The sequence below is a fragment of the Amycolatopsis vastitatis genome (assembly GCF_002234595.1).
GTDB lineage: Bacteria > Actinomycetota > Actinomycetes > Mycobacteriales > Pseudonocardiaceae > Amycolatopsis > Amycolatopsis vastitatis.
Genome location: NZ_NMUL01000041.1, coordinates 57,672 through 105,925 on the forward strand (window position 1 = coordinate 57,672; position 48,254 = coordinate 105,925).

37 protein-coding genes (1 of these 37 only partly in view) are annotated in these 48,254 nt (G+C 71.3%); 14 read left to right on the forward strand and 23 right to left on the reverse strand.

The features are described 5' to 3' along the window. From treS to malQ, 7 genes are all read right to left on the reverse strand, one after another. Nucleotides 1-1,580 carry the 5' portion of a maltose alpha-D-glucosyltransferase gene (treS, locus tag CF165_RS35150; protein WP_093951898.1) on the reverse strand. The gene continues 229 nt to the left of window position 1, outside the view, so the window shows 1,580 of its 1,809 coding nt (coding positions 1-1,580); its start codon is at nt 1,578-1,580; its stop codon lies beyond the left edge, outside the window. Between the two features lie 40 nt (nt 1,581-1,620). Beyond that, nucleotides 1,621-3,603, reverse strand: a complete 1,983-nt coding sequence (locus CF165_RS35155; RefSeq protein WP_093951899.1) for an alpha-1,4-glucan--maltose-1-phosphate maltosyltransferase — start codon at nt 3,601-3,603, stop codon at nt 1,621-1,623. A 383-nt stretch (nt 3,604-3,986) separates the two neighbouring features. Beyond that, nucleotides 3,987-6,134: a glycogen debranching protein GlgX gene (gene glgX / locus CF165_RS35160; protein ID WP_093951900.1), complete on the reverse strand. Its 2,148-nt coding sequence runs from the start codon at nt 6,132-6,134 to the stop codon at nt 3,987-3,989. A gap of 51 nt (nt 6,135-6,185) precedes the next feature. Next, nucleotides 6,186-7,907, reverse strand: a complete 1,722-nt coding sequence (gene treZ, locus CF165_RS35165) for a malto-oligosyltrehalose trehalohydrolase (RefSeq protein WP_093951901.1) — start codon at nt 7,905-7,907, stop codon at nt 6,186-6,188. Then, nucleotides 7,904-10,189 (reverse strand): malto-oligosyltrehalose synthase, encoded by a 2,286-nt coding sequence (gene treY, locus CF165_RS35170; RefSeq protein WP_093951902.1) that lies wholly within the window; start codon nt 10,187-10,189, stop codon nt 7,904-7,906. The genes treZ and treY overlap by 4 nt, the downstream gene beginning before the upstream one ends. After that, nucleotides 10,186-12,312 (reverse strand): glycogen debranching protein GlgX, encoded by a 2,127-nt coding sequence (glgX, locus tag CF165_RS35175; RefSeq protein WP_093951903.1) that lies wholly within the window; start codon nt 12,310-12,312, stop codon nt 10,186-10,188. The genes treY and glgX (CF165_RS35175) overlap by 4 nt, the downstream gene beginning before the upstream one ends. 63 nt (nt 12,313-12,375) lie before the next feature. Further along, on the reverse strand, nt 12,376-14,349 hold the full coding sequence (gene malQ / locus CF165_RS35180) for a 4-alpha-glucanotransferase (RefSeq protein ID WP_167441651.1): 1,974 nt from the start codon (nt 14,347-14,349) through the stop codon (nt 12,376-12,378). A 134-nt stretch (nt 14,350-14,483) separates the two neighbouring features. Here malQ and CF165_RS35185 point away from each other — a divergent pair, with 134 nt between their 5' ends. Continuing rightward, nucleotides 14,484-15,932, forward strand: coding sequence for an amino acid permease (locus tag CF165_RS35185; protein ID WP_093951929.1), 1,449 nt, complete (start codon nt 14,484-14,486; stop codon nt 15,930-15,932). On the opposite strand, the gene CF165_RS35190 is transcribed toward CF165_RS35185, so the two are convergent. The 3 genes from CF165_RS35190 to CF165_RS35200 all read right to left on the reverse strand — a co-directional run bounded on the left by CF165_RS35190 (nt 15,910) and on the right by CF165_RS35200 (nt 19,131). After that, nucleotides 15,910-16,692 (reverse strand): DUF6885 family protein, encoded by a 783-nt coding sequence (locus CF165_RS35190; RefSeq protein ID WP_093951904.1) that lies wholly within the window; start codon nt 16,690-16,692, stop codon nt 15,910-15,912. The two genes, CF165_RS35185 and CF165_RS35190, sit on opposite strands and share 23 nt — an antisense overlap. Nucleotides 16,693-16,790: 98 nt before the next feature. Beyond that, nucleotides 16,791-18,146 carry a type I glutamate--ammonia ligase gene (locus tag CF165_RS35195; RefSeq protein ID WP_167441652.1) on the reverse strand — a complete coding sequence of 452 codons (1,356 nt, stop codon included), beginning with the start codon at nt 18,144-18,146 and terminating at the stop codon, nt 16,791-16,793. 181 nt (nt 18,147-18,327) lie between these two features. Beyond that, the gene (locus tag CF165_RS35200; protein WP_093951906.1) at nt 18,328-19,131 is read right to left on the reverse strand and encodes an EamA family transporter; all 804 of its coding nucleotides are present in this window, start codon (nt 19,129-19,131) and stop codon (nt 18,328-18,330) included. A 342-nt stretch (nt 19,132-19,473) separates the two neighbouring features. Between CF165_RS35200 and CF165_RS35205 the strand changes: the two genes are divergently transcribed. Further along, nucleotides 19,474-19,653, forward strand: a complete 180-nt coding sequence (locus CF165_RS35205) for a DUF7455 domain-containing protein (protein WP_004561029.1) — start codon at nt 19,474-19,476, stop codon at nt 19,651-19,653. A gap of 129 nt (nt 19,654-19,782) precedes the next feature. On the opposite strand, the gene CF165_RS35210 is transcribed toward CF165_RS35205, so the two are convergent. The 5 genes from CF165_RS35210 to CF165_RS35230 form a co-directional block, all read right to left on the reverse strand. After that, entirely contained in the window at nt 19,783-20,964 is a 1,182-nt protein-coding gene (locus CF165_RS35210; protein ID WP_093951907.1) for an ROK family transcriptional regulator, read from the reverse strand. 11 nt (nt 20,965-20,975) lie between these two features. After that, nucleotides 20,976-22,439 (reverse strand): sugar ABC transporter permease, encoded by a 1,464-nt coding sequence (locus CF165_RS35215; protein WP_093951930.1) that lies wholly within the window; start codon nt 22,437-22,439, stop codon nt 20,976-20,978. 20 nt (nt 22,440-22,459) lie between these two features. Next, nucleotides 22,460-23,233: an ATP-binding cassette domain-containing protein gene (locus CF165_RS35220; protein ID WP_093951908.1), complete on the reverse strand. Its 774-nt coding sequence runs from the start codon at nt 23,231-23,233 to the stop codon at nt 22,460-22,462. Between the two features lie 90 nt (nt 23,234-23,323). Next, on the reverse strand, nt 23,324-24,466 hold the full coding sequence (locus CF165_RS35225; protein ID WP_093951909.1) for a sugar ABC transporter substrate-binding protein: 1,143 nt from the start codon (nt 24,464-24,466) through the stop codon (nt 23,324-23,326). Nucleotides 24,467-25,015: 549 nt separating this feature from the next. Beyond that, on the reverse strand, nt 25,016-26,752 hold the full coding sequence (locus CF165_RS35230; protein ID WP_093951910.1) for a DEAD/DEAH box helicase: 1,737 nt from the start codon (nt 26,750-26,752) through the stop codon (nt 25,016-25,018). A gap of 226 nt (nt 26,753-26,978) precedes the next feature. On the opposite strand from CF165_RS35230, the gene CF165_RS35235 reads away from it, so the two are divergent. After that, nucleotides 26,979-28,124: a YihY/virulence factor BrkB family protein gene (locus tag CF165_RS35235; RefSeq protein ID WP_093951911.1), complete on the forward strand. Its 1,146-nt coding sequence runs from the start codon at nt 26,979-26,981 to the stop codon at nt 28,122-28,124. Between the two features lie 89 nt (nt 28,125-28,213). Continuing rightward, nucleotides 28,214-31,351, forward strand: coding sequence for an efflux RND transporter permease subunit (locus CF165_RS35240; RefSeq protein WP_093951912.1), 3,138 nt, complete (start codon nt 28,214-28,216; stop codon nt 31,349-31,351). A 145-nt stretch (nt 31,352-31,496) separates the two neighbouring features. On the opposite strand, the gene CF165_RS35245 is transcribed toward CF165_RS35240, so the two are convergent. Together CF165_RS35245 and CF165_RS35250 are read right to left on the reverse strand one after the other, a co-directional pair. Beyond that, nucleotides 31,497-32,336: a hypothetical protein gene (locus CF165_RS35245; protein ID WP_167441653.1), complete on the reverse strand. Its 840-nt coding sequence runs from the start codon at nt 32,334-32,336 to the stop codon at nt 31,497-31,499. Between the two features lie 164 nt (nt 32,337-32,500). Then, complete coding sequence (locus tag CF165_RS35250; protein WP_034284335.1) at nt 32,501-32,743, reverse strand: DUF3039 domain-containing protein; 243 nt, start codon at nt 32,741-32,743, stop codon at nt 32,501-32,503. Nucleotides 32,744-32,810: 67 nt separating this feature from the next. On the opposite strand from CF165_RS35250, the gene CF165_RS35255 reads away from it, so the two are divergent. Genes CF165_RS35255 through CF165_RS35270 form a run of 4 tightly spaced genes read left to right on the forward strand, consistent with a single transcriptional unit; the run spans nt 32,811 to nt 36,003 of the window. Beyond that, nucleotides 32,811-33,599, forward strand: a complete 789-nt coding sequence (locus CF165_RS35255) for a sporulation protein (RefSeq protein ID WP_093951913.1) — start codon at nt 32,811-32,813, stop codon at nt 33,597-33,599. 2 nt (nt 33,600-33,601) lie between these two features. Next, a complete protein-coding gene (locus tag CF165_RS35260) occupies nt 33,602-34,219 on the forward strand; it encodes an HD domain-containing protein (RefSeq protein ID WP_093951914.1) in 618 nt (205 codons plus the stop codon). Nucleotides 34,220-34,228: 9 nt separating this feature from the next. Further along, the gene (locus CF165_RS35265) at nt 34,229-35,134 is read left to right on the forward strand and encodes a pseudouridine-5'-phosphate glycosidase (protein ID WP_093951915.1); all 906 of its coding nucleotides are present in this window, start codon (nt 34,229-34,231) and stop codon (nt 35,132-35,134) included. Continuing rightward, nucleotides 35,131-36,003: a carbohydrate kinase family protein gene (locus tag CF165_RS35270; RefSeq protein ID WP_167441654.1), complete on the forward strand. Its 873-nt coding sequence runs from the start codon at nt 35,131-35,133 to the stop codon at nt 36,001-36,003. The genes CF165_RS35265 and CF165_RS35270 overlap by 4 nt, the downstream gene beginning before the upstream one ends. A 53-nt stretch (nt 36,004-36,056) precedes the next feature. Here the strand turns inward: CF165_RS35270 and CF165_RS35275 are convergent, their stop codons facing one another. Next, nucleotides 36,057-36,371, reverse strand: coding sequence for a DUF3099 domain-containing protein (locus CF165_RS35275; RefSeq protein ID WP_093951916.1), 315 nt, complete (start codon nt 36,369-36,371; stop codon nt 36,057-36,059). 38 nt (nt 36,372-36,409) lie between these two features. Then, nucleotides 36,410-37,675, reverse strand: a complete 1,266-nt coding sequence (locus tag CF165_RS35280; RefSeq protein ID WP_093951917.1) for an amidohydrolase — start codon at nt 37,673-37,675, stop codon at nt 36,410-36,412. Nucleotides 37,676-37,703: 28 nt separating this feature from the next. Here CF165_RS35280 and CF165_RS35285 point away from each other — a divergent pair, with 28 nt between their 5' ends. From CF165_RS35285 to CF165_RS35300, 4 genes are all read left to right on the forward strand, one after another. Next, nucleotides 37,704-39,206 carry a DUF7782 domain-containing protein gene (locus tag CF165_RS35285; RefSeq protein ID WP_093951918.1) on the forward strand — a complete coding sequence of 501 codons (1,503 nt, stop codon included), beginning with the start codon at nt 37,704-37,706 and terminating at the stop codon, nt 39,204-39,206. Then, nucleotides 39,203-39,628: a D-aminoacyl-tRNA deacylase gene (gene dtd / locus CF165_RS35290; protein WP_093951919.1), complete on the forward strand. Its 426-nt coding sequence runs from the start codon at nt 39,203-39,205 to the stop codon at nt 39,626-39,628. Before CF165_RS35285 ends, dtd begins: the two co-directional genes overlap by 4 nt. Nucleotides 39,629-39,916: 288 nt before the next feature. Then, nucleotides 39,917-40,948, forward strand: coding sequence for a sigma-70 family RNA polymerase sigma factor (locus CF165_RS35295; RefSeq protein ID WP_093951920.1), 1,032 nt, complete (start codon nt 39,917-39,919; stop codon nt 40,946-40,948). A 445-nt stretch (nt 40,949-41,393) separates the two neighbouring features. Continuing rightward, entirely contained in the window at nt 41,394-43,052 is a 1,659-nt protein-coding gene (locus CF165_RS35300) for a fumarate hydratase (RefSeq protein ID WP_093951921.1), read from the forward strand. 100 nt (nt 43,053-43,152) lie between these two features. Here CF165_RS35300 and CF165_RS35305 read toward each other — a convergent pair whose 3' ends face one another. From CF165_RS35305 to CF165_RS35320, 4 genes are all read right to left on the reverse strand, one after another. After that, the gene (locus tag CF165_RS35305; RefSeq protein WP_093951922.1) at nt 43,153-43,827 is read right to left on the reverse strand and encodes an SCO2207 family protein; all 675 of its coding nucleotides are present in this window, start codon (nt 43,825-43,827) and stop codon (nt 43,153-43,155) included. Nucleotides 43,828-44,026: 199 nt separating this feature from the next. Continuing rightward, nucleotides 44,027-44,548: a hypothetical protein gene (locus CF165_RS35310; protein ID WP_240521935.1), complete on the reverse strand. Its 522-nt coding sequence runs from the start codon at nt 44,546-44,548 to the stop codon at nt 44,027-44,029. A gap of 101 nt (nt 44,549-44,649) precedes the next feature. Then, entirely contained in the window at nt 44,650-45,177 is a 528-nt protein-coding gene (locus CF165_RS35315) for a hypothetical protein (RefSeq protein ID WP_240521936.1), read from the reverse strand. Between the two features lie 48 nt (nt 45,178-45,225). Continuing rightward, nucleotides 45,226-45,993 (reverse strand): GntR family transcriptional regulator, encoded by a 768-nt coding sequence (locus CF165_RS35320; RefSeq protein WP_093951925.1) that lies wholly within the window; start codon nt 45,991-45,993, stop codon nt 45,226-45,228. Nucleotides 45,994-46,073: 80 nt separating this feature from the next. Here CF165_RS35320 and CF165_RS35325 point away from each other — a divergent pair, with 80 nt between their 5' ends. Next, a complete protein-coding gene (locus CF165_RS35325) occupies nt 46,074-47,291 on the forward strand; it encodes an APC family permease (protein WP_093951926.1) in 1,218 nt (405 codons plus the stop codon). Between the two features lie 125 nt (nt 47,292-47,416). Next, entirely contained in the window at nt 47,417-48,223 is an 807-nt protein-coding gene (locus CF165_RS35330) for a S1 family peptidase (RefSeq protein ID WP_093951927.1), read from the forward strand. Nucleotides 48,224-48,254 lie beyond the last annotated feature (31 nt).

Below are 48,254 nucleotides of genomic sequence, written 5' to 3' on the forward strand. Positions count from 1 at the left end.
CGCCACTGGCGCTTGTAGGCCAGCACGCTGGGGTTGGACCCGCCGAGGTCGACGAACTCGCCTTCGGCGAACGCGTGGTGCTGCTTGCGCACCTCGATCATCCGGCGGGTCCAGTTGAGCAGTGAGGCGTCGTTGTTCGACTGCGCCTCGACGTTCAGCCCCTGGTAGCCGTACACCGGGTCCATGATCACCGGCAGGTAGATCCGGCCCGGGTCGCAGGAGGAGAACCCGGCGTTGCGGTCCGGGGTCCACTGCATGGGGGTGCGCACCGCGTCGCGGTCGCCGAGCCAGATGTTGTCTCCCATGCCGATCTCGTCACCGTAGTACAGAACGGGCGATCCCGGCAGGGACAGCAGCATCGCGGTGAACAGCTCCTGCTGGTTGCGGTCGTTGTCCAGCAGCGGGGCCAGCCTCCGGCGGATGCCGATGTTGGCCTTCATGCGCGGGTCCTTGGCGTACTCCGTGTACATGTAGTCGCGCTCTTCGTCGGTGACCATCTCGAGGGTCAGCTCGTCGTGGTTGCGCAGGAAGATGCCCCACTGGGCCCCGCTGGGGATGGTCGGGGTCTGGGCGAGGATCTCCGAGATCGGGAACCGCGACTCGCGCCGCACCGCCATGAAGATCCGCGGCATCAGCGGGAAGTGGAACGCCATGTGGCATTCGTCGCCGCCGACGGCCGGGTCGCCGAAGTACTCGACGACGTCCGAGGGCCACTGGTTGGCCTCGGCCAGCAGGATCCGGCCCGGGTACTCGTCGTCGACGACCTTGCGGCAGCGCTTGAGGAACTCGTGCGTCCGCGGCAGGTTCTCGCAGTTGGTGCCCTCCTGCTCGAACAGGTACGGCACGGCGTCGAGGCGGAACCCGTCGATGCCCAGGTCCAGCCAGAACCGCAGGGTGTCGATCATCGCGTTCTGGACGTCGACGTTCTCGAAGTTCAGGTCGGGCTGGTGGGAGAAGAACCGGTGCCAGTAGAACTGGCCGCGCACGGGGTCGTAAGTCCAGTTCGACGTCTCGGTGTCGACGAAGATGATCCGCGCGTCGGCGTAGCGGGAGTCGTCGTCGCTCCACACGTAGTAGTCGCCGTACGGCCCGTCGGGGTCGCTGCGGGACTGCTGGAACCACGGGTGTGCGTCCGAGGTGTGGTTGAGCACCAGGTCGGTGATCACCCGGATGCCGCGCCGGTGCGCCTCGTTGAGCAGGAAGACGAAGTCCTCCACGCTGCCGAACTCCGGGAGCACGGCGCGGAAGTCGCTGATGTCGTACCCGCCGTCGCGCAACGGCGACGCGTAGAACGGCGGCAGCCACAGGCAGTCGATGCCGAGCCAGGCCAGGTAGTCGAGCCGGCCGGCCAGCCCGCGCAAGTCGCCGGTGCCGTCGCCGTTGGAGTCGGCGAACGCGCGCACCAGCACTTCGTAGAACACCGCGCCCTTGAACCACTCCGGGTTGCTCGGCGCCTGCTGCGCCGACCGGAAGTCCCCGGCCTGCGGCTCCACGAGCATGCCGTCCGCCGTCATCGCCTCGCCGGTGTGCGGCACGCCCTCCAGTCCCAGTGCCGCGTCGGGCCGGGCTTCTTCCGCCATGTGTTCCACCTCGTCCCTTCGAACCCTGTCCTTTCCGTCCTCAGCCGGCCAGCCGGCGTCTCACCGACACGACGTGGGCCACGGCCCGCCAGGGTTCGAGCCGGACGTAGTTCGCCTGACCCCAGTCCCAAGTGTCGCCGGTGACCTCGTCGTGGGCGATCAGCCGTTCGTGGGCCTCGAACCCGAGTGCCGCGGTGTCGAGCCACAGCGTGCCCTCTTGGGGCCCGTACGGGTCGAGCGTCAGGACGGTGACCACGGTGTCGCCGGTGGCCGGGTCCTGTTTGGAGTAGGCCAGCAGCGCGTCGTTGTCGACGTGGTGGAAGTGCAGGGTGCGCATCTGCTGCAGCGCGGGGTGCGCGCGGCGGACGGCGTTCAGCTTCGCCAGCCACGGCTCCAGCGAACGCCCTTCGGCGAGCGCGCGCTCGAAGTCGCGCGGGCGCAGCTGGTACTTCTCGGAGTCGAGGTACTCCTCGCTGCCCTCGCGGACCGGGACGTGCTCGAACAGCTCGTAACCGGAGTAGACGCCCCACGTCGGCGAGATCGTCGCCGCGAGGGCGGCGCGCAGGGCGAACATGCCCGGGCCGCCGCGCTGCAGTGACTCGTGGAGGATGTCCGGGGTGTTGACGAACAGGTTCGGCCGGCCCTCGTTCCAGTGCTCCCGCAGGTCGATGGCGAAGTCGATCAGTTCCTGCTTGCCGGTCCGCCAGGTGAAGTAGGTGTAGCTCTGGGTGAAGCCGAGCCGGGCCAGGCCCCACAGCCGCGCCGGCCGGGTGAACGCCTCGGCCAGGAAGATCACGTCCGGGTGAGCGTCCTTGACCGACTGGATCAGCCAGGCCCAGAAGTCCGGCGGCTTGGTGTGCGGGTTGTCGACCCGGAAGATCTTCACCCCGTGGTCGATCCAGACCGTGATCACCCGGAGCATCTCTTCGTAGACGGCCTTGGGGTCGTTGTCGAAGTTGATCGGGTAGATGTCCTGGTACTTCTTGGGCGGGTTCTCGGCGTAGGCGATCGAGCCGTCCGGGCGGGTGGTGAAGAACTCGGGGTTCTTGAGCACCCACGGGTGGTCGGGCGCGGCCTGCAGCGCGAAGTCGAGCGCCACCTCCATGCCGAGCTCTTCCGCGCGGGCCACGAAGGCGTCGAAGTCGTCGAAGGTGCCGAGGTCGGGGTGGATGGCGTCGTGCCCGCCCTCGTCGGAGCCGATGGCCCACGGCGAGCCGACGTCGTCCGGGGTCGCGTCGAGGGTGTTGTTGGGGCCCTTGCGGTTCACCCGCCCGATCGGGTGGACCGGCGGGAGGTAGACGACGTCGAAGCCCATCTTCGCGACGCGGTCGAGCGCGCCCGCGGCGGTGGCGAAGGTGCCGTGCACCGGCTTGCCCTCGGCGTCGAGCCCGCCGGTCGAGCGGGGGAACAGCTCGTACCAGGAGCCGAACGCGGCGCGGCGGCGGTCGACCCAGACCTTGCGCGGCTTGCCCTTGGTGATCAGCTCGCGCACCGGGAACTCGTGCATGAGCTGGCGGATTTCGGGCGAGAGCGCGGGCCCGACGCGCTCGGCGAGGCCGCGTTCCTCGTCGCGCAACGCCGCCACCGCGCCGAGCAGCAGCTGCTTCTCCGCCCGGCGGTCGGGACGGCGGGCGACGCGCTCCAGCAGGCGGGCGCCGTTCTCGATGTCGTTGGCGAGGTCCTCGGGCCCCTGCCCGGCGGCGACCTTCACCTCGACGTTGTGCTCCCACGTCGCCCACGGGTCGCCCCAGGCGTCGATCCGGAACGTCCACAGGCCGGTCGTGTCCGGGACGATCACCGCGGCGAACTCGTCGGGGTGATCGGAGCCGCGCGGCGCCATCCGCGTCTGGCGCGTCAGCCGGTCGTCCGGCCCGCGCCACGCGACGGTGGCGGCGACCGCGTCGTGACCTTCGCGCCAGACGGTCGCGGTGACCGGGATGTGTTCTCCCACAACGGCTTTGGCCGGATACCGGCCGCAGCTCACGCTGGGGGAGACGTCGTCGATGCCGAGCCGGCCGGTCATGGGCAACGCCCCTCGGTGTGTCGGTTGGACGCAGGCAGGCGACAGTCTGCCTGACTCGATCAAGCGCCCACGAGGCAGGGTTCCCTTGCGGGGTACCCAAGATCCACCGTCCGAAACGCTGTTCCCGCAAGGAATTTCCGGCGGATGTCCGGGAGGTTACGCCCGATGCGCGGCCCTCCGCCGTCCCACCCGGACGACGCGCGAACCCGAACGGCCAAGACCCGTACCCGAACGGACGACTCGCGTGTGCCTGAAGGGTCGACACGCGTGATGGGAGAGTCAACTCGCGTGATCGAAGGGTCGACACGGCGGCCGGGCTCGTGTCGACCCTTCAATCACGCGTGTCGGCCTTCTGATCACGCGTGTCGGCTCTTCGAGCACGGTCAGTAGGGTTCGGGTTGGGGGTCGGCGGCCAGGCGGGGGGCTCGCAGCAGGAGCAGGGAACGGGACTGCAGCGTCACGCGGCTCTTGGCTTCCAGGGGGCCCGGGTGGGCCGGGCTGCCGTCGCCGGTGCTCGTGTCGAGCGTCGGCTTGAACGTCTCGCCGTACTCACGGCCCGGCAGGGTCACCTCGGCCGGCGCGTCACCCGCGTGCAGCCACAGCAGCCACGAGTGGTCGGGCACGAGCGCGCCGTCGCGGTTGCGGGCCTGGCTGTTCGAGCCGTCGATCCACATGCCGAGCGTGTGGCGGTCCTCGAACCAGTCGGTCTCGCCGAACTCCTCACCGTCCGGGCGGAACCAGACGAGGTCCGGCTTGCCGGTCGGGGTCGTCCGGCCTTCGAAGAACTCCGGCTGCCGCAGCGCCGGGCTGTTGGCGCGCAGCCGCACCACCCGGCGCGCGAAGGCGAGCATGGCCTCGGCCTCCGGGTCGTCCGGCGTCCAGTCGAACCAGGACGTCTCGTCGTCGAGGCAGTACGCGTTGTTGTTGCCGTGCTGGGTCCGCCAGAACTCGTCACCGGCCGTCAGCATCGGGGTGCCGGTGGACAGCAGCAGCGTGGCGAAAAGGTTGCGGGCCTGCCGGGTCCGCAGGGCCCGGATCGCCGGGTCCGCCGTGTCGCCCTCGGCGCCGTGGTTCCACGACCGGTTGTCGTTGCCGCCGTCGCGGTTGTCCTCGCCGTTGGCTTCGTTGTGCTTTTCGTTGTAGGACACCAGGTCCCGCAGCGTGAAGCCGTCGTGCGCGGTGACGAAGTTGATCGACTGCCACGGCCGGCGCAGGTTGTGGTCGTAGAGGTCCGACGAGCCGGACAGCCGGTAGGCGAGGTCGCGGACGCCGGTCGCGCCGCGCCAGAAGTCACGGACGGTGTCGCGGTAGCGGCCGTTCCACTCCGCCCACTGGGCGCCGAAGCCGCCGACGCGGTAGCCCTCGCCGGTCGCGTCCCACGGCTCGGCGATCAGCTTGCAGTGCGAGAGCACCGGGTCGGTGGTGATCGCGGTGAGCAGCGTGGACGCCGGGTCGAACGCGCCGCCGCGCGGCCGCCCGAGCGTGCTGGCGAGGTCGAACCGGAAGCCGTCGACACCCATCTCCTGCGTCCAGTACCGCAGCGAGTCGGTCACCAGCCGGACCACGGTCGGCGAGCCGGCCTCGAGGGTGTTGCCGCAGCCGGTGATGTCGGCCATGTGGCCACGCTCGGTGTGCAGGTAGTACACCGGCGCGTTCAGCCCCCGGAAGCTCAGCGTCGGCCCGTCGGGGCCGCCCTCGCAGGTGTGGTTGAACACGACGTCGAGGATCACCTCGATACCGGCCGCGTGCAGGGCGGCCACCATCAGCCGGAACTCCTCGACTTCGTGGCCGGGTTCGCTGGCGTAGGCGGCGTGCGGCGCGAAGAAGCCCAGCGGCGAGTATCCCCAGTAGTTGTGCCGTCCCGCCCGGATCAGCGACGGCTCGTCGAGGAACGAGTGCACCGGCAGCAGCTCCACCGAGGTGACGCCGAGGCGGGTGAGGTACTCGATCGCCACCGGGTGGGCCAGGCCGAGGTAGGTGCCGCGCAGGGCCTCCGGGATGAACGGGTGCTGCCGGGTGAACCCCTTGACGTGCAGCTCGTAGACCACCGCCTCCTCGAACGGCACCTCCGGCTTGGTCCCGGTGTCCGGCCCGCCGGGCGAGGTGACCACCGACAGCGGCACGCTGCCCAGGGAGTCCACAGTGGACATCGGACCGCGTTCCGGGTCGCCGGTGAAGCCCTGGGCCGCGCGCAGGTCGGTGAGCCCGCCGGTGATCTGCCGGGCGTACGGGTCGAGCAGCAGCTTGTGCGGGTTGCACCGCAGGCCGCGGGCCGGGTCGTAGGGCCCGTGGACCCGGTAGCCGTACCGCTGCCCCGGCGTCACCCCGGGCACCAGGCCGTGCCAGACGCCGAAGGTGCGTTCGGTCAGCGCGATCCGGCGTTCCGATCCGTCGGCGTCGATCAGGCACAGCTCGACGGCGTCCGCGACGGCGGACGTGATCGCGAACCGCACCCCGCCGGCCTCCGGGTGGGCACCGAGCGGAAAGGGGCGGCCGGCGAGGACGTGGTCGGCGGAGGGTCGTGTGGCCATTCCTGAATCGTCCCAGATCCGGCCGGTTCGCCGCGCGATGTGTCGCAGGAGTTACCCTGCCGCCGCCGTTTCGACCAGGACGAAGGTGTCCGGCGGCAGCTGCGCGGCGCCACCGTCCACGGTGGCCTCGCCCCAGGTCAGCAGGGCCGCCGTGGCTCCGAGTGGCAGCGTCACCGGGCCGGCACCGAAGTTGACGGCCAGCCGCAGCCCGCCGCGGTGCAGCACGAGCCAGGACGCGTCCGGGGCGGTGTCGAGACGCAGGTCCGCGATCCGCGGGTCGGCCAGCTCGGGCCGTTCGCGGCGCAGCCGGATCAACGTACGGTAGAGGTCCAGCACCTCACGGTGACCGGGACGCTCGACCTCGGCCCAGTCGAGCCGCGAACGGTCCACCGTGGCCGGGTCCATCGGGTCGGGCACGTCGGCCTCGCCCCAGCCGTGCCGGGCGAACTCGCGACGGCGTCCCGTGCGGACGGCTTCGGCCAGCTCCGGGTCCGGGAAGGACGCGAAGAACTGCCACGGCGTGCTCGCCGCCCACTCCTCCCCCATGAACACCATCGGCGTGTACGGCGAGCAGAACAGCAGGGCCGCGCCGCAGGCCAGCCGGCCGGGGGCGACCGTGGCGGACAGCCGGTCGCCGGTCGCGCGGTTGCCGATCTGGTCGTGGTTCTGCAGGTAGCCGAGGAAGCGGTGGCCGGGCACGGTCCGGGTGTCAACCGGACGGCCGTGCGTCCGCTCCCGGAACGACGACCAGGTCCCGGCGTGGAAGAACACCTCGCGCAGGACCCGCTCGAGCGCGTCCGGCGCGGCGAAGTCGGCGTAGTAGCCGGACGTCTCGCCGGTGAGCTTGACGTGCAGCGCGTGGTGCAGGTCGTCCGACCACTGCGCGTGCAAGCCGTAGCCGCCGCGCTCGCGGGGCGTGACCAGCTTCGGGTCGTTGAGGTCGGATTCGGCGATCAGCGTCAGCGGCCGGTTCAGCGCCGCCGACAGCGCGTCGACCTCGCCGGCGAGCTGTTCGAGCAGGTGAACGGCCCGGCGGTCGAGCAAGGCGTGCACGGCGTCCAGGCGCAGCGCGTCGACGTGGAAGTCGCGGAACCAGCTCAGCGCGTTGTCGATCACGTACCGGCGGACCTCGTCGGAGCCGGGGCCGTCGAGGTTGAGGCCGGGCCCCCAGTCGTTCTGCCCGGCGAAGTACGGCCCGAACCGGTCGAGGTAGGCGCCCGAGGGCCCGAGGTGGTTGTAGACGACGTCGAGCACGACGGCCAGGCCGCGCGCGTGGGCGGCGTCGACGAACCGCTTGAAGCCGTCGGGCCCGCCGTAGGGCTCGTGGACCGCGCCCCAGAGGACGCCGTCGTAGCCCCAGCCCGCAGTGCCGTCGAACGAGTTGACCGGCAGCAGCTCGACGTGCGTGATCCCGAGGTCGACGAGGTGGCCGAGGCGCTCGATCGCCGCGTCGAAGGTGCCGCCCTCGGTGAACGTGCCGACGTGCAGCTCGTAGAGGACACCGCCGGGCAGCTGCCGCCCGGTCCAGGCGTCGTCGGTCCAGGCGAACTCGCCGTGGTCGTAGACGCGCGACTCCTCGTGCACCCCGTGCGGCTGGTGGCGTGAGCGCGGGTCGGGCAGCGGCTTCTCGTCGTCGTCCAGGAGGAAGGCGTAGTTGACGCCCTCCGCCTCGGCGTGCCACCAGCCGCCGTCGCCCGCGGTCATCTCGTGCACGCCGGCGTCGACGCTCACCCGGACCTTGCGGGCCGCGGGGGCCCACACGCTGAACTTCATGCGTCTCCTCGCACCAGCAACGCGACGGGATAGCGGTCGAACAGGGTGGCCAGGTCCGGGCTCGCGTCCCGGCCGGTCAGGACGTCGGTCCAGACGCCGGCGGGCAGCGGGAGGACCGTGTCGCGCCAGCCGCCGCCGGCTTCGAGGCCGATCGGGAGCCGGGTCACCGCCACGGCGAGATCGGGGCTGCGCGTGTAGGCGAGGCAGTGGCCCGCCGCGGCCCCTTCGGCCCGCAGTGGCCGGTAGCCGCGGAACAGCGCCGGGTGCTCCTGCCGCAGCCGCAGCGCCTTGTGCACGACCAGCAGCTTCGCCGCGCCCGACGCGTCGATCTCCGGCAGCTCGCCTTCGGTGATCCGGGCCAGGATCTCGCGGCGCACCACGTAGTCGACCGGGCGGCGGTTGTCCGGGTCGACCAGCGAGAAGTCCCACAGCTCGGTGCCCTGGTAGACGTCCGGGACGCCGGGCGCGGTCAGCTGGACGAGCTTCTGCCCGAGGGAGTTCGCGTAGCCGGGCCCCTCGATGCGCTTGACGAACGCCTCGATGTCGGAGGCCAGTTCGGCGTCGTTCACGACGTCTTCGGGCCAGGCGGCGACGTCGGCCTCGAACGCCTCGTCGTGGTCGGTCCAGCTGGTCCGGAGCTTGGCCTCCTTGGCCGCCTTGTCGAGGTAGTCCCGCAGGCGCGACGGCTCGATCGGCCAGGTCGACACGAGCGTCTGCCAGGCGAGCAGGTTCAGCGACGGCTCGTCGATGCCGCGCCGGGCGGTCCAGCGCCGGACAGCCTGGGCGAACTCGCCGGGCACCTCGGCGAGCACGGCCATCCGGGCGCGGGTGTCCTCGGAACGCTTGGTGTCGTGCGTGGTCAGCGTCGTCATCGCCGCCGGGTGTCCGGCCTCGCGCTCGGCGGCGAGCCGGTGGAACTCCTCGACGCCGAGGCCGAACCGGTCCGGGTTGCCGCCGACCTCGTTGAGCGCGGCGAACCGGGTGTAGCGGTAGAACGTCGTGTCCTCGGTGCCCTTGGCGACGACCATGCCGGACGTCTGCTGGATCCGGGTCGCCAGCTCGCTCGCAGGGTTTCTGCGCACGTAGGCGTCGAGGAGGATCAACCCGTCGGCGAGGTCGGGCCGGGCGCGGCGGGCGCCTTCGATCGCCGCGGTCCAGTGGTCCGTGCCTTCGGGCAGGTAGGAGCGGTAGACGGGGAAAGCGATCATCGTCTCGGCCACCGCCTGCCTGGCCTGCTCCCGGTCGACGTCGGGCAGCAGCGCCGCGATCCGCCGGACCTCGGCGACGAGAATGCGGTCGGTGACCAGGCGCCGGGCCTCGGCCTCGACGCGGTGGTAGCCGGTCTTCACGCCCAGCTCGTTCGCGAGCGCGGTGAAGTCGGGCTCGGCGGCCGGATCGACGAAGACGCCGGCGATCTCGCGCAGGGCGTCGTAGCCGGTGGTGCCGTCGACCGGCCAGCTCTGCGGCAGCGGCTCGCCCGGGTGAAGGATCTTCTCCGCGACGATCCACGCCTCCGGGGCGTTCTCGCGCAGCCGCCGGAAGTAGCCGCCCGGGTCGGCGAGGCCGTCGGGGTGGTCGACGCGCAGGCCGGTGACGTCGCCGTCGGCGACCCAGCGCAGCACCTCGCCGTGCGTCTCGGCGAACACCGTCGGGTCTTCGACGCGGACCGCGGCCAGGTTCGTGATGTCGAAGAACCGGCGGTAGTTCAGCTCGGCGTTGCCGCGGCGCCAGCCGATCAGGCGGTAGTGCTGGCGGTCGTGGACCTCTTGCGGCGTCCCGCCTTCCGTGCCGGGGGCGATCGGGAACCGGTGGTCGTAGTAGGCGAGCTCGTCGCCGTCGACGGTCAGCTCGGCGACGGCTCCATCGTCACTGTCGTCGCCGAGGACCGGCAGCAGGAGGGGGCCGCGGTCCCAGTCGACGTCGAAGAAGGACGCGTACTCGGAGCCGCGGCCGTGCTTCAGCACGTCCCACCACCACCGGTTGGCCTTCGGCACCTCGACCGACATGTGGTTCGGCACGATGTCGACGACCAGGCCGAGGCCGAGCTCCTTCAGCAGGGCGGCGAGCTCCTGCCGGGCGGACTCGCCGCCCAGCTCGGGCCGGGCGCGCGTCGGGTCGACGACGTCGTAGCCGTGGGTCGAGCCCGGCGTCGCGTCCAGCACCGGCGACGCGTACAACGCGCCGATGCCGAGGTCGCGCAGGTAGCCGGCGATGCCGGCCGCGTCGCTGAAGGTGAACTCCGGGCGCAGCTGCACCCGGTAGGTCGACTCCGGCACCGTCATTCGGGCTCCGTCTCCGTCCGTTGCAACACGATCAGGGACCGGGCGGGCAGGGTGAACTGGCCGCCGCCTTCGATCGGCTTCGCGTCGGCGGGTTCGACCTCGCCGGTCGCGGTGTCGACGACGACGGTCCAGGCCTGGCCGTACCCGTTGCCCGGCAGCTGGGCGTCGATGTCTTCGTAGTGCGCGTTGAAGGCGAGCAGGAACGAGTCGTCCTCGACCTTCATCCCCCGCTGGTCGAGGTCCGGGATCGCCTTGCCGTTGAGGAAGACCACGACCGCCTTGCCGAAGCCGTCGTCCCAGTTCTGCTCGGTCATCTCCTCGCCGGCCGGGGTGAACCAGGCGATGTCGCCGAGCTTCTCGCCCTTGCCGACCGGGCCGCCCTGGAAGAACCGGCGGCGGCGGAACACCGGGTGCCGGTGCCGGAACGCACCCAGCCCGCCGGTGAACTTCACCAGGTCCGCGTTGTCCTTCGCCAGTTCCCAGTCCATCCAGGACAGTTCGGAGTCCTGGCAGTACACGTTGTTGTTGCCCTGCTGGGTGCGGCCGAACTCGTCGCCGTGCAGGATCATCGGGATGCCCTGCGACAGCATCAGCGTGGCCAGCATGTTGCGCTGCTGCCTCACGCGCAGTCCCTGCACCTCGGGGTCGTCGGTCTCGCCCTCGACACCGCAGTTCCACGACCGGTTGTCGTCGGCGCCGTCGCGGCCGTCCTCGCCGTTGGCCTCGTTGTGCTTTTCGTTGTAGGACACCAGGTCCCGCAGCGTGAAGCCGTCGTGCGCGGTGACGAAGTTGATCGACGCGAACGGGCGGCGGCCGTCGTCCTGGTAGAGGTCCGACGAGCCGGTGATGCGGGAGGCGAACTCGCCCAGCGTCGAGGGCTCGCCGCGCCAGAAGTCCCGGACGGTGTCGCGGAACTGCCCGTTCCACTCCGTCCACAGCGGCGGGAAGTTCCCGACCTGGTAGCCACCGGGCCCGACGTCCCACGGCTCGGCGATCAGCTTCACCTGGCTGACGATCGGGTCCTGCTGCACGAGGTCGAAGAACGTGGACAGCCGGTCGACGTCGTAGAACTCGCGCGCCAGCGCCGAAGCGAGGTCGAACCGGAAGCCGTCGACGTGCATCTCGGTCACCCAGTACCGCAGCGAGTCCATGATCAGCTGCAGGGTGTGCGGGTTGCGCACGTTGAGCGAGTTCCCGGTGCCGGTGTAGTCCATGTAGTACTCGGGCTCCCCCTCGACCAGCCGGTAGTAGGCCTCGTTGTCGATGCCGCGCATCGACAGGGTCGGCCCGAGGTGGTTGCCCTCGGCGGTGTGGTTGTAAACCACGTCCAGGATCACTTCGATCCCGGCCTCGTGGAAGGCCTTGACCATGCCCTTGAACTCCTGGACCTGGCCGCCTTCGCCGGGCATCGCCGCGTAGGCGTCGTGGGGGGCGAAGTACCCGATCGTGTTGTAGCCCCAGTAGTTCGTCAGGCCCTTCTCGGCGAGCCCGTGGTCGGTGACGAACTGGTGCACCGGCAGCAGCTCCACCGCCGTCACGCCGAGCTTCTGCAGGTGCTCCATCACGGCCGGGTGCGCGAGACCGGCGTAGGTGCCCTGCAGCGGTTCGGGCACGAACGGGTGATTCACGGTCATGCCCTTGACATGGGCTTCGTAGATGACCGTCTCGTTGTACGGCCGCTTCGGCTGGCGGTCGTTGCCCCAGTCGAAGAACGGGTTCGCCACCAGCGAATACGGCACCCGGCCTGCGGAGTCGTCGTCGTTGCGCTCGTCAGGGTTGTCGAACTTGTAGCCGAACAGCGACTCGTCCCACTTCACGCCGTGCGAGACGGCCTTCGCGTACGGGTCGATGAGCAGCTTGTTCGGGTTGCAGCGCAGGCCGCGCTTCGGGTCGTACGGGCCGTGCACGCGGAACCCGTACCGCCGTCCGGGCCCGACGTTGAGCAGGTAGCCGTGGTGGACGAAGCCGTCCACCTCTTCGAGCGCGTACCGCTCCTCCTTGCCCTCGTCGTCGAACAGGCACAGTTCGACCCGTTCGGCGACCTCGGAGAACAGGGCGAAGTTCGTCCCGACTCCGTCGTAGGTCGCGCCGAGCGGGTAGGGCGTTCCTGGCCAGGGCCGCACTGGGGTCTCCTCGAGCTTGGGTCGTGCCGGTATCACCGGGGGTCGCGCGTGACGGGGTGGTCGTTACCGGGGCAGCGGACGGGCCGCCGCCAGCGGCTTGACCGCGGCGCGGACCCCCTTCGCGGTGAAGAAGCCGTCTACGCTGACGGGAAGGCGAATCCGCCAGTTAGGGTACTGGTCGACCGTTCCGGGCAGATTCGGCTGCCGCACTTGGCCCGCCACGTCCGCGGGCGACGTCAGCACGAGCCGCGACGCGGCCGACGCCAGCAGCGTGTGCAGCGCGACGACCGGGTCGTCGTCCGGAATCCCTTCCCGCGCAACGAGTTCGAACAGCGCCTTCCGCTCGGCGGCGGCCGCCTCTTCCTCCGCTTCGACGCCCCGGTCCAGCAGGCCCAGCTCGGCGCGGATCCGGACGTGCTCGCTCTTCAGCCAGCCCGGGACCGTCGGCAGGTCGTGCGTGGAAATGCTGGCCATGGCGTCGGGATCCCACTCCGCGGGGCGGGTGAACGGCTTGCCCGGCGCGTCCCAGTCGCGTTCGAACCACAGCACGGCCGAGCTGAGCATGCCCCGCTCGTGCATGGTGTCGGTGACGGTCTCCTCGACGGTGCCCAGGTCCTCCCCCACGACGACCGCGCCGGCGCGGTGCGCTTCGAGCGCGAGCACACCGACCATCGCTTCGGCGTCGTAGTGGACGTACGTCCCGCGGTGCGCGGGCTCGCCCGGCGGGATCCACCACAGCCGCCAGAGCCCGGCGATGTGGTCGACGCGGATGCCGTCGGCGTACCGCAGCACACCGCGGATGACGTCCCGGAACGGCCCGTACCCGGCCTCGGCGAGCTTGTCCGGCCGCCAGGGCGGCAGGTTCCAGTCCTGCCCCTGCTGGTTGAACGCGTCCGGCGGCGCGCCGACCCGCACGTCGGCGGCGAAGACGTCCCGCACCGCCCAGGTGTCGGCCCCGCCCGGGTGCACGCCGACCGGCAGGTCGTGCACGATCCCGACCGTCATCCCGGCCTCGCGCGCCGCCACGCGCGCGGTTTCCAGCTGCACCCGGCAGAGGTGCTGCAGCCACGCGTGGAAGCCGACGCGCTCCTTCAGCTCCTCCCGTGCCTTCTCCACCTCCGGCCCGGCCGGGTCGCGCAGCGGCTCCGGCCAGTCCCGCCAGTCCGCCCCGTGCCGCTCGGCGAGGGCGCAGAACAGCGCGAAGTCCAGCAGGTCGGCGTCCTCGGGCACCTCCTCCACGCGGTGCGGCCAGAGCAGTTCGAGCGCCGCGCGCTTGGCCGTCCACACCGCGTCGTAGTCGATGAGCTCGCCGCCACGGTCCGGCTCCAGCGACCGCACCGCGTCCTGGACCGCCCGGTCGGCCGCACCGAACGTCTCGGTGGCCGTGACGCGCAGGTAGACGGGGTTGGCGAACCGCCGGCTCGCGGGCGAGTACGGCGAGCGCTCGACCGGGTGGGCCGGGCTGATCGCCTGCACCGGGTTGACCAGCAGGACACCGGCGTCCAGCTCCGCGGCGGACCGGGCGGCGAAGGTCGCGAGGTCCGCGTAGTCGCCGATGCCCCAGGAGCCGGCCGAGTGCAGGGCGTAGAGCTGCAGCATCCACCCCCACGCGGGCCGGACCTCCGGCAGCTTCGCCGGCACGACCGCGAGCACGGCCTCCTGGCCGTCCGCGACCACCCGGTGCCAGCCGAGCGGCAGGTCCGCCGGCAGCTCCCCGTCGGCGCGCCGACGGGTGCCGTCCTCGAGCACGACCTCGGCGTCGACGCCCAGCGGCCGTCCGGTGCCTTCCCGCACGACGATCGTCGGCGGCAGGACGGCGGCGGACCGGGCTGCGCGCGCCGTGGTCAGCGCTTCGGCCATGGCCTCCTCACTGGTCGCGTCGACACCGAACTGGCCGAGGACGGCGATGACGACGTCGTCGTCCACGTCGACCCAGACCTGGTCGGCGTTCTCGTACCGGGTGGCGACCCCGTGGCGGTCGGCGAGCTCGTGCAGGGCACTGCGGGCGGGGATCTCTTCGGGCACGGGGACCAGCATTCCGGTGCCCGGCCGTTCCCGCCATCTGCGCGGGACGACGTCACTTCGCCCCGGTCGTCCGCACCCGCCGCCGATCTGCGGGAACGCCCGTGACCTTTTAACTTCTCCTCATGGGTGAGCGGAGAACGCTGAACGTGGACGAGGTCCTGGACCGCCAGGACTCCGGGGAGCTCAAACGGCGGCTGCGCGGGCGCGACCTGGTCGGGTTCGGCGTCGGGATCATCATCGGCACCGGCATCTTCACCCTCGCGGGCGTCGAGGCGAAGACGCACGCCGGGCCCGCCGTGACGTTGTCCTTCGTGCTCGGCGCGGTCGTCGCCGGGCTCGCGGCGCTGTGTTACGCGGAGCTGGCCTCCAGCGTCCCGACAGCCGGAAGCGCTTACACCTACGCCTTCGCCACCCTCGGCGAAGTGTTCGCCTGGATCATCGGCTGGGACCTGCTGCTGGAGTTCGCGCTCGGCGCCGCCGTGGTCTCGCGCGGCTGGTCGGGGTACCTGGCGAACCTGCTCGGGCTGTCGCCGGAGTGGTTCGGCGAAGACGCGAAGGTGAACATCGGCGCGGTGCTCATCATCGGCGTGCTGACGGTGGTCGCCGTGCTGGGTATCAAGGAGTCGGCCCGGCTGACCAACCTGCTGGTGTGCGTGAAGGTCGCGGTCTGCGTCCTGGTGCTCGCGGTCGGCCTGTTCTTCGTCCGGGGCGCCAACCTGACGCCGTTCGTCCCGCCGGCCCGGGCGCCCGAGGCGGGCACGACGGTGCTGGAGCAACCGATCGTCCAGGCGGCGCTCGGCCTGGAGCAGTCGGTGTACGGCATCGCCGGGATGATCACCGCGGCCGCGGTGGTCTTCTTCGCCTACACCGGCTTCGAAGCACTCGCGAACCTCGGCGAAGAGACGCTGAACCCGCGCAAGGACCTCCGGGTCGGCATCCTCGGCGCGCTGGGGGTGTGCGCGCTGCTCTACATCGGCGTGTCGATCGTGCTGACCGGCATGGTCCCGTTCACCGACATCGACACCGGCGCGCCGCTGGCCGACGCGTTCGACCGGGTCGGCCAGCACTGGGTGGGCGCGCTGATCTCGCTCGGCGCGGTGACCGGCCTGACGTCGGTGATGATGGTCGAACTGGTCACGATCGGGCGGATCGGGTTCGCGATGGGCCGGGACGGCCTGCTGCCGAAGGCGCTCGGCACCGCGCACCCGCGCTGGGGCACCCCGCACCGGATGACCATCGGCGGCGCGGCACTGATCGCAGTGCTGGCCGCGTTCGTCCCGATCTCCGAACTGGCCGACATGGTCAGCATCGGCGCGCTGTCGGCGATGATCATCGTGGCCGTGGCGGTCCCGGTGCTGCGCCGCCGCCGTCCCGACCTGGAGCGGCCGTTCTCCGTGCCCTTCTCGCCGGTGGTGCCGATCCTGGCCGCGCTGGCGTGCCTGTACCTGATGCTCAACCTGAACGTGCTCACGTGGATCCGCTTCGCGGTGTGGCTGTTGATCGGCCTGGTGATCTACTTCGCCTACGGCCGCCGTCACTCCCGTTTTGCGCCCGGAAACGCGGAGACGGCGGTCAGTCCCAAAAGGACGGAGTGAGCCCGGCGACGCGGGCCGCCTCGCGGACGACGCCGTCCTGGTCCGCGTCGACGACCACCAGCACGCCGAGCCCGGCCAGTGCCGCCGTCACCCATTCCACGGGCTGGTCGTGGATCCCGTTGTCCCCCAACGACGGGTAAGTGTCCACAACGGACAGAAGGGTGCCCTCGGCACCGATGCGGATGCCCGCCAGGAGCACGAAGTGACCTCCGGGCGGGCGCCAGCGGGACGTCCACAGCGGCGGGACCCCGGTGTCGAGGTAGTCGAGCAACGCGCGTTCCGGGGTGTCGTGGGCGCCGAGCTCGGCACCGTCGATCCGGGCGACCACCGCGACGCGCGGGACGTCCCACAGCCCGACGAGCAGGTCGAACAGCGACCCGGTGGTCCACTCCCCCGTCACCGGCACCGCCGTGAGGGTGCCCCGCGACAGCGAACCGACGGCCGACGCGAGCCCGGAAACCCGGGTACCGGCCGCGGCCGGATCGTCGACGACCGGCAACGGCAGCCGGAAGTCGCGACGGCCCGTCTCGCCCCGCGGGTGCACGGCCGGCCCGCGGACCGTGCCCGCGGCCGCCGCGACGGCGTCCTGGTCGAGCCCGTCGAGCCCGGCCGCCCGCAGCGCCGCGAGCCCGCAGAACGCCGCGGCCAGCCCGTCCTTCTGGGGCAGCTCCGCCTGGGCCACCGCGGCCAGCCGGGCGCCGCCCGGCAGCCACCGCACCCCGGACAGGTCGAGCTGCCCGCCGTCGATCCCCGAAGACATCGGTCCCCTCAGAACCTTGTTCAGCCGTCAGCCGGCGCGAGTGTCACCACAGGCGGGTGCCTGCGGTCCGTAGCGCCGTCTCGACCAGAATAAGGTTCTCAATAGCGCCAAAGATGGGCGGCGACGATCTCGTCCGCCGTGTGGTCGGCCGCCCACGCCGCGTCCGACGCCCGGACGGCGCGGAAGGCACCCAGCAGCTCGTCGCCGAGCACGCCGGCGATCCGCGGCGACGCCAGCAGCGCGGCGTCCTGTTCGGCGGTGTCCGCCGGCAGCCGGCGCACGCCGCGCGTCTCCCGCTCCCCGTCCGTCCAGCCACCCGGGTCCTCGCCGATCGGCTCGGGCAACGCGGGCGCGTCCTCGATGCCGGCCATCCCGGCGGCCAGCACCACCGCCAGCGCGAGGTACGGGTTGGCCGAGGCGTCGGACGTCTTGAGCTCGACGTTCGCGTGGTCGGCGCCCAGCAGCGGCGTGCCGGGGACGTACCGCAGCGGCGCCTCCCGGTTCTCCACGCCCCAGAACGCGTAAGCGCCCGCGAAGTAGCCCGGCCGGAGGCGAAGGGTCGAAGGCACGCTCGGCGCGGTGATCGCGGTCAGCGCCGGCAGGTCGCGCAGCAGCCCGGCGAGGTAGCCGGCGCCGTCGCCTTCGGGGGTGTTCTCGGCGCCGTCGAGCAGGTTGCGGCCCTTGCGGCGGACGGAGGTGTGCAGGTGCCAGCCGTTGCCGGCCGCACCCAGCCCGACGAGCGGCGCGAAGCTGACGGCGAGGCCGTGCGCACGGGCGGCGGCGTGGATGGTCTGGCGGGCGAGCAGCTGGTCGTCGGCGGCCGAGACGGGATCGGTGGCGGCGAGCGACAGCTCGAGCTGGGCCACGCCGTACTCGGCGTGCAGCTGGCCGATCCGCAGGCCGTTGGCGGCGAAGTCGTGCAGGAGGGCCGCGACGAAGCCGTCCAGGCCGACCAGGGCGTGCGGGCTGTAGGCCGGGCCGGGGTGCCCGGGCGTCGTCACGACGTCGGTGCTGCCCGCGGGCGCGACGGCGAACTCGAGCTCGTAGCCGGCCCGGAACTCGAGCCCGCGCCGCGTACCCTCCGCGACCTGCCGTTCGAGCACCGCACGCTGGCAGTACGGCCACGGCTCGCCGTCCTTGGTGAGCTGCCGGACCGGTGCCCAGGCGAGCGCGGGCTGCCCGGCCAGCCGGCGCAGCCGGTCGACCACGGGCACAAGCCGGATGTCCCCGGACGGCGTCGCAAGGCCGGCGTGCCCGTAGGTGATGGCGTCGCGGCTGTCGAAGACGGCGAAGAGCGAGGTCGCGCCGACGCCGCGGGTGGCGGCGTCGGCCAGGCCGGCGATGGGGACGACGCGGGAGCGCGGGATGCCGTTGTTGTCCGCCCAGGCGAGGTGGACACCGCCCACTCCGGCGGCGGCGAAGTCCTTCGCCGCGGCCGACGCCGCTTTCGTCATGGCCACCCGCTTCCTGCCGCCCGGGGCTCAGTATCCCGGGCGGGCGAGGCGGAGACCATCACGATCCGACCGGCGGAAACACCCCCGCCCTCCCTGGACGGGGTTCCGGCAAAGTCGCTGGGTCGCGCCGACCGCCCGCCTGAGCCGGGCGTGACGCCCGCACGGCCCGTCTGTGGACAACTCAGCCCGGCGGCTCCGGAACCCGCCGCGCGGAGGACTCCCGGCTGCGCAGCGCCACCCCCGCCACCACGGCCAGCGTCCCCAGTGCCTCGGGCAGCGAAGGCACCTGCCCGAGCAGCACGAACCCCATCACGCCCGCCGTCACCGGGAGCAACGCCAGCAGCACCGCGAAGCGCGCCTGGCCCACCCGGCGCAGCACCACCTGGTCGAGCGCGTACGGCACCACCGTCGACAGCACCCCGACGCCGATGCCCAGCAGCAACAGGCGTGGCGAAGACCACACTCCGCCGGTGCCGGCGGCGAGCGGCGACAGGACGAGCGTGCCCGCCGCGAAGCCGATCGCCAGGCTGTCGATGCCGTCGCCGTCCACCGCCACCCGCTTGCCCAGCAGGATGTACCCCGCCCAGGCCGCCGCCGCGGCCAGGGCGAACACCACTCCCCAGAAGCTGCCCGCCAGCCGGACGTCCGCGATGGCCACCACCCCGGTGGCCACCAGCAGGACCGCGAGCACGTCCCGCAGCGTCCGGGATCCCAGAGCCGCCACGACGACCGGGCCCGCGAACTCCATCGCCACCGCCGTCCCGAGCGGCAGGCGGGCGATCGCCTCGTAGAAGAGCACGTTCATGCCCGCCGTCACGACGCCGAAGACGATCGCCAGCAGCAGGCGCCTGCCCCGCCAGGCCGCCCGGGGTGGCCGGCGCCAGGCGAGCAGCACCACCGCCGCGCCGAGGCAGCGCAGCCACGCCACCCCGGCGGGCGTCGCGTGGCCGAAAAGACCGACCGCGATCGCCGCGCCGGCGTACATGGAAATTCCGCTGAGAACGAACAAGGCCGGAGCGGGTACCACGGAAAGTCGCCGGGGGGAAGTCGCCGATGTCACGATCTCATGCTGCCTGACCACGGAAAACGTAACTCTCCGGGTATTCGTCTCCTGGATTGCGGGACCCGGCTACGGCATCCGGGGTAAATCGGCGTGACTCAGGTCCCACCGGCGCGGGAACACTTGCGGGCAGCGAAACGTCTGGAACAGTGGAAGCACGAACACCGCGGAGCCGGAGGCGATCGCCGCCACCGGCATCAGTCCCGAAGTGGGCGTAGCTGGATCGATGGCACCGGGCGACCGGTGCCGGGACGGAGGGAGACCCCCATGACATCGCCGACGCTCACCCGCCCCGAACTGACCGCCGCCGACCGCTGTGACCGGTGCGGAGCAGCAGCTCAGGTACGAGCCATCCTCAGCACGGGTGGCGAACTGCTCTTCTGCGGGCACCACGCCCGCGAGCACGAGGCCAAGCTCAAGGAACTGTCCGCCGACATCCAGCGGTAACACAGACGAGCGAAAGGCGGCCGGTGCGCACAGGCGCCGGCCGCCTTTCTGCATCTTGCAGAATGCGTGCCTTTTATCACGGCACGGCCGCGAACCGCAGTGATTACGGACACAAAAGCGGACAGGAAATCAGACAGAATCCAGCACGACCTCGAACGCCACTTCCGCGGCGCCGAGCAGCTTCCCGTCGGCCCCCAGCGCCGAGCTGACGATCCGCGTGCCCCCGACCGCCCGGCTCACCAGGCTGCGCCGGCGCACCTCGGCGCCCACATGCCGCAGCACCGCCTCCGGCAGCACCGTCAGCAGGTCGCCGAGGATCACCAGCTGCGCCCCGAGCAGGTTGACGATGTTGATCAGCCCCAGCGTCAGCCACTCGGCGAACTCCGCGAGCTGCGACAGCGCCGCCTCCGGGTCCCGGCCCAGCTCGCGCAGCTCGAACAGGATCGCGCCGCGCGGGGTGTCCTCGGCCAGCCCGAGCGCCCGGCAGAGCGCCGCTTCGCCGACCTCGGTCTCCCAGCAGCCGCTGCTGCCGCAGTAGCAGGGCCGCCCGTCCGGGCGGATCACCATGTGCCCGATCTCGCCGACGTAGCCGGCGCCGCCGCGCAGCGCCGACCCTTCGGCGATGACGCCGCCGCCGACCCCGACGTCCGCCGAGATGTACACCACGTCGGACGCCCCTCGGGCCGCCCCGCGCAGGTGCTCGGCGACCGCGCCGAACTCGGCGTCGTTGCCGACCAGGATCGGGATCTGCAGCACCGCGCCGAGCCGCTCGCCGAGCGCGACGTCGGTCCAGCGCAGGTTCGGGGCCTCGTGCACGTGCCCGTCCGCGCGCCGGACGACACCGGGCACCGACACCCCGGCCGCCACCGGCGTCACGCCGAGGTCGCTCGCCAGGATGTTCGTCGACTCGATGACGTGGGTGATGACCTCTTCGGGCTGCCCCATCCGGCCGCGCAGGTTCCAGCTGTTGCGGCCCAGGATCTGCCCGCCCAGCCCGACCAGGGCGATCGCGACGTGCTCGACCTGCAGGTCGACCGCGAGCACGACCGCCGCGTGCGGCTGGGGCAGGACCAGGAGCGAGGGGCGGCCCGCCCCTCGTCCCGGCCTCGGCACCTTCTCCTCGACGACGCCGGCTTCGGCGAGCCCGTCGACGAGGGTCTTGATCGTGCTCCGGTTGAGCCCCAGCTGCGTGGCCAGGGTCGCCCGGGTGCTCGGCCCGCCGACGTGCAGCAGGCGGAGCAGGGTCGTGCGGTTGTGCCGGCGCACCTCGTCCGGTCGAGCAACGGGCGAGCTGGTCACGGGTTTTATCATCCCATGCTGGTTCAGCGCGTCGACGCAGCCGCGCGGCGCCGGGACAGCGCGTCGACCGTGGCGGCGAGCAGGAGGACCAGACCGGTGACGATGTTCACCACGGCGGCAGTCTGGTGGAGCAGGCCCAGGCCGTTGATGACGACGGCGATGACCAGACCACCGACGACGGCGTCGGCGACCCGGCCCTTGCCGCCGAACAGCGACGTGCCGCCGATGACCGCCGAACCGACCGCGAACAGCAGCGTGTTGAGGCCACCGGACTGCGGGCTGACCGAACCGACCTTCGACGCGGTGACGATGCCGCCGATTGCCGCGACCGCGGAGCCGATGATGAACACGCTCGCCCGGATCTTGGGCACGTCGATACCGGCGCGGCGGGCGGCTTCCTTGTTGCCGCCGACCGCGTAGACGTACCGGCCGTACCTGGTCCGGTTGAGCACGTAGGTCCCGGCCACCAGCAGCACCAGCATGATCGGGATGACGTACGGGACGCCCTCGATCGTGACGACCGCCTTGTTCACCGAGCGGTTGATGGTCAGCAGCCACGTTCCCACCGCCGACAGCACGACGAGCGTGCCCACCTTGATCATCACCAGTGCCGTCGGCTGGACGACCAGGCCGCGCTGGAGCCGTTTGAAGTGGCTGATCAGCGTGATCACCGCGAAGCCGCCGGCGGCGACGAGGAAGAAGATCCAGCTGCCCAGGATGTCCAGGTTGCCGTTGGCGATCTTGTTCAGGATGTCCGAGTTGCTGATGCCGATCGTGCCGCCCTCACCGATGAACTGCAGCAGGACGCCCTGCCACACGATGAACAGCGCCAGTGTCACGACGAAGGACGGCATGCCGATCTTCGACACGAGAAAGCCGGTGATGCAGCCGATCGCGGTGCCGACGCAGATGGCCAGCACGATCTCGAGCCAGGCGTTCGCAGGGACGCCGATCGCGACGATCAGCAGGCCGAGCAGCGAAAGCCCGGCCCCCGCCCAGATCCGCTGATAGGCCGACAGCAGCATGGCCACGGCGAGGACCCCGATGAACGTGACGAACACGCCGGTTCCCAAGGTGCCCAGCAGGTTCCCGGCGTGCACGTAGTGCAGGGCCATCACGGACGCGGCCACACCGGAGGCCACACCGGCGGCGAGGTCGATCTCCCCGAGCAGCAGCACGAAGACGATGCCCATCGCGATGATGATGACGCCCGCGCCCTGCGGGAAGACGTTCGCGATGTTGGCCAGGGTGAAGAAGTTGTCCGACAGCGCGCTGAACAGGATGACGAGCACGAGCAGGCCGAACAGCGACGGCAGCGCGCCGAGCTCGCCGGCCCGCAGGCGGGCGAAGTAGTCGCGGACCGCCTCGCCGGTTGACATCGATGTCGTGTCGATCCCGAAGTCGGTGATCGCCGCCGAGGGGTTCTGGGTCTGCGCGAGCGCGTCGGCGGGGGTGCCGGCCTCGTGCTTGGCAGGGGTTTCAGTCATTTCCGGTTCTTTCTTCCCGCTCACAGGACCACGGATTCGGGCCGGGCCAGGCCGAGGTCACCGGAGCGACCCGCGGTGATCAGCTCCACGACCTGGCCGTGGGAGACGTCCTTCGTGTGCACCTCGGCGACGAGCCTGCCGAGGTAGAGCACGGCGATGCGGTCGGCGACCTCGAACACGTCGGCCATGTTGTGGCTGATCAGCACGACCCCCAGGCCCTGCTCGGCCAGCCGGCGGACCAGGTCGAGCACCTGCCGGGTCTGCGCGACACCGAGCGCGGCGGTCGGCTCGTCGAGCACGACGACCTTGCTGTTCCACAGCACCGACTTCGCGATGGCGACGGTCTGCCGCTGACCACCGGACAGCGAGGAGACCGGCGTGCGGACCGACTTCACGGTCCGGACCGACAAAGAGGCCAGCGTCTCGCGGGCGGCCTTCTCCATGCTGGCTTCGTCGAGCTTCCACGAGTTGCCGCGCTCGCGGCCGAGGAACATGTTCTGGACGATGTCGAGGTTGTCGGCGAGCGCGAGGTCCTGGTAGACGACCTCGATGCCGAGCTCGGCCGCGTCCTTCGGACCGCGGATGTGGGCGTCCTCGCCGTTGAACCGCACGGCCCCCGAGTCGTACGGGTGGATGCCGGCGATGCACTTGACGAGGGTCGACTTGCCGGCGCCGTTGTCGCCGACCAAGGCGGTGACCTCGCCCGCGCGCACGTCGAAGTCCACGTCGTGGAGGACGTGGACCGGGCCGAAACTCTTGTTCAGGCCCTTGATCTCGAGAATGGGCTCACTCATGGATGGGCTTTCTCCTGGGTGGGGACCGGGCCGGGACGCGCCGTCGGGGTGCGCGTCCCGGCCCGGCTGTTCAAGGGGTGATGCGGGGACTCAGCCGGAGATGCCGAGCGAGCTGCACTTGGCGGCGAGGTCGCCACCGCAGATCTCGCTCGCCTTCACGTAGCCCTGGGTCACGACGGTCTTGACGTCCTTCGCCAGGATCGTCGTCGGCGTCAGCAGCACGGACTTGATGTCGCGGTTGCCCTTCGGGTCGTGCAGCGTGCCCGTGGCGATGGCGTCGGCCGCGGCCTTGTCGCCCTTGGCCAGTGCGGCAGCCAGCTTCGCGGTCGCCTCGGCCTCTTCCTTGATCGGCTTGAAGACGGTCATGTACTGGTCGCCGCGCATGACCGCCATCAGGCCGTCGGCGGTGGCGTCCTGGCCGGTGACCGGGACCTTGCCGTTGAGACCGTTCTTCTTGAGGATCGTGATGACCGCGCCGGCCAGGCCGTCGTTCGCCGCGACGACGCCGTCGACCCTGCCGCCGTTGTTGGTGAAGATCTGCTCGAACGTCGTGCCGCCGAGCTGGTTGTCCCAGTCGTTGATCGGCTGCTTCTGGATCCGCTTCAGCTTGCCGGAGGTGAACAGCGGCTCGAGGACGGACTCCTGGCCCTTGGTGAACAGCGTGGCGTTGTTGTCGGTCGGGGCGCCCTCGATCTGGACGACACCCGCGCCGGCCTTGTCCTTCAGCGCGTCCGCCATGGCCTGGCCCTGGAGCTGGCCGACCTTCTCGTTGTCGAACGAGACGTAGTAGTCGGCGCTGCCACCGAGGCTCGGCCGGTCGTAGTCGATGACCGGGATGCCCGCGGCTTTGGCCTTGGACTCGACCGAGGCACCGACGGCCGGGTCGGACGGGGCGATGATCAGGGCCTTGACACCCGAGCTGATGAAGCCGTCGGCCAGGGTGGTGAACTTCTGGGCGTCGCCCTGGGCGTTCTGGACGTCCGCGTCGAAGCCCTGCGCCGCGAGGGCGGCCTGCAGCATCGGCTTGTCGAAGGCTTCCCAGCGCGCCGAGCTGGCGGTCTCCGGCAGGATGACGCCGACCTTGCCGCTGGCGCCGCCGCCGGCGGCCGGGGCCGAGGAGGAAGCGGAGTTGCTTCCCGTGCCCCCGCTGTTCGAACTGTTGGTACCGCAGGCGGTGAGCACCAGGCCGGCGCTCACCGTGGCGGCGAGGAGGGTAAGGGTTCTGCTGCGCATCCTCGTTCCTTCCGGATCCAAGCATTGGTGACGAGCGGCCGTCGGCGTGTGCTTCGGGCCAGCGAGGCGGCGATCCGGGAGGCCCGGCGCACCGTCGCGCATATGTTGTGGGCGACAACATATGCCGCTGAGCGGCTGCGGGGAAGATAGCTGGATCGATTAAATGACACCAATTGGACACGGTTCGGCAACACGGGCTGAGCCTCGCCCGGAAAGAGTAGATCCGCTGACGATGTGATCGCCAGCACTCACGGTTAGTTACATGTATGTTTCGCGCGGACGCCAGGTTGCTCCGGTCGTGTGCACCGAGCGCAACCTCGTGGCGAATCCACGGCTCCGGGCCGGGATTGGTCGCCGACTTGCGAACTTCGGGCGCTCAGGTGCCTGAAGGGCCGTTCGAGAAGGGACGGACGGGCAGGACGCCGGTGACAGTGCGATACGCAGCGTCACAAGCCCGGCGGTGCGGTGATGCCGCCCTCCCGGGAACGGACGGTGATCACCGGAACTTCAGCCTCCCGGGCGACAAGGCACGGGGACCGGCCGCCCTCCCTACCAGGACCGCAGCGTGACGATCCGCTCTTCGAGCTGCTCCACGGTCGCCATGGCGGTCACCGGCCCACCGCACACGCGCCGCAGCTCGTTGTGGATCGCGCCGTGCGGCTTCTTCGTCCGGTGGTGGTACATGCCGACCAGCGCGTTCAGCTCCTTGCGCAACGCTCCGAGCCGCTCGCTCACCGACTGGGAGCGGACCGGCTGCGACGCCGGCTCCTCCTTCGCCGGCTTGCGGCGCTTCTCGTCCGCGATCTGCTCTTCCTGCCGCTTCCGCAGCAGCGCCCGGACCTGGTCCGGCTCCAGGAGCCCCGGCAGGCCCAGGTACTCCTGCTCCTCGTCGGACCCCGAGAACACCGCCGTGCCGAACGAGTTGCCGTCGTAGATGACCTGGTCGAGCTCGGCCGAGGCGCCCAGTGACGTGAACGCCTTCTCCTCTTCGCCCGGCTCGTCCTCGGTGCGGTTGGCCTGGGCGAGGAGCTCGTCCTCCCAGCCTTCCTTCTCCCGGTGCGGCTTGCCGAGCACGTGGTCGCGCTGCGCCTCGAGCTCGCTGGCCAGCTCCAGCAGCACCGGCACCGACGGCAGGAACACGCTCGCCGTCTCGCCCTTCTTGCGCGCGCGCACGTACCGGCCGATCGCCTGGGCGAAGAACAGCGGGGTCGACGCGCTCGTCGCGTACACACCCACTGCCAGGCGCGGGACGTCGACGCCTTCGGAGACCATCCGGACCGCCACGATCCAGCGCTCGTTCGTCTCGGAGAACTCCTTGATCCGGCCCGAGGCCTTCGGGTCGTCCGAGAGCACCAGCGTCGGCATCTCGCCGGAGATGCGTTCCAGGATCTTCGCGTACGCCCGCGCGGACTCCTGGTCCGTCGCGATCACCAGGCCGCCCGCGTCGGGCACGCTCTGGCGGACCTGCGACAACCGCGTGTCGGCGGCCTGCAGGACGGCCGGGATCCACTCGCCCGCCGGGTCGAGCGCCGTGCGCCACGCGCGGGCGTTCTGCTCCGCCGTCAGCGGCTCGCCGAGCCGCGCGGTGAACTCCTCCCCCGCGCTCGTGCGCCAGGAGGCCTCGCCCGAATACGCCAGGAAGACGACCGGCCGGACCACGCCGTCGGCCAGCGCGTCGGCGTAGCCGTAGGAGTGGTCGGCCTTGCTGCGCTGGAAGCCGCCCGCGTCCGGCTCGTAGGTGACGAACGGGATGGCCGAGTCGTCGGACCGGAACGGCGTCCCGGTCAGCGACAGGCGCCGCACGGCCGGGGCGAAGGCCTCGCGGATCGCGTCGCCCCACGACTTCGCGTCGCCGCCGTGGTGGATCTCGTCGAGGATCACCAGCGTCTTGCGGTTCTCGGTGCGCACCCGGTGCAGCGTCGGGTGCGCCGCGACCTGCGCGTACGTCAGCGCGACACCGTTGTAGTCCGACGAGGTGACGCCGGTGGTGTTGCGGAAGTTCGAGTCGATGGCGATGCCGGCCGCGGCGGCCGCGGCCGCCCACTGGTGCTTGAGGTGCTCGGTCGGGGTCACGATGGTGATCGCCTCGACCGTGCGGTCGCTCAGCAGCTCGGCGGCGATCCGCAGACCGAACACCGTCTTGCCGGCGCCCGGCGTCGCGACCGCGAGGAAGTCCTTCGGCTTCTGCGTCAGGTACTTGGTGAGCGCCCGCCGCTGCCACGCCCGCAGCGGGCGCGCGGTCGAGTCCTTCTCCGCGGGAGGCGCCCCGAGCTGCGTCTCCGTCATCGCCGGTCCTCCCCCTCGCTCAAGTGCTTTGACGTGCGAAAACCCTCACTGTGGTACCGACTGCTGCTGCATTGAGCGGCCGGCGACTGCGGTGAGGGCACTGGAGCGAGTCTACCGGCCGGGTCCGACAGTTCCCGGCACCGGCACGGGTGATGTCCGCCGACACGCCCGGCCGCAGGGGGTGTGACGAGCCAAATCAGCACCGATGGACCATGCTGGACACGTCATGGGTGAGGTGCAGCCGTCCGCAGCGACGAAGGTGGCCCGCAAGGGGCCGTGGCGGCTCGTCACGCGCACGTTCGCCAAGGCCTGGGAGGGCAACATCTTCTCCGAGGCCGCCGAAGCGGCCTTCTGGCAGACGCTGTCGCTGCCGCCGCTGCTGCTGGGACTGCTCGGCGCGCTGGGCTTCGTGGGCGAGTGGTTCGGCCAGGGTGTCGTCGGCGCCGTGCACGACCGCATCATCGGCTTCTGCCGGACGGTGTTCAGCACCAACGCCGTCGCGGACATCATCGAACCGACGGTGAACAGCATCCTCACCGTCGGCAAGGGCGAGATCGTCTCGGTCGGCTTCCTGATCTCGCTGTGGGCCGGTTCGTCGGCGATGTCGTCGTTCGTGGACGCGATCACCGTCGCGCACGACCAGTACGGCGTCCGCAACGACGTCTGGCAGCGGATCTTCGCACTCCTGCTCTACCTGTGCGGCCTGGTGATCCTCGTGGTCGGGCTGCCGCTGCTGGCGATCGGCCCCGACCTGCTGCCGGAGTTCTTCCCGCCCGACTGGCGCCCGACCGTGACGTCGTGGGTGAGCACGCTGTACTTCCCGACGCTCGGCGTGATGATCACCCTCGCGCTGACCACGCTGTACAAGCTCGCGCTGCCGCGGAAGCTGCCGTGGCACCGCGGGCTGCCCGGCGCGGTGCTCGCCATGGTCGTGTTCCTGCTTTCCTCGGTGGGCCTGCGCGTCTACCTGAACTGGATCACCAAGACCGGCTACACCTACGGCGCGCTCGCGGCGCCGATCGCGTTCCTGCTGCTGATGTTCTTCATCGGGCTGGCCGTGGTCGGCGGTGCCTACTTCAACAGCGCGATCCAGGAGCTGTGGCCGGCCAAGGCGACCCGGCGGCAGCGGCGCAAGTGGCGGCGGCTGGAGATGGAACGCGCTTCCGAGCGGCTGCGCTCGGAAGAGGGCCGCAAGCCGCGGGAACGCTCGACCACGCCGCTGCGGCGCCCGCGCGCCGGGGACGTCTCCCCCAACGGCGCCGAGCCGTCCGATGAGGACACTTCGTCACCCAGCGCGCCGGAACCGGCACCGAGCGCCGCCCAGGGGCACGGGTCCTCCGAAGGGACGACCCGGAATCCACCCACAGACTGAGTCGCTCCTCAGTTCGGACATGGGACGCTCTGCCGGTCACTGATGACGGCGCGGATCGCCGCGTCGTTTCCGAGGGGGTTCCGAGAGTCATGTCCGTGCTGGCCAGACTGAGCCTGCGCAACCGAAGCCTGATCGGCCTGCTGGCGCTCGTCGTCATCGGCTTCGGTGCTTTCGCGCTGCCGCAGCTCAAACAGCAGCTGTTCCCGTCCCTGCAGTTCCCGCAGGCGCAGATCGTCACTGCGTACCCCGGCGCGTCGCCGGACGCGGTCGACCGGCAGGTCAGCGAGCCCCTCGAGGGCGGCCTGCAGGGCTTGAAGGGCCTGGAGCAGGTCACGTCGACGTCGTCGGACGGCGTTTCGCGGGTCGTCGCGCAGTTCGAGTTCGGCACGGACATCGACGCCGCCGTCTCGCAGATCCAGCAGGTGGTGAACCAGGTCCGGCCCCGGCTGCCGCAGAACACCGAACCGGCCGTGTCCGCGGGCAGCACCGACGACCTGCCGGTGGCCCTGGTCGCCGCGGGCACCACGGGTGACCCGCAGGCGCTCGCGCCCGCGCTGACCGACCAGGTCGCGCCGGAGCTGCGGAAGATCGAGGGCGTCCGCACCGTGACCGTCACCGGGGTGCAGCAGCCGCGCGTCACGATCACGCTCGACTACGCGAAGCTGGCCGCCGCGGGCGTCGACCCGGCGTCGATCGCCACGACGCTGCAGACCGCCGGCGCCGCCGTGCCGGCCGGCACGCTGACCGAAGGCGGCAAGACGCTGTCCGTCCAGGTCGGTGGCGGGCAGACCACTGTGGACACTCTCCGCAACCTCTACCTGACGCCGGGTGCGGCCGCGCGGACGGGCGGGCCGGCGCGCGGCCCGGTGAAGCTGGGTGACGTCGCCGACGTCCAGACCGGGTTCGCGCCCCCGACGTCGATCACGCGCACCAACGGCAAGCCGAGCCTCGGCCTGTCGATCACCATGGTGGACAACGGGAACGCGGTCGCGATCTCCCAGGCGGTGCGGGACAAGCTGCCGGACCTGGCGAAGAAGACCGGCGCCGAGATGAGCGTCGTGTTCGACCAGGGCACCCCGGTGAAGGACGCGATCAGCGGCCTGACCACCGAAGGCCTGCTCGGGCTGGCGTTCGCGGTCGTCGTCATCCTGCTGTTCCTGCTGTCGGTGCGCTCGACGCTGGTGACCGCGGTGTCGATCCCGCTGTCGGTGGTCGTCGCGCTGCTGGCGCTGTGGACCGGCGACCTGTCGCTCAACCTGCTCACCCTCGGCGCGCTGACCATCGCGATCGGCCGGGTGGTCGACGACTCGATCGTGGTGCTGGAGAACATCAAACGGCATCTGGCCTACGGCGAGGAGAAGCAACGCGCGGTGCTCGACGGCGTCCGGGAGGTGGCCGGCGCGGTCACTTCGTCGACGCTGACGACCGTCGCGGTGTTCCTGCCGATCGCGTTCGTCGGCGGGTTCGTGGGCGAGCTGTTCTCGCCGTTCGCGATCACCGTCACGGTGGCGCTGCTGGCCTCGCTGCTCGTGTCGCTGACCGTGGTTCCCGTGCTGGCGTACTGGTTCCTGAAGCCGCCGGCGGTGCCGTCGGACGCCGTCGAAGCCGAGCGAGCCCGCACGGCTGCCATCGAGAAGGAACGCCGCAGCGTCCTGCAGCGCGCGTACCTGCCGGTGATCCGGTTCGCGACCCGGCGGCGGCTGACCGTCGTCCTGTTGGCGCTGCTGATCTTCGCGGGCACGGTCGGGCTGGCGACGCGGCTCGACACGAACTTCCTCGACCAGTCCGGCGGCACCACGCTGAACATGACGCAGAAGCTGCCCGCGGGCACCAGCGTCGAGGCGAAGGAGCAGGCGGCCACGGCCGTCGAGCAGGCCCTCGCGGCCGAGTCCGCGGTGCGGACCTACCAGGTCAGCATCGGCGGGGGCGGCACGTTCGGCTTCGGCGGCGGCACCAACACGAGCATTTCGGTCACCGTCGCCAAGGGCACCGACCTCGACGCCTTGTCCGACCGCCTGCGCGCGAAGCTGGCCTCGCGGCCCGAGCTGGGGGAGATCAAGATCGGGGCGGACGCGTCCGGGTTCAACTCCGACCAGGTCTCGGTGACGGTGACCGCGCCGTCGGAGGCGGCGCTGAAACCCGCGTCCGACCAGGTGGCGCAGGCGCTGCGCGGGGTGTCCGGGCTGACCGAGGTGAGCAGCGACCTGGCCGTCGGCTCGCCGCGGGTGCAGGTCGAGGTGGACGACGCCGCGGCCGCCGCGCACGGGCTGTCGGCGAGCACCATCGGGCAGGTCGCCAACCAGGCGATCGCCGGCCGCACGGTGACGCAGCTGCCGGTCGGCGGGCAGCGCACGGACATCGTCCTGCGCGCCGGCACCGCCCCGGCGACGGTCGAGCAGGTGAAGGGCCTCCCGATCCCGGGCCCGGGCGGCGTCGTCCGGCTCGACGAGGTGGCCAAGGTGTCCACTGTGGACGGACCGGCTTCGGTGCACCGCACCGGCGGCGACCTGAGCACCACGGTGACCGCCAAGAACACCGGCACCGACCTGAGCAAGACCACCGCCGACATCAAGTCCAAACTGGACGGTCTGACCTTCACCGGTGGCGCGTCGTACTCGCTCGGCGGCGTGAGCCAGGACCAGCAGGAGGCGTTCTCGAACCTGTTCCTGGCACTGCTGGCGGCCATCGCGATCGTGTTCCTGATCATGGTGGCGACGTTCCGGAGCCTGATCCAGCCGCTGATCCTGCTGGTGTCGATCCCGTTCGCGGCGACCGGCGCGATCGGGCTGCTGCTGGCCACCGGCACCGCGCTCGGCCTGCCTGCCCTGATCGGCATGCTGATGCTGGTCGGCATCGTCGTGACCAACGCGATCGTGCTGATCGACCTGATCAACCAGTACCGCGCCGACGGGATGAGCGTCGCCGACGCCGTCACCGAAGGCGGCCGGCGCCGGCTGCGGCCGATCCTCATGACGGCGGCGGCGACGATCTTCGCGCTGGTCCCGATGGCACTCGGCATCACCGGCCAGGGCGGGTTCATCGGCCAGCCCCTGGCGATCGTGGTGATCGGCGGCCTGGTCAGCTCGACGCTGCTGACCCTGGTCCTGGTCCCGACCCTCTACACGATGGTCGAGACCCGCAAGGAACGCCGGAAGGCCCGCCGCGAAGCGCGCCGGACCCCGGCCCAGGCCCCGGATTCGGAGTCCCTGAACCCGGAACTCGCGTGATCCGAACGCCGGCACGCGTGATTTGAGGGTCGACTCGCGTGATCAGGAGGACGACACGCCGGAGCCACGGCAGGCCCGGCGTGTCGTCGCTTCAATCACGCGAGTCGACTCCGCAATCACGCGTGTCGGCCCTTCCGTCACGGAGTCAGCGCTGCTGGAAGCGGTAGGTCTTGCTGTCGAAGAGGATGCAGATGCTCGGGGACATCACGACCACGCGGAGGGTGTTGTCGCGCTCGTCGAAGTCGATGCCCTCGACCTCGAACGAGCCCGAGCAGCCGCTGCGGAGCGGGAGCTGGCCCAGTGAGGTGACGTGGCCGGTGACGTCCGAACCGGACAGCAGGCCGGCCAGGTCGACCTGGAGCAGGGGCTTGGTCGTGCCGAAGAGGCTGCCGTCCGGGTCGTCGGACGCGCAGAGCAGGCGGGTCGCGGTCTGGAAGTCGCAGCCCTGGACGTCGCGGACCGCGTGGTCCAGGCGGATCGCCGACGCGTAGGGCAGGTTCTGGGCCGGGTTCGTGAACACCGTGCCCGGCATCGGGTGCACCAGGAGCCGGTCCATGGTGCCCCACTCCCCCGCCACCAGCCAGCGCGCGTCGGGCGAGACCGCGGCGAAGGAGTTGTTGTTCGCTTCCCACGACTCGAGGTTGTGCTTGTAGTTGGCCCACGAGCCGTCCGGGGCCTGGACGCGGAAGAGCTTCGCGCCGCGGTCGTCACGCTGGTAGGGCTCGACGTACCAGCCCTGCGCGGAGCCCGGGTCGCCGACGTGGTTCCAGCCTTGGGAGTTCAGGTCGGCCGGGATCGTGCCGATCCCGGTGTAGCGGATCGTGGTGCCCGACGGGCGCACGATCGTCGCGAGCCCCTGGCTCTCGTCGAGGGCCCTCGCGTTGTCGGACCCGATCTCCGTCCAGCCGGTGACGGCCTGGGCCAGCGCGGGCGAGACCACGGCCAGCAGGGCGACGAGGGTGAGCACGATCCCGGTTCTGCGCATGTGCCACTCCGGTGGGTGAGGGAACCTGGCCCGGGAGATTTACCAGGACTCCCGCACCCGGCACACCCGCCGAATGAAGGTTTTTCACGTTTGTTCGGCTATCTGTCCGTTTCCGGACAGCAGAAAGGCCCCGGCGGGCTCACCCGCCGGGGTTCAGGCCGGACTCACTTACCCGGACGGAGACTGTCGTAGATCTCCTTGCAGGCCGGGCACACGGGCGACCCGGGCTTCGGCGACTTCGTCACCGGGAAGACCTCGCCGCACAGCGCCACCACGTGAGTGCCCATGACCGCGCTCTCGGCGATCTTGTTCTTCTTCACGTAGTGGAACATCTTCGGGGTGTCGTCGTCGGTGGTGTCCGTGCCCTCGGGCGTGGTTTCCGGCTTCGTCAGCGTCTCGGTGCTCACCCGGCCATTGTGCCCGAGTCCCGCCGAACCTCGTACGAAAGCCCCTCGACCTGGCAGGATTCCCCGCATGTTCCAGAAGGTGCTCGCGACGTTCGGCTCGGGCGGGGCGAAGATCGACGCCCGGCTGCTGGACGCCGCCGCGGCCCCGGGCCGCCCGCTGCACGGCGAGGTGCTGCTGCTCGGCGGCGAGGTGGACCAGGAGATCAAGGGCCTCGCGGTGACGCTGCTGGCCCGCGTCCGGGTGCCCGGCGGCGACCGGACCGAAGACCTGCCGTTCGGCTCCCACCAGCTCGTCGGCCGGGAGATCGTCCGAGCCGGCCGGCAGGTCAGGGTGCCGTTCGAGCTGCCGCTGCCCTGGGAAACGCCGGTGACCAGCGTCTACGGCAAGCCCTTGACCGGCATGGCGGTCGGGGTCCGGGCCGAGCTGGACCTGGCCGCGGCGGTGTCGGACCCGTTCGACGCCGATGCCGTCGCGATCGAGCCGCTGCCGGCGCAGAAGCGGGTCCTCGACGCGGTGAGCCGGCTCGGCTTCACCTTCCGCGAGGCGATCCTCGAGCCGGGCCGGGTCGACGGCGGCCGCCAGCGGCTGCCGTTCTTCCAGGAGATCCGGTTCGCGCCCTCACCCCGCTTCGCGAGCGTCTTTTCCCAGGTCGCGGTGACTTTCTTGACGTCGCCGGAGCGCACCGACGTCGTCCTGGAGGTCACCAAGCGGGTGCGGGTGAGCAAGTCCGGCGGCTTCGGCGGCCGCGGGCAGGACTTCCTCGGGATGTTCACGGTGAAGCCGGACGTCGACTGGGAGAAGCAGCTCGAAGCCTGGCTGGACCAGGTCGCGCGGCCGCGCGGGATCTTCGACTAGCCGTGGAGTGGACCGACGCGATCACGGTGCTGGGCGGCGCGTCCGACGCGTGGCCACGGCTCGAAGCCCGGTACGGCGAGCCCCATCGCCGCTACCACACGCTCGCGCACGCCGCCGCGGTCGCGCGTGACTCCGGCTGGCTGGCTGAAGGCCTCAGCGCCACCGAACGCGCGGTGGTCGCCGTCGCGGCTTGGACGCACGACGTCGTGTACGACGCGAAGCCCGGCGAAGACGAACGCGCCAGCGCCGCCTGGGCCCGCGAAGCCCTGGAAGGGGTCGCCGAAGCCCACGTCGAGCGGGTCGAGGACCTGATCCTCGCCACGATCGAGCACGACGCCCCGGCGGACGACCTCCTGGCCACCGCCCTCCTCGACGCCGATCTCGCCATCCTCGGAGCACCCGAAGAGCAGTACGCGACGTACGCCCGCGGAGTGCGCGAGGAGTACGCGAAGTACCCCGACGACGTCTGGCGCGAAGGGCGCATCGCGGTCCTGGAGAGAATGCTCGCGCGAGAGCTTTACCGCAGCGAAGCCGCGCGGACACGCTGGGCGAGCGCCGCGACGGCGAACCTGACGGCCGAGCTGACCCACTGGCACCGCGCGGCGGGCGATCACCGATGATGGTCCCTCGTGACTACCGCACTCTCGCTGCACGAAGAGGTCGCCTCGGCGCTGCGTGACGGGCACCCCGTCGTCGCGCTGGAGAGCACCATCCTGTCCCACGGCCTGCCGCCGGGCCGCAACCTCGACGTCGCCCGCCGCCTCGAAGGCGTGGTCCGCGACGGCGGCGCCGTCCCGGCCACGATCGCGGTGCTCGACGGGCGGGTCGTCGTCGGCCTCTCCCCCGCGGAACTCGAGCGCGTCTGCGCGCCGGACGCCGGCCTGGACAAGCTGTCGCTGCGCGACCTCGGCCCGGCCGTCGGGCTCGGCCGGTCCGGCGCGACGACCGTGGCGAGCACGTCGGCGCTGGCCGCCGCGGCCGGGATCGGGATGTTCGCCACCGGCGGCCTCGGCGGCGTGCACGTCGGGGCCGCGCAGAGCTGGGACGTCTCGGCGGACCTCGGCGTGCTGGCGAAGGTGCCGACCGTCGTGGTCTGCTCCGGCGTGAAGTCGGTGCTCGACATCCCGGCCACCCTCGAGGTGCTGGAGACGAACTCGGTGCCGGTGCTGGGGTACCGCACCGACGACTTCCCGGCGTTCTACCTGCGTTCGTCCGGGCACGCCGTCGGCTGGCGGGTCGACGACCCGAAGCAGGCGGCCGCCGTGATCGACGCGCACCGCGCCTACGCGGGTTCGGGTGTCCTGCTGGCGAACCCGATCCCCGCGGAGTCCGAAATGGACAAAGAACTGCACGACCGGCTGCTCGCCGAGGGGCTCGCCCTGGTGGCGGACCGGGGTGTGCACGGCGCCGACGTCACGCCGGTGCTGCTGGAGCACTTCCACACCGCGAGCGGCGGGGTCAGCATCGACGCGAACGAAGCGCTGGTGCTGAACAACGCGAAGCTGGCCACCGAAGTGGCCGTGGCGCTCGCATGACCGGGATCGTGGTCGTCGGCGACGCGGCCCTCGACGTGATCGCCCGGCACGACAAGCCGTTGCCGCACGGGGGCGACGCCCGCGCGAAGATCCGGTTCACCGGCGGCGGCGCGGGCGCCAACACCGCGCTGTGGCTGCGGTCCCTCGGCGCCGAGACGACGCTGCTCGCGCGGATCGGCGACGACCCCGGCGGCCGGCTGATCCGCGCGGAGCTGGAGGCGGCGGGCGTGCGGTGCGCGTTCGCCGTCGACGCCGAGGCGCCGACCTGCTGCGTCGTGGTGATGGTCGACGGCTCCGGCCAGCGCAGCATGCTGGCCGACCGCGGCGCGAACCAGCGGTTCGCTCCCGGGGACGTCACCGCCGAAGCGCTCGAAGGGGCGAGCCACCTGCACCTGTCCGGGTACGTCCTGCTCGACCCGCCGTCGCGCGCAGCCGGTCTCGCGGCGCTGGCCGTGGCGAAGGAAGCCGGCCTGACGACGTCGGTCGACCCGCAGGCCGCCGCGCACATCACCGACCCGGCCGCGTTCCTGGCCGACGTCCGCGGGGTCGACCTGCTGATGCCGAACACCGAAGAGCTGGTCGCGCTGACCGGCTCGGCGGATCCCGCGTCGGCGAAGGAACTGCTCGGGACGGTCGGCGCGGTGGTGGTCACCGCCGGGCTCGACGGCGCCAGCTGGGTCGACGCGGGCGGCGTCACGAGCGTGCCCGCGGTCGAAGCGGAGTGCATCGATTCGACGGGGGCGGGTGACGCGTTCGACGCGGGCGTGCTCACCGGCTGGCTGGCCGGTGAGTCCACAGTGGACATCCTGCGGCACGGGACGCGGCTCGGCGCGCTGGCCGTCGGGAAGGTGGGCCCCCAGCCGTCCTGAGTGTGAGAAACAGGGTTAGAACCCTGTTTCTCACTCACGAGCCGTGGTGGGGCTCAGCCGTCGATGACGCGGTGGGTGGTGCCTTCGATCGCCTTCGCCTCGCGCTGGTAGGTCGAGACGTTCTCGGACTTGCGGGGCGGGCGGTCGTTGGCGATCAGCACCGCGATCCACGGCAGCGGCACGGAGATCGCCAGGAAGCCCAGGGCCAGCCACCACACGTGGTAGGTCAGCCCGGCGAGGATCAGACACGGGATGCGGCAGCACATCATGATGACGTACTTGCGCTTGCGCGCGGCGAACTGCTCTTCGTACGACGGGGCCGCCCCGGTGATCAGCACCGGGTCCGAGTCGTTGGCGGGCATGGTCACTGCACCACCTCCGCCGTCCATCGTCCCACTTGCGCGGGTCATCCGACACCGGGGTGGCGCAACTCGCTCAACGCGGAAAGCACCAGCGTCTCGATGCCGGTGCGCAGGGTCGGGTGCAGCACCGGGGCGAACCGCGGCGAGTGGTTGGACGGGATGTCGCGCTCGAACCGGCCCTCGGTCATCGCCGTGATCACCGTCTCCGGGTCGAAGCCGCCGACCAGCCAGAACACCGACGGCACGCCGGCCGCGCGGCCGAACTCGCTGAAGTCCTCACTGCCGGTGATCAGCGGTGCCGGGAACACGACGTCGGTCCCGAAGTGGCCGCGGAAGACCTCGGTGAGCGCCTCGCTGGCGGCCTCGTCGTTCTCGGTGACCGGGTAGGCGCCGGAGCGCTCGATCTCCGGCGGCTTCGGCGCGCCGGCCGTGGCCGCCTCGCCGTGGACGATCCGCTCGACCGCGGCCAGCACCCGCTCGCGCACGGCCTGGTCGAACGAACGGATGTTGACCTCCATGACGGCGTCGTCGGCGATCACGTTGCTCGCCGTGCCGACGTGCAGCGAACCGACCGTGACCACGGCCGAGTCCGTGGCGGCGATCTCGCGCGACACGATCGTCTGCAGCTTGAGCACCACGGACGCGGCCAGCACCGCCGGGTCGACGGTCGTCTCCGGGCGTGAGCCGTGGCCGCCGCGGCCGTGCAGGGTGACGCGCAGCGTGTCGGTCGCGGCCATGATCACGCCCGGCCGGGTGAGCACCCAGCCCGCGGGGCCGGGCACCAGGTGCTGCCCGAACACGACGTCGGGTTTCCCGGCGATCTCGAACAGGCCGTCGGCCACCATCGCCGCGGCACCGCCCGCGCCCTCCTCCCCCGGTTGGAACACCACCAGCAGCGTGCCGGCCCAGGTGTCGCGCCCCTTCGCGAGCAGCGCGGCGGCGCCGGAGAGCCAGGTGGCGTGCATGTCGTGCCCGCAGGCGTGCATGACCGGGACGTCGGTGCCGTGCTCGTCGGTGCCGCGGACGGTGCTCGCGTAGGACAGCCCGGTCTTCTCCTCGACCGGCAGCGCGTCGATGTCGGCGCGCAGCAGCACCGTGGGCCCCTCGCCGTTGCGCAGCACGCCCAGCACGCCGGTCCGGGCGATGCCGGTGTGCACCTCGTAGCCGTCGCGCTCCAGCCGCCGGGCCAGCTCGGCCGCCGTCCGGGTCTCGGCGAAGGACAGCTCCGGGTGCCGGTGGAGGTCGATGTAGAGCGCTTCGAGCTCGGGCAGCGCCGCGTCGAGCGGGGCGAGGACGCGTTCAGGGGTCACGGGAGCCATCGTGGCAGCATTACCCACCGTGAGCACGCGAAGTGGAACGCCCGACCTGTCCGACGACGTCTGCGCGCGGCTGCGCGAGGCCTTCCGGCGCACCGGCTACGACGCCGACGGCGTGGTGGCCGCCCTGGGCGGTGCCGCGCACGCGGCGCTCGGCCGCGGCGAGCCGGTGCCTGCCGAGCGCGCGAGCCGGGACGCGGGTGACCTCGGCACGCTGATCCGGCTGTTCCTGCTCGGCGGAACCGAGCCCGAGACGGCGGTCAAGGCCGCTTTCGCGCCGCTCACACCCGAGGACGCCGTCTTCGCCGGTGTGTTGTCGGCGGCCGATGGCGGCTACCGGGCCGCGCTGGACATCCGGCCCCACGGCGATGAAGAGGGCTCGTGGTGGGTCGTGTCCGACCTCGACGCCGACGTGCTCGGCACCACCGTGCCCGAGGACCACGTGCTCGGCGTCGGCCACGCGTCGCTGTCGCTGATCCGCGCGACCAGCCGCCGCCCGGTCGGCACCCTGCTCGACCTGGGCACCGGCAACGGCGTGCAGGCGCTGCACGCGACCCGGCACGCCGGGCGCGTCACCGCGACCGACGTCTCCGCCCGGGCCCTCGCGCTGGCCGCGGCGACCTTCCGGCTGAACGAACTGGACGTCGAGCTGGTGCGCGGCGAGTGGTTCGCGCCGGTCGCGCGGCGGAAGTTCGACCAGGTCGTGTGCAACCCGCCGTTCGTCGTCGGCCCGGCCCGCGTCGACTACACCTACCGCGACTCCGGGCTGGCGGGCGACGACGCGAGCGCGCTGGTCGTGCGGCAGCTGCCGGGCTTCCTCAACGACGGCGGCGTGGGTCACCTGCTCGCTTCGTGGCTGCACACCTCCAGCGAAGACTGGGCCGATCGGGTGAGCCGCTGGCTGCCCGCCGAAACCGACGCCTGGTTCGTGCAGCGGGACGTCGCCGATCCGGCGCTCTACGTCGGCACGTGGCTGCGGGACGCGGGCCTCGACCCGCGTTCGCCCGAGGGCCGGGCGAAGGCCGCGGCGTGGCTCGACTGGTTCGCCGCCCACGACGTCCGGGGCATCGGCTTCGGCTTCGTCACGCTGCGACGCGCGGCCGGGCGGACTCCGACCGTGGTGTGCGAGGACCTCAGGCAGGCCTACGACGACCCGCTGGGCCCGGAAGCGGCGGGTTGGCTGGACCGCGTGGAATGGCTGCGAGAATCGGGCGATTCTCTCCTCGATGTCCGTTTTGTCGTGCCCGACACGGTTTTGCTGGAAAGCGTCGAGGAACCCGGCGACGAGGGCTGGACGACGACGATCCGCCGCCTGCACCGCACCGACGGACCGGGCTGGCAGCACGAGGTCGACGAGCTGGCCGCGAGGCTGCTGGCGGGCTGCCGCGGCGCGCTGCCGCTGGAGGACCTGATCGAGCTCCTCGCGGCCGCGCAGGGGCTGTCGTCCGAGGAGCTGGCGGCCGCCGCGCTGCCCGTCGTCCGGGAGCTCGTCCGGCACGGCATGCTCGTCCCGGCGGAGCGGTGAGGGCCGTCGCCGCCCGCGTCACACGGGCGGACGTCACCGTCGACGGCGAGGTCGTCGGCGCGATCGACGAGCCGGGTTTGCTTGTGCTGCTGGGAATCCACGCCGGCGACGACGTCGCGAAGGCCGCCGTGATGGCACGCAAATTGCACGAACTGCGTGTGCTGCGCGACGAGGAATCATGCGCCACGGCGAATGCGCCGCTGCTCGTCGTGAGCCAGTTCACGCTCTACGGCGACACGAAGAAAGGCCGGCGCCCGTCGTGGACACAGGCGGCCCGGCCGGAGGTCGCCGAGCCGTTGGTGGACGCCGTCGTGGGCGAGCTGCGCGGCCGCGGCGCCACCGTGGCGACGGGCCGCTTCGGGGCCATGATGGCGGTCTCGAGCATCAACGACGGTCCGTTCACCGTTCTGGTAGAGGTCTAGACCATGGCCGGACGGTTCACTTCCTGACCGGATTCATACGGGATTCTCAGGTTTCCCGGTCATGAACGTTCTCAGCAAAAGCTCAGCATTGGTTCAGCAACCGGATCGGTCCCGCATCCGTCTTCCTCTATGACGGACCGGGAACGTTTTGGGAACCCGGAGCGTTGTGCCAGATGTCCAGCCAAGCCGGCCGGACCGGCGTACCGGGATCCACAGGCCCCGGTTCGCGGGTACGAACCCGGCGGGACCACCGCAGCAGCACGTTCAGCCCGTGACCGGGGAGGCAGAATGTCAGTCCAGACTCTCGAACGCGAGTCGCGCGGGATTCGCGAGCGTATCCCGGCTCAGATGTCCGAGGAGCCGTCGTTGAGCGTGGGGACGCTCACCGACGCCGACCTCGACGCCCAGAGCCCCGCCGCCGACCTCGTCCGCGTCTACCTCAACGGCATCGGCAAGACGGCCCTGCTCAGCGCGGCCGACGAGGTCGAGCTCGCCAAGCGCATCGAAGCCGGGGTCTTCGCCCAGCACATGCTGGACACGGCCGAAAACCTCACCGCGAAGCGCCGCACCGAGCTGGCGGCCCTGATCCGCGACGGCCACGTGGCGAAGAACCACCTGCTGGAGGCCAACCTCCGCCTGGTGGTCTCGCTCGCCAAGCGCTACACCGGCCGGGGGATGCCGCTGCTCGACCTGATCCAGGAGGGGAACCTGGGTCTCATCCGCGCGGTGGAGAAGTTCGACTACTCCAAGGGGTTCAAGTTCTCGACCTACGCCACCTGGTGGATCCGGCAGGCCATCACCCGGGGCATGGCCGACCAGGGCCGCACCATCCGGCTCCCGGTCCACCTGGTGGAACAGGTCAACAAGCTGGCCCGCATCAAGCGCGACCTGCACCAGCAGCTCGGGCGGGACGCGACGCACGAGGAGCTGGCGGCCGAGTCGGGCATCCCGGCCCACAAGATCTCGGACCTGCTCGACCACTCGCGTGACCCGGTAAGCCTCGACATGCCGGTCGGCACGGAGGAGGACGCCCCGCTGGGCGACTTCATCGAGGACTCCGAGGCGACCGACGCCGAGAGCGCCGTCATCTCGGGCCTGCTCCAGGACGACCTCCGCCGCGTCCTGGCGACGCTGGACGACCGCGAGCAGCACGTCATCCGGCTCCGCTACGGCCTCGACGACGGCCAGCCCCGCACCCTCGACCAGATCGGCAAGCACTTCGGGCTGTCCCGCGAGCGCGTGCGCCAGATCGAGCGCGAGGTCATGTCCAAGCTCCGCCAGGGCGAGCGCGCGGACCGGCTCCGCGCCTACGCCAGCTGATCGATTCTCGTCCGAGGGCGGGTGCACGCCGTGCACCCGCCCTCGGTCATTTCCGCACCCCGCTGACCAGGCGTTCGGCCGGGCGCGAAAATTTTCCACGAAAGCCGGGTTTCGTCCTTTACCGGCCTGGGTAGCAACCCTCCGCCAGCACCCGTTCGGCGGCGTTGACTTATGACCTGCGTCACGACAGCCTCGATTGAGGCGGCCACGGAGCGACCAGTGCCGGCGCAGGCCTCGCGACCGGGTGTGCACGCATCCGGGAGCTTTCCCCGGGAGGTCGGGTCCGTCGGGGTGGACCCGGCCTCCCGACCAGCTTCCGCGGCGCACCCGGCCCGCCGGCGAAGCCTGGCCGTGGGGCGTCTCACAGTGACCGCATGCCTCTTCGGCGTGACCCTTGCCGCTGCGTAGGGTGGACCGATCCCGGAGCTGGCAAAGGAGCCTGGCAGTGCCGTCCACCACGTTTCAGCACACCGAAGTCCTCCCGCTGGGCAAGGACACCACCACCGAGTACCGGCTGGTCACCGACGAGGGCGTCGAGACCGTCGAAGCCGCCGGGCGGACGTTCCTGAAGATCGACCCCGCGGCGCTCACCACCCTGGCCCGCACCGCCATCACCGACATCCAGCACCTGTTGCGCACGTCACACCTCGCCCAGCTGCGCGCCATCGTCGACGACCCCGAAGCCAGCGGCAACGACCGGTTCGTGGCCATGGACCTGCTGCGCAACGCCGCCATCTCCGCCGGTGGCGTGCTCCCCATGTGCCAGGACACCGGCACCGCCATCGTCATCGGCAAGCGCGGCGAGGGCGTCCTCACCGGCGGGGACGACGAGCGCGCGCTTTCGCAGGGCATCTTCGACGCCTACCAGCAGCTGAACCTCCGCTATTCGCAGATGGCGCCGCTGAACTTCTGGGACGAGCGCAACACCGGCACCAACCTGCCCGCGCAGATCGAGCTCTACCACAAGGACGGGCAAAACGACCCGTCCTACGAGTTCCTCTTCATGGCCAAGGGCGGTGGCAGCGCCAACAAGACGTTCCTCTACCAGGAGACCAAGGCCGTCCTGAACCCGAAGCGGCTCGCCCGGTTCCTCGACGAGAAGCTGCGCAGCCTCGGCACCGCCGCCTGCCCGCCGTACCACCTCGCGATCGTCGTCGGCGGCATGTCCGCGGAGTTCAACCTCAAGGTCGCGAAGCTCGCCTCCGCCCGCTACCTCGACAACCTCCCGGCCGAGGGTTCCGAGCTGGGCCACGCCTTCCGTGACCGCGATCTCGAGCAACAGGTCCTCGAGATGACCCGGCAGTTCGGCATCGGCGCGCAGTTCGGCGGCAAGTACTTCTGCCACGACGTCCGCGTCATCCGGCTCCCCCGGCACGGTGCCAGTTGCCCGGTGGGCGTCGCCGTCTCCTGCTCGGCCGACCGGCAGGCCAAGGCCAAGATCACCGCCGACGGCGTCTTCATCGAGCAGCTCGAGCGCGACCCGGCCCGCTTCCTGCCCGACGTCACCGAAGAAGACCTCTCCGACGACGTCGTCAGTGTCGACCTCAACCGGCCGATGGCCGAGATCCGCGCGCAGCTTTCGCAGCTGCCGGTCAAGACACGGCTTTCGCTCACCGGGCCGCTGGTCGTCGCCCGCGACATCGCCCACGCGAAGATCGCCGAACGCCTCGACGCCGGCGAGGAGATGCCGGACTACCTGAAGAACCACCCGGTCTACTACGCCGGGCCGGCGAAGACGCCCGAGGGCTACGCGTCCGGCTCGTTCGGGCCGACCACGGCCGGGCGGATGGACTCCTACGTCGAGCAGTTCCAGGCCGCCGGCGGCTCACTCGTCATGCTGGCCAAGGGAAACCGCTCGAAGCAGGTGACCGCGGCGTGCCAGGCGCACGGCGGGTTCTACCTCGGCTCCATCGGCGGCCCGGCCGCCCGGCTGGCGCAGGACTGCATCAAGAAGGTCGACGTCCTCGAGTACGCCGAACTCGGGATGGAGGCCGTCTGGAAGATCGAGGTCGAGGACTTCCCGGCGTTCATCGTCATCGACGACAAGGGCAACGACTTCTTCGCCAGCACCGGCGATCCGGTGCTGCAGATCAGCTTCCGCTGACAGACCGAAGCGGCCTTCCGTCCACGGAGGACAGAAGGCCGCTTCTGGCCCGGAGAAGGGGCACCGGCCCGCCACCGGTGCCCCCTTCCTTCCCGCTCCCTCAGCCGACGCGCTCGATCCGCGCGCGCCGGATGAGGAACTTTCCGGGTTCCCGAACCTGTTCGAAGGCCGCGTTGTTGAGCAGCGTGCAGCTGCCCGACACCGACGTCACCTCCACGGTCGTGGACTTCGAGTTGTCCAGGTTGGTCACCTTCAGCTTCGTCCCCGCCGGGAACTGGTTGCTCGACGCGGCCGGTGCGCCGCCCTCCCCCGAGAGGGTGACTGTCGAACCGGCGCACACGACGCCCTTCTGCGCCGCCGCGCCCGCACCGGCGGCGGCCTGGTCCTGTTTCTTCTGCTGACCGGGCGCCTGGGCCTTGCCCGGCGCGTTGCCGGAGTTGCCGGGCGCGGCGGCGGCCTGGCCGTTGTTCGCCGCGACGTTCGCCGTGCAGCCCGCGACCTGCCGCCGCTGCTGGATCAGGTCCACCACGGCCTGCCGGTTGGCGATCCGCGCGGCCGACTGCGCGTCCGGGTTCGCCTGCTGCCCCGCGATGAAGGTCAGGTTGTTCTGCAACGCGGTGTCGAGTCCCGCGCAGTTCTCCTTGGGCGCTTCGGCGGCGTTGCCCGCGGGACTGCTCAGCGCGATGGCCGTCGCGGTGACACCGGCGACCCCCAGCAACGCGGCCAATCCGACGGTCGCCTGCTTGCGGTGCCGACCACTGCTCAACCGGGGCATGGGCCCCTCCTCTCTGATCACCACCTCACCCGGGGACACGGCCCGGTCACCGCGGCGGTTCACCGGGAGCGCTGACAATTTCGACAACTTCGACAACGGCGGATCGACCTGGTCCGGACCAATGCCCGACCGTCCACTGCGGACCGGGCAGACGGAAACGGCCCCGGAGAACATCTCCGGGGCCGTGGCGTCGTCGCGGTTACTTCGGCGGCGTCGTCTTCAGCACCACCGTGCGCTGGTCGAGCGGCGCGGCGAGCACGACCGAGATCACCGGGTACCGGATGTCCATCGTGCACATCTGACCGGTCTGCGCCTTGGTCTCGCTCAGGTTGACCACGACGCGGTCGCCGGTCTGCTCGGCCGCCTCGCCGAGCGCGTGGCCGCAGCCGCCTTCCTGGGCGCGGATGTCGAGCACCATGCCGCCGTTGGAGGTCCACACCTCGTGCGGGAACCCGGCGGGCAGCGCGGTCGCGTCGACCTTGCCCGGAGGGACCGGGGTGCTGCCCTCGGGCACGGTGAGCCGCGGTTTGCCCGGCGGGTTGGCCGTCGGCGGCGCCGGCAGGACCGATGCGCTCGGCGACGGCGACGTCGACACGCTGCCGGTGGGCCCGGCGGAGTCGCCTCCGGCGGCGGGCTGGGCGGTGGACATGTCCGGGCCGGCACAGGCCGTCACCATCAGCAGGAGCGCACCTGTCCCGACCACCTTCGCTGAGTACCTCATGCGTGAAGGACGGAACGGGGGCGCCGCGGGGTTGCACCGGACGTGGTCCAGGCGGGCGTCCCCGGGCATCCCGGCGACGCCCGCCCAGCGTCGAGGGAAATTCAGCCCTGGCGGAGGACGATCGTGCGCGTGCCGAGCGACTCCGACAGCGGCAGCGGGATCCGGATCTCCTTGATGTAGTCGGGGCACATCTGGCCCTTCGGCGCGGAGGTGACGGTGACCAGCACGACCACCTGCTGCGCGGTCTGGTCGCCGACGCGCGCCGAGATGCGGCGGCAGCCGCCCTCCTCGGCCTGCAGGGTCAGCGTCCGGCCGTCGATGCTCCGGAAGAGGCTGCGCGGGTAGCCCTCGGGCAGCCCTCGGGCGTCGACCTGGGTCTCGGCCACGACGTCGTCACCCGGCGCGATCCCCTGCGTCGGGCGCCCGACGGTCTGGGACGGCGGCGGGCCGGCGGACGGGGTCACCGTCGGAGGCACGGACGGTGACGACGAGGGTGTCGGGGGCCCGGTCACCGACGTCCCGGGCCCGGTGCCGCTCGCCGCAGGAGCGCCGGCGCCGGTATTGGCCGCGCAGGCGGTCACCGTGAGCAGCAGCAGGCCGGTCCCCAGCAGTTTCACCGTGGTACGCATACCTGCCAGACGGAACGGAACCCGCGCCGGGTTGCATCCGGGCGCCGGTCAGTCGGCGCGGCCCAGGCGGGTCAGGAAGCTAAGCCGGTCGCCGCGGTAGAGCGAGCGCACGCGCTCGAACGGCGTGCCGTCCCGCCCCCACGCGACGCGGTGCGTGAGCAGCATCGGCAGGGCCGGGTTGGTGCCGATCAGGAGCGCTTCGCGCGGGGTGGCCAGCACGGTCTCGACGCGCTCCTCGGCGCCGTGGACCGCCACGCCGCTCAGGCACGCCGAGAGCGGCTGCCCGGGGTCGAACGCGTCCAGGAGGCCCGGGAACCGCTCGGCGGGGAGATAAGTCGACTCCAGGCCGACGCGCTCCTCGTCGGCCAGCAGGACCCGCTCGATGTGGAACACCTCCGCGTCCGAGGTGACCCGCAGGTCGGCGGCCAGCGCGCGGCCCGCCGGGCGCCGTTCCAACGTGATGGCGCTGCGGCCGGGCCGGACGCCCTGGCGCCGCGGCCCCTCGGCGGAGCCGGTCAGGGCCAGCGGCTGGACGAGCTTCGGCCCGGCGACGTAGGTGCCGCTCCCCTGGCGGCGGCTGAGCTTGCCCTCGAGCACCAGCTCCCCCACCGCCTGCCGTACCGTCGCCCGCGACACATCGAACCGTTCGCACAATTCCCGTTCCGTGGGCAGCACCGCGCCTTCGCCGAGTTCCGCGATCACCGCCAGCAGCTCGACCTTGACCGCGTAATACCGCGGGACACGGCCGTGCTCGGGAATCCCGTCGAGCACGGGACCGTCGGCGGACAGGCGGGAATGGGGCGAAGGGGCGGACACGGAATCGACCCTATTGGGTTCTGCGTACGCCGTGGTTCGCTGTGGTCAGCAACACGGCTGTCACACGGAGGATCACCCGGATGCGCTCGACCCCACTGGCTCGCCGCCTCGGCCTCGCCGACGCCGTTTTCCTGGGCCTCGGCTCGATGATCGGCGCCGGCGTGTTCGCCGCGTTCGCCCCGGCGGCGCGGGCGGCGGGCGCCGGATTGCTCATCGCGCTGGTCCTCGCGGCCGTCGTCGCTTACTGCAATGCGACGTCTTCGGCGCAGCTCGCCGCGATTCATCCCCAATCCGGCGGGACCTACGTTTACGGCCGGGAAAGGCTCGGTGAATTCTGGGGTTTCCTCGCCGGCTGGGGATTCGTCACCGGGAAGACGGCCAGCTGCGCCGCGATGACGCTGACCGTCGTCGCCTACGCCGCGCCCGGCCTCGGGCAGCCGTGGCGGAGCGCGCTCGCCGTCGCCGTCGTCGCCGCGCTCACGGTAGTCAACTACTTCGGCGTGCACCGGTCCGCGCTGGCGACCCGGGTGATCGTGTCGTGCACCCTCCTCGTGCTCACCGCCGCCGCGGTGACGATGGCCGCGGGACCGCACGCCGGCGGCCCGCTCGTCGCCTGGCCCGGCGGCGGGGGCGTCCTCGAGGCGGCGGGGCTGCTCTTCTTCGCCTTCGCCGGGTACGCGCGGCTCGCGACGCTCGGCGAGGAGGTCCGCGACCCGGCCCGGACCATCCCCCGCGCCATCCCGCTCGCCCTCGGCATCACGCTCGTGGTCTACGCCGCGCTGGCGGTGCTGCTGCTCGTCCGGCTCGGCCCGGCCGCGCTCGCCGCGAGCCCGGACCCGATCGCCGCGGCCGTCCCGGGGTGGCTCGCACCGGTCGTGCGGGTGGGCGCGGCGCTGGCGGCGCTCGGCTCGCTGCTGGCGCTCATCCTCGGCGTCTCGCGCACGACGCTGGCGATGAGCCGCGACGGCCACCTCCCCCGGTTCCTCGCCGCGGTGCACCCGCGCTACAACGTGCCGCACCGCGCCGAGCTGGCTGTCGGGCTCATCGTCGCCGTGCTCGCCGCGTCGATCGACCTGCGGGCCGCGATCGGCTTCTCGTCCTTCGCCGTGCTGACGTACTACGCGATCGCCAACGCCGCGGCGTTCACGCTGAGGGGGAAGGCCCGGCCGATCGCCGTGCTCGGGCTGGCCGGGTGCGTGGTGCTGGCCTTCAGCCTGCCGTTGCCGTCGGTGCTGGCCGGCTGCGGCGCGCTCGTGCTGGGCAGTCTGGCCTACGGCCTTCGTCGGATGCGCCGGTGAGAAATCACCCAACCGCCCGAAAGATCCGAAGAAAGTCGGTTGTCCCGGTCTGTGACCACCTGGTGTAGTCGTGGAGCCGCTTTCGGCAACGGCTTCCACTGTGGACACTGGAAGGACTGATCCCCTTGGCCCCCAAGCGCTGGTTCACCCTGCTCAGAAACGCCACCACCGCACTCGCCGCGGTCGCCGCGGCGGCCTCGTTCGCCACCCCGGCGATCGCCACCGCCGCCCAGCCGCCGTCCACCGACGTCGTCGGCGGCACCCGGGCCGCCCAGGGCGAATTCCCGTTCATGGTCCGGCTTTCCATGGGCTGCGGCGGAGCGCTGTACACCAAGCAGATCGTCCTGACGGCCGCGCACTGCGTGAGCCGGACCGGGTCGAACACCTCCATCACGGCGACGGTCGGCGTGGTCGACCTCAACAGCTCCAGCGCGCAGAAGATCCGCTCGACCTACGTCTACCGGTCCCCCACGTACGACACCGCGACCGGCGGCGACTGGGCGCTGATCAAGCTCGCGAGCCCGGTGAGCGGGCTTTCGACGCTGCCGATCGCGTCGACGTCGGCCTACAACTCCGGCACGTTCACCGTGGCCGGCTGGGGTGCGGCGACCGAAGGCGGTTCGCAGCAGCGGTACCTGCTCAAGGCGACCGTCCCGTTCGTCGACGACGCCACCTGCGCCGCGCAGGGCGGCAGCTACCCCGACCTGATCCCGAGCGCCGAGATCTGCGCGGGCAACCTGGCCTCGGGCGGCGTCGACACCTGCCAGGGCGACTCCGGCGGCCCGATGTTCCGCCGGGACAACGCAGGCGCGTGGATCCAGGTGGGCATCGTCAGCTGGGGTGACGGCTGCGCCCGGCCGCACGCCCCCGGCGTCTACACCGAGGTGAGCACGTTCGCGTCGAAGATCGCCTCGGCGGCCGCCGGCCTGTAACCGTTACGCACGAAGAAGGGCCCCCACCGCT

Coding starts and splice junctions, on each gene's coding strand:
- CF165_RS35215 (WP_093951930.1), bottom strand. CDS start 22,439: ATGACTGAAACCCCTGCCAAGCACGAGGCCGGCACCCCCGCCGACGCG.
- CF165_RS35195 (WP_167441652.1), bottom strand. CDS start 18,146: ATGACGAAAGCGGCGTCGGCCGCGGCGAAGGACTTCGCCGCCGCCGGA.
- CF165_RS35200 (WP_093951906.1), bottom strand. CDS start 19,131: ATGTACGCCGGCGCGGCGATCGCGGTCGGTCTTTTCGGCCACGCGACG.
- CF165_RS35255 (WP_093951913.1), top strand. CDS start 32,811: ATGTTCCAGAAGGTGCTCGCGACGTTCGGCTCGGGCGGGGCGAAGATC.
- CF165_RS35310 (WP_240521935.1), bottom strand. CDS start 44,548: ATGAGGTACTCAGCGAAGGTGGTCGGGACAGGTGCGCTCCTGCTGATG.
- CF165_RS35235 (WP_093951911.1), top strand. CDS start 26,979: ATGGGTGAGGTGCAGCCGTCCGCAGCGACGAAGGTGGCCCGCAAGGGG.
- CF165_RS35295 (WP_093951920.1), top strand. CDS start 39,917: ATGTCAGTCCAGACTCTCGAACGCGAGTCGCGCGGGATTCGCGAGCGT.
- glgX (WP_093951900.1), bottom strand. CDS start 6,134: ATGGCCACACGACCCTCCGCCGACCACGTCCTCGCCGGCCGCCCCTTT.
- CF165_RS35325 (WP_093951926.1), top strand. CDS start 46,074: ATGCGCTCGACCCCACTGGCTCGCCGCCTCGGCCTCGCCGACGCCGTT.
- CF165_RS35155 (WP_093951899.1), bottom strand. CDS start 3,603: ATGACCGGCCGGCTCGGCATCGACGACGTCTCCCCCAGCGTGAGCTGC.
- CF165_RS35245 (WP_167441653.1), bottom strand. CDS start 32,336: ATGCGCAGAACCGGGATCGTGCTCACCCTCGTCGCCCTGCTGGCCGTG.
- CF165_RS35230 (WP_093951910.1), bottom strand. CDS start 26,752: ATGACGGAGACGCAGCTCGGGGCGCCTCCCGCGGAGAAGGACTCGACC.
- CF165_RS35225 (WP_093951909.1), bottom strand. CDS start 24,466: ATGCGCAGCAGAACCCTTACCCTCCTCGCCGCCACGGTGAGCGCCGGC.
- malQ (WP_167441651.1), bottom strand. CDS start 14,349: ATGCTGGTCCCCGTGCCCGAAGAGATCCCCGCCCGCAGTGCCCTGCAC.
- CF165_RS35220 (WP_093951908.1), bottom strand. CDS start 23,233: ATGAGTGAGCCCATTCTCGAGATCAAGGGCCTGAACAAGAGTTTCGGC.
- CF165_RS35270 (WP_167441654.1), top strand. CDS start 35,131: ATGACCGGGATCGTGGTCGTCGGCGACGCGGCCCTCGACGTGATCGCC.
- treZ (WP_093951901.1), bottom strand. CDS start 7,907: ATGAAGTTCAGCGTGTGGGCCCCCGCGGCCCGCAAGGTCCGGGTGAGC.
- CF165_RS35315 (WP_240521936.1), bottom strand. CDS start 45,177: ATGCGTACCACGGTGAAACTGCTGGGGACCGGCCTGCTGCTGCTCACG.
- treY (WP_093951902.1), bottom strand. CDS start 10,189: ATGACGGTGCCGGAGTCGACCTACCGGGTGCAGCTGCGCCCGGAGTTC.
- CF165_RS35205 (WP_004561029.1), top strand. CDS start 19,474: ATGACATCGCCGACGCTCACCCGCCCCGAACTGACCGCCGCCGACCGC.
- CF165_RS35240 (WP_093951912.1), top strand. CDS start 28,214: ATGTCCGTGCTGGCCAGACTGAGCCTGCGCAACCGAAGCCTGATCGGC.
- CF165_RS35210 (WP_093951907.1), bottom strand. CDS start 20,964: ATGATAAAACCCGTGACCAGCTCGCCCGTTGCTCGACCGGACGAGGTG.
- CF165_RS35305 (WP_093951922.1), bottom strand. CDS start 43,827: ATGCCCCGGTTGAGCAGTGGTCGGCACCGCAAGCAGGCGACCGTCGGA.
- CF165_RS35190 (WP_093951904.1), bottom strand. CDS start 16,692: ATGTCTTCGGGGATCGACGGCGGGCAGCTCGACCTGTCCGGGGTGCGG.